Origin of the sequence: Hathewaya proteolytica DSM 3090 (assembly GCF_900142225.1) — a bacterium.
GTDB classification, from domain to species: Bacteria; Bacillota; Clostridia; order Clostridiales; family Clostridiaceae; genus Hathewaya; species Hathewaya proteolytica.
The window spans coordinates 1-57,671 of record NZ_FRAD01000005.1; the positions used below are offsets into that span (position 1 = coordinate 1).

At 30.2% G+C, this 57,671-nt stretch carries 61 protein-coding genes (1 of these 61 running past the window's edge); 6 read left to right on the forward strand and 55 right to left on the reverse strand.

From position 1 onward, the window contains the following. The coding region (locus BUA73_RS02705; RefSeq protein WP_143146965.1) for an IS3 family transposase at positions 1 to 363 on the forward strand (363 nt) is incomplete at its 5' end. 62 nt (positions 364 to 425) lie between these two features. On the opposite strand, the gene BUA73_RS02710 is transcribed toward BUA73_RS02705, so the two are convergent. The 9 genes from BUA73_RS02710 to BUA73_RS02750 form a co-directional block, all read right to left on the reverse strand. Then, positions 426 to 3,011, reverse strand: a complete 2,586-nt coding sequence (locus BUA73_RS02710; protein ID WP_072902079.1) for an ATP-dependent Clp protease ATP-binding subunit — start codon at positions 3,009 to 3,011, stop codon at positions 426 to 428. 41 nt (positions 3,012 to 3,052) lie between these two features. Beyond that, entirely contained in the window at positions 3,053 to 3,661 is a 609-nt protein-coding gene (locus tag BUA73_RS02715) for a TIGR04100 family radical SAM protein (RefSeq protein ID WP_341465300.1), read from the reverse strand. 21 nt (positions 3,662 to 3,682) lie between these two features. Further along, positions 3,683 to 4,504: a pyridoxamine kinase gene (locus BUA73_RS02720; RefSeq protein ID WP_072902082.1), complete on the reverse strand. Its 822-nt coding sequence runs from the start codon at positions 4,502 to 4,504 to the stop codon at positions 3,683 to 3,685. Between the two features lie 39 nt (positions 4,505 to 4,543). Further along, positions 4,544 to 6,100: an ABC-F family ATP-binding cassette domain-containing protein gene (locus BUA73_RS02725; RefSeq protein WP_072902085.1), complete on the reverse strand. Its 1,557-nt coding sequence runs from the start codon at positions 6,098 to 6,100 to the stop codon at positions 4,544 to 4,546. Between the two features lie 50 nt (positions 6,101 to 6,150). Next, positions 6,151 to 7,134 (reverse strand): tyrosine-type recombinase/integrase, encoded by a 984-nt coding sequence (locus BUA73_RS02730; protein WP_084672006.1) that lies wholly within the window; start codon positions 7,132 to 7,134, stop codon positions 6,151 to 6,153. A 54-nt stretch (positions 7,135 to 7,188) separates the two neighbouring features. Continuing rightward, positions 7,189 to 8,082, reverse strand: a complete 894-nt coding sequence (locus tag BUA73_RS02735; RefSeq protein ID WP_072902087.1) for a hypothetical protein — start codon at positions 8,080 to 8,082, stop codon at positions 7,189 to 7,191. A gap of 129 nt (positions 8,083 to 8,211) precedes the next feature. Further along, positions 8,212 to 9,606, reverse strand: coding sequence for an MATE family efflux transporter (locus BUA73_RS02740; protein ID WP_072902089.1), 1,395 nt, complete (start codon positions 9,604 to 9,606; stop codon positions 8,212 to 8,214). Positions 9,607 to 9,765: 159 nt separating this feature from the next. Next, positions 9,766 to 11,874 (reverse strand): helix-turn-helix domain-containing protein, encoded by a 2,109-nt coding sequence (locus BUA73_RS02745; protein WP_072902091.1) that lies wholly within the window; start codon positions 11,872 to 11,874, stop codon positions 9,766 to 9,768. Between the two features lie 22 nt (positions 11,875 to 11,896). Next, positions 11,897 to 12,139, reverse strand: a complete 243-nt coding sequence (locus BUA73_RS02750; protein ID WP_072902093.1) for a hypothetical protein — start codon at positions 12,137 to 12,139, stop codon at positions 11,897 to 11,899. Positions 12,140 to 12,383: 244 nt separating this feature from the next. Here BUA73_RS02750 and BUA73_RS02755 point away from each other — a divergent pair, with 244 nt between their 5' ends. Together BUA73_RS02755 and BUA73_RS02760 are read left to right on the forward strand one after the other, a co-directional pair. Next, positions 12,384 to 13,424, forward strand: coding sequence for a sulfide/dihydroorotate dehydrogenase-like FAD/NAD-binding protein (locus tag BUA73_RS02755; RefSeq protein ID WP_072902096.1), 1,041 nt, complete (start codon positions 12,384 to 12,386; stop codon positions 13,422 to 13,424). After that, the gene (locus BUA73_RS02760) at positions 13,421 to 14,701 is read left to right on the forward strand and encodes an FAD-dependent oxidoreductase (protein WP_072902098.1); all 1,281 of its coding nucleotides are present in this window, start codon (positions 13,421 to 13,423) and stop codon (positions 14,699 to 14,701) included. Before BUA73_RS02755 ends, BUA73_RS02760 begins: the two co-directional genes overlap by 4 nt. On the opposite strand, the gene BUA73_RS02765 is transcribed toward BUA73_RS02760, so the two are convergent. Beyond that, positions 14,696 to 15,865 (reverse strand): D-alanyl-D-alanine carboxypeptidase family protein, encoded by a 1,170-nt coding sequence (locus tag BUA73_RS02765; RefSeq protein WP_093426668.1) that lies wholly within the window; start codon positions 15,863 to 15,865, stop codon positions 14,696 to 14,698. The two genes, BUA73_RS02760 and BUA73_RS02765, sit on opposite strands and share 6 nt — an antisense overlap. A gap of 88 nt (positions 15,866 to 15,953) precedes the next feature. On the opposite strand from BUA73_RS02765, the gene BUA73_RS02770 reads away from it, so the two are divergent. Together BUA73_RS02770 and ytfJ are read left to right on the forward strand one after the other, a co-directional pair. Then, positions 15,954 to 16,484 (forward strand): hypothetical protein, encoded by a 531-nt coding sequence (locus BUA73_RS02770; protein ID WP_072902101.1) that lies wholly within the window; start codon positions 15,954 to 15,956, stop codon positions 16,482 to 16,484. Beyond that, positions 16,468 to 16,902, forward strand: a complete 435-nt coding sequence (gene ytfJ / locus BUA73_RS02775; RefSeq protein ID WP_072902103.1) for a GerW family sporulation protein — start codon at positions 16,468 to 16,470, stop codon at positions 16,900 to 16,902. Before BUA73_RS02770 ends, ytfJ begins: the two co-directional genes overlap by 17 nt. Positions 16,903 to 17,072: 170 nt before the next feature. Here the strand turns inward: ytfJ and scpB are convergent, their stop codons facing one another. The 37 genes from scpB to BUA73_RS02955 form a co-directional block, all read right to left on the reverse strand. Further along, on the reverse strand, positions 17,073 to 17,615 hold the full coding sequence (scpB, locus tag BUA73_RS02780; protein WP_242942316.1) for an SMC-Scp complex subunit ScpB: 543 nt from the start codon (positions 17,613 to 17,615) through the stop codon (positions 17,073 to 17,075). Position 17,616: 1 nt separating this feature from the next. Beyond that, positions 17,617 to 18,357 carry a segregation/condensation protein A gene (locus BUA73_RS02785; RefSeq protein WP_072902106.1) on the reverse strand — a complete coding sequence of 247 codons (741 nt, stop codon included), beginning with the start codon at positions 18,355 to 18,357 and terminating at the stop codon, positions 17,617 to 17,619. Positions 18,358 to 18,493: 136 nt separating this feature from the next. After that, positions 18,494 to 19,681, reverse strand: a complete 1,188-nt coding sequence (locus BUA73_RS02790) for a D-alanyl-D-alanine carboxypeptidase family protein (protein ID WP_072902109.1) — start codon at positions 19,679 to 19,681, stop codon at positions 18,494 to 18,496. 123 nt (positions 19,682 to 19,804) lie between these two features. Continuing rightward, positions 19,805 to 20,440 (reverse strand): stage II sporulation protein M, encoded by a 636-nt coding sequence (spoIIM, locus tag BUA73_RS02795; RefSeq protein WP_072902111.1) that lies wholly within the window; start codon positions 20,438 to 20,440, stop codon positions 19,805 to 19,807. A 508-nt stretch (positions 20,441 to 20,948) separates the two neighbouring features. Next, positions 20,949 to 21,563: an N-acetylmuramoyl-L-alanine amidase gene (locus tag BUA73_RS02800; protein ID WP_072902113.1), complete on the reverse strand. Its 615-nt coding sequence runs from the start codon at positions 21,561 to 21,563 to the stop codon at positions 20,949 to 20,951. Positions 21,564 to 21,627: 64 nt separating this feature from the next. Further along, a complete protein-coding gene (locus BUA73_RS02805; RefSeq protein ID WP_072902116.1) occupies positions 21,628 to 21,864 on the reverse strand; it encodes a hypothetical protein in 237 nt (78 codons plus the stop codon). Positions 21,865 to 21,973: 109 nt separating this feature from the next. Continuing rightward, positions 21,974 to 22,951 carry a Kelch repeat-containing protein gene (locus tag BUA73_RS02810; RefSeq protein WP_072902118.1) on the reverse strand — a complete coding sequence of 326 codons (978 nt, stop codon included), beginning with the start codon at positions 22,949 to 22,951 and terminating at the stop codon, positions 21,974 to 21,976. Next, positions 22,952 to 23,647, reverse strand: coding sequence for a hypothetical protein (locus tag BUA73_RS02815; protein WP_072902121.1), 696 nt, complete (start codon positions 23,645 to 23,647; stop codon positions 22,952 to 22,954). 21 nt (positions 23,648 to 23,668) lie between these two features. Then, positions 23,669 to 24,772 (reverse strand): siphovirus ReqiPepy6 Gp37-like family protein, encoded by a 1,104-nt coding sequence (locus BUA73_RS02820; RefSeq protein WP_072902123.1) that lies wholly within the window; start codon positions 24,770 to 24,772, stop codon positions 23,669 to 23,671. A gap of 3 nt (positions 24,773 to 24,775) precedes the next feature. Continuing rightward, the gene (locus BUA73_RS02825) at positions 24,776 to 25,660 is read right to left on the reverse strand and encodes a phage tail domain-containing protein (RefSeq protein ID WP_072902125.1); all 885 of its coding nucleotides are present in this window, start codon (positions 25,658 to 25,660) and stop codon (positions 24,776 to 24,778) included. A 14-nt stretch (positions 25,661 to 25,674) separates the two neighbouring features. Then, entirely contained in the window at positions 25,675 to 27,756 is a 2,082-nt protein-coding gene (locus tag BUA73_RS02830) for a phage tail tape measure protein (RefSeq protein ID WP_072902127.1), read from the reverse strand. 37 nt (positions 27,757 to 27,793) lie between these two features. Continuing rightward, positions 27,794 to 28,015, reverse strand: a complete 222-nt coding sequence (locus BUA73_RS02835; RefSeq protein ID WP_072902129.1) for a hypothetical protein — start codon at positions 28,013 to 28,015, stop codon at positions 27,794 to 27,796. A 62-nt stretch (positions 28,016 to 28,077) separates the two neighbouring features. Beyond that, complete coding sequence (locus tag BUA73_RS02840; protein WP_072902132.1) at positions 28,078 to 28,392, reverse strand: hypothetical protein; 315 nt, start codon at positions 28,390 to 28,392, stop codon at positions 28,078 to 28,080. A gap of 22 nt (positions 28,393 to 28,414) precedes the next feature. Then, on the reverse strand, positions 28,415 to 28,939 hold the full coding sequence (locus BUA73_RS02845) for a hypothetical protein (RefSeq protein ID WP_072902134.1): 525 nt from the start codon (positions 28,937 to 28,939) through the stop codon (positions 28,415 to 28,417). 25 nt (positions 28,940 to 28,964) lie between these two features. Further along, positions 28,965 to 29,351, reverse strand: coding sequence for a hypothetical protein (locus BUA73_RS02850; RefSeq protein ID WP_072902136.1), 387 nt, complete (start codon positions 29,349 to 29,351; stop codon positions 28,965 to 28,967). Further along, positions 29,352 to 29,768 carry an HK97-gp10 family putative phage morphogenesis protein gene (locus BUA73_RS02855; protein WP_072902138.1) on the reverse strand — a complete coding sequence of 139 codons (417 nt, stop codon included), beginning with the start codon at positions 29,766 to 29,768 and terminating at the stop codon, positions 29,352 to 29,354. Then, complete coding sequence (locus BUA73_RS02860) at positions 29,768 to 30,082, reverse strand: phage head-tail connector protein (protein WP_072902140.1); 315 nt, start codon at positions 30,080 to 30,082, stop codon at positions 29,768 to 29,770. The genes BUA73_RS02855 and BUA73_RS02860 overlap by 1 nt, the downstream gene beginning before the upstream one ends. 51 nt (positions 30,083 to 30,133) lie before the next feature. Continuing rightward, positions 30,134 to 30,937 carry a hypothetical protein gene (locus BUA73_RS02865; RefSeq protein ID WP_072902143.1) on the reverse strand — a complete coding sequence of 268 codons (804 nt, stop codon included), beginning with the start codon at positions 30,935 to 30,937 and terminating at the stop codon, positions 30,134 to 30,136. A 41-nt stretch (positions 30,938 to 30,978) separates the two neighbouring features. Further along, positions 30,979 to 31,590, reverse strand: coding sequence for a DUF4355 domain-containing protein (locus BUA73_RS02870; RefSeq protein ID WP_072902145.1), 612 nt, complete (start codon positions 31,588 to 31,590; stop codon positions 30,979 to 30,981). A gap of 125 nt (positions 31,591 to 31,715) precedes the next feature. Beyond that, positions 31,716 to 32,504, reverse strand: coding sequence for a minor capsid protein (locus tag BUA73_RS02875; RefSeq protein ID WP_072902147.1), 789 nt, complete (start codon positions 32,502 to 32,504; stop codon positions 31,716 to 31,718). Next, positions 32,497 to 33,870 (reverse strand): phage portal protein, encoded by a 1,374-nt coding sequence (locus tag BUA73_RS02880; protein ID WP_072902149.1) that lies wholly within the window; start codon positions 33,868 to 33,870, stop codon positions 32,497 to 32,499. Before BUA73_RS02880 ends, BUA73_RS02875 begins: the two co-directional genes overlap by 8 nt. A gap of 19 nt (positions 33,871 to 33,889) precedes the next feature. Next, the gene (locus BUA73_RS02885) at positions 33,890 to 35,089 is read right to left on the reverse strand and encodes a PBSX family phage terminase large subunit (protein WP_341465301.1); all 1,200 of its coding nucleotides are present in this window, start codon (positions 35,087 to 35,089) and stop codon (positions 33,890 to 33,892) included. 211 nt (positions 35,090 to 35,300) lie between these two features. Then, positions 35,301 to 35,870 (reverse strand): recombinase family protein, encoded by a 570-nt coding sequence (locus BUA73_RS02890; RefSeq protein WP_072902155.1) that lies wholly within the window; start codon positions 35,868 to 35,870, stop codon positions 35,301 to 35,303. A gap of 205 nt (positions 35,871 to 36,075) precedes the next feature. Beyond that, on the reverse strand, positions 36,076 to 36,579 hold the full coding sequence (locus BUA73_RS02895) for a terminase small subunit (protein WP_072902157.1): 504 nt from the start codon (positions 36,577 to 36,579) through the stop codon (positions 36,076 to 36,078). 177 nt (positions 36,580 to 36,756) lie between these two features. Beyond that, positions 36,757 to 38,160, reverse strand: a complete 1,404-nt coding sequence (locus tag BUA73_RS02900) for a hypothetical protein (protein ID WP_072902159.1) — start codon at positions 38,158 to 38,160, stop codon at positions 36,757 to 36,759. Between the two features lie 165 nt (positions 38,161 to 38,325). After that, positions 38,326 to 38,565 carry a hypothetical protein gene (locus BUA73_RS02905; protein WP_072902161.1) on the reverse strand — a complete coding sequence of 80 codons (240 nt, stop codon included), beginning with the start codon at positions 38,563 to 38,565 and terminating at the stop codon, positions 38,326 to 38,328. 44 nt (positions 38,566 to 38,609) lie between these two features. After that, positions 38,610 to 38,777 carry a hypothetical protein gene (locus BUA73_RS14005; RefSeq protein WP_178139213.1) on the reverse strand — a complete coding sequence of 56 codons (168 nt, stop codon included), beginning with the start codon at positions 38,775 to 38,777 and terminating at the stop codon, positions 38,610 to 38,612. Between the two features lie 197 nt (positions 38,778 to 38,974). Then, on the reverse strand, positions 38,975 to 39,106 hold the full coding sequence (locus tag BUA73_RS14470) for a hypothetical protein (protein WP_278319398.1): 132 nt from the start codon (positions 39,104 to 39,106) through the stop codon (positions 38,975 to 38,977). Beyond that, positions 39,107 to 39,619, reverse strand: a complete 513-nt coding sequence (locus BUA73_RS02910; protein ID WP_072902163.1) for a hypothetical protein — start codon at positions 39,617 to 39,619, stop codon at positions 39,107 to 39,109. Positions 39,620 to 39,824: 205 nt separating this feature from the next. Beyond that, positions 39,825 to 40,535 carry a hypothetical protein gene (locus tag BUA73_RS02920; protein WP_072902167.1) on the reverse strand — a complete coding sequence of 237 codons (711 nt, stop codon included), beginning with the start codon at positions 40,533 to 40,535 and terminating at the stop codon, positions 39,825 to 39,827. A gap of 531 nt (positions 40,536 to 41,066) precedes the next feature. Further along, on the reverse strand, positions 41,067 to 43,793 hold the full coding sequence (locus tag BUA73_RS02925) for a hypothetical protein (RefSeq protein WP_084672012.1): 2,727 nt from the start codon (positions 43,791 to 43,793) through the stop codon (positions 41,067 to 41,069). Between the two features lie 132 nt (positions 43,794 to 43,925). Beyond that, positions 43,926 to 45,173, reverse strand: a complete 1,248-nt coding sequence (locus BUA73_RS02930) for a hypothetical protein (protein WP_072902169.1) — start codon at positions 45,171 to 45,173, stop codon at positions 43,926 to 43,928. A 16-nt stretch (positions 45,174 to 45,189) separates the two neighbouring features. Further along, positions 45,190 to 45,375, reverse strand: a complete 186-nt coding sequence (locus BUA73_RS02935) for a hypothetical protein (RefSeq protein ID WP_072902172.1) — start codon at positions 45,373 to 45,375, stop codon at positions 45,190 to 45,192. Between the two features lie 520 nt (positions 45,376 to 45,895). Beyond that, positions 45,896 to 46,663, reverse strand: a complete 768-nt coding sequence (locus BUA73_RS14280; RefSeq protein WP_072902174.1) for a type II toxin-antitoxin system HicA family toxin — start codon at positions 46,661 to 46,663, stop codon at positions 45,896 to 45,898. A gap of 224 nt (positions 46,664 to 46,887) precedes the next feature. Beyond that, complete coding sequence (locus BUA73_RS02945; protein ID WP_072902176.1) at positions 46,888 to 47,751, reverse strand: hypothetical protein; 864 nt, start codon at positions 47,749 to 47,751, stop codon at positions 46,888 to 46,890. 60 nt (positions 47,752 to 47,811) lie between these two features. Then, the gene (locus BUA73_RS02950) at positions 47,812 to 48,348 is read right to left on the reverse strand and encodes a hypothetical protein (RefSeq protein ID WP_072902178.1); all 537 of its coding nucleotides are present in this window, start codon (positions 48,346 to 48,348) and stop codon (positions 47,812 to 47,814) included. A gap of 430 nt (positions 48,349 to 48,778) precedes the next feature. Next, positions 48,779 to 49,246, reverse strand: coding sequence for a hypothetical protein (locus tag BUA73_RS02955; RefSeq protein ID WP_072902181.1), 468 nt, complete (start codon positions 49,244 to 49,246; stop codon positions 48,779 to 48,781). A 268-nt stretch (positions 49,247 to 49,514) separates the two neighbouring features. On the opposite strand from BUA73_RS02955, the gene BUA73_RS02960 reads away from it, so the two are divergent. After that, positions 49,515 to 49,715: a helix-turn-helix domain-containing protein gene (locus BUA73_RS02960; protein WP_072902184.1), complete on the forward strand. Its 201-nt coding sequence runs from the start codon at positions 49,515 to 49,517 to the stop codon at positions 49,713 to 49,715. Between the two features lie 1,469 nt (positions 49,716 to 51,184). On the opposite strand, the gene BUA73_RS02965 is transcribed toward BUA73_RS02960, so the two are convergent. From BUA73_RS02965 to BUA73_RS03000, 8 genes are all read right to left on the reverse strand, one after another. Next, on the reverse strand, positions 51,185 to 51,685 hold the full coding sequence (locus tag BUA73_RS02965) for a helix-turn-helix domain-containing protein (protein WP_072902187.1): 501 nt from the start codon (positions 51,683 to 51,685) through the stop codon (positions 51,185 to 51,187). Next, a complete protein-coding gene (locus BUA73_RS02970; protein WP_072902190.1) occupies positions 51,675 to 51,926 on the reverse strand; it encodes a hypothetical protein in 252 nt (83 codons plus the stop codon). Before BUA73_RS02970 ends, BUA73_RS02965 begins: the two co-directional genes overlap by 11 nt. Before the next feature lie 2 nt (positions 51,927 to 51,928). Beyond that, on the reverse strand, positions 51,929 to 52,210 hold the full coding sequence (locus tag BUA73_RS02975) for a hypothetical protein (protein ID WP_072902192.1): 282 nt from the start codon (positions 52,208 to 52,210) through the stop codon (positions 51,929 to 51,931). A 2-nt stretch (positions 52,211 to 52,212) separates the two neighbouring features. Beyond that, positions 52,213 to 53,217 carry a tyrosine-type recombinase/integrase gene (locus tag BUA73_RS02980; RefSeq protein WP_072902195.1) on the reverse strand — a complete coding sequence of 335 codons (1,005 nt, stop codon included), beginning with the start codon at positions 53,215 to 53,217 and terminating at the stop codon, positions 52,213 to 52,215. A gap of 124 nt (positions 53,218 to 53,341) precedes the next feature. Next, complete coding sequence (gene spo0A / locus BUA73_RS02985) at positions 53,342 to 54,178, reverse strand: sporulation transcription factor Spo0A (protein WP_072902198.1); 837 nt, start codon at positions 54,176 to 54,178, stop codon at positions 53,342 to 53,344. Between the two features lie 270 nt (positions 54,179 to 54,448). Continuing rightward, a complete protein-coding gene (gene spoIVB, locus BUA73_RS02990; RefSeq protein WP_072902200.1) occupies positions 54,449 to 55,522 on the reverse strand; it encodes a SpoIVB peptidase in 1,074 nt (357 codons plus the stop codon). 158 nt (positions 55,523 to 55,680) lie between these two features. Then, positions 55,681 to 57,378 carry a DNA repair protein RecN gene (gene recN, locus BUA73_RS02995; protein ID WP_072902202.1) on the reverse strand — a complete coding sequence of 566 codons (1,698 nt, stop codon included), beginning with the start codon at positions 57,376 to 57,378 and terminating at the stop codon, positions 55,681 to 55,683. Positions 57,379 to 57,406: 28 nt separating this feature from the next. Continuing rightward, positions 57,407 to 57,671 carry the 3' portion of an arginine repressor gene (locus BUA73_RS03000; protein WP_072902204.1) on the reverse strand. The gene runs 185 nt beyond the window's last position, so 265 of the gene's 450 nt are visible here — the last part of the coding sequence; the start codon falls outside the window, past its right edge; the stop codon is at positions 57,407 to 57,409.

Sequence of the window (57,671 nt, forward strand, 5' to 3'; positions counted from 1 at the left end):
GATATAGTACTTGATACACTGCACAAGTTAAAGAATAACAGGAATGTAAAATTAACTAAAGATGCTTTTATCCATTCAGATCAAGGCATTCATTATACTAGTCCAGCTTTTCAAAAATTAGTAAAGAAATATAAATTAGGACAATCTATGTCTAGACGTGGTAACTGTTGGGATAATGCACCACAAGAATCATTCTTCGGACATTTTAAAGATGAGACATACATAAAGCCCTGTAAAACTTTAGAAGAGTTAAAGCGGGAAATTAAGCAATATATGATTTATTATAATAACTATAGATATCAATGGAACTTAGAAAAGATGACCCCTGTTCAATACAGAAATCATCTTCTCAATTGTGCCTAGGCTTTTTTAAATTGTCCTTGACAAAGGGTACATTTTATAATTCACAGTGGTTTTTTATGCACTTAATTTCTTTTTTCTATATTGAACAGTATGGAAGCATCCTTTGCGTGAACAATAACATCACTGCCCTGTTCTAAATCACCCCTTAGCATAAGCCTTCCTAGTTCTGTAACTATGTGCTTGTCGATATACCTTTTAACTGCCCTTGCCCCATAATTTACAGAATAAGATTTATCTATTATATATTGTATCGCTTCATTAGTTAATTTAATATTTATCATTTTATACGTAAGATCCAGATTCAGCTCCTCAATGTCAAGATTAATTATATCCCATATATCCTCTGTGCTAAGAGGCTTAAAAAGCACCACATCATCTAAGCGATTTATAAATTCAGGTTTAAAATTGCTCTTCACAATGTCTTCCACTTCAGTACGTCCTTTTTTGCTTATGTTGAAATCATCGTCCATATTGGAAATAATACTTTCAGAACCTAAATTAGAAGTCATAATTATAATAGTGTTTTTAAAATCTATTACCCTACCCTTACTATCTGTCAATCGCCCTTCGTCTAATACCTGCAGCAAAAGATTAAAGATCTCTTCATTGGCTTTTTCAATCTCATCTAAAAGGATAACTGAGTAAGGCTGTCTTCTTATGATTTCAGTGAGATGCCCTCCCTCCTCAAAGCCCACATACCCTGGTGGGGCTCCTATTAGCTTTGAAACTGAATGCTTTTCCATATACTCGCTCATATCTAGTCGAACTAAACTCTCTTCATCGTTGAATAGGATCTCTGTAAGCACCTTTACAAGTTCAGTTTTGCCTACTCCAGTAGGTCCTAAAAATAGGAATGAACCAATAGGTCTATTTAGCTTTCGAATGGCAGACTTTGATCTTATTATAACATCTGAAATAGCATTTACAGCTTCATTTTGTCCTATTATCTTTTGGTGAAGTACCTTATCCAAGTTCAATATCTTATCTTTTTCACTTTCATTGAGCTTTTTTACCGGAATGCCTGTCCACCTAGCTACAATTTCTGCTATATCCTCTTCATTTACTTCCTCTTTTATTTTATAAGTGTATTCCACATTGCTCAACTGCTCTTCTTCTTTTTGCAGAGGTTTTAGCTTTGTATAAGTTAACATAGATACCTTTTCAAAGTCATTGCTTGTGCTGGCAGTGTCTATTCTGAGCTTAACTTCTTCTATTTGCTGTTTTACCTCTTTTATTCTATCTACTATTTTTTTATCTTCTTTCCATTTTTCGTATCCTTTTTCATAGGATATAGTTAATTTCTTTATTTTATCATCTAATTCTCTTGAATGAAGCCTAGAAATATCATCTTTTTCTTGACTTAATGAAGCCTTTTCCATCTCCAATTTCAAAATAGTTCGCTCTAGCTCGTCTAATTCCGTGGGAAGTGAGTCCACCGCTGTACGAATCATAGCAGCAGCCTCATCCATTAAGTCAATAGCCTTATCCGGAAGATATCTATCCTTTATATAGCGATGAGACAAGGTAGCCGCAGCTATAATGGATTTGTCTGATATTCTTACACCATGATGAACTTCGTATTTCGATTTTATACCTCTAAGCACCGATATGGTATCCTCCACATTGGGCTCCATAACCATAACCTTTTGAAATCTTCGCTCTAAAGCCCCATCCTTTTCGATATACTTTCTGTACTCATCAAAAGTAGTGGCGCCAATGGTCAATATCTGTCCCCTAGCTAGCATTGGCTTTAACATATTGGCAGTATCAAGACCGCCAGAATTGTTGCCGGCACCCACCAAAGTGTGAAGCTCGTCTATAAACAATATAATTTGTCCATTGGAGCTTTCTATAATCCTTATGACTTCCTTCATTCTCTCTTCAAATTCACCCCGGAATTTAGCACCAGCTATTAAAGAAGCCAAATCTAAAGCGTATATTATTCTGTCCTTAAGAGATTCCGGCACATCCTGCTTTATTATCCTCTGGGCTAAGCCCTCTACTATGGCAGTTTTACCAACACCAGGTTCTCCGATGATAACAGGATTGTTCTTATTTCGCCTGCAAAGTATTCTTATGATTCGATTGATCTCTTCATCTCGACCGATTACAGGATCTAGTCCACCTTGTTTAGCTTCAGCAGTAACATCTCTTCCATACTTCAAAAGCACATTAGTCAATTCAGATATTTGTTTGTCCTTTATAGACACCGTAGCTCTGTGGGCCATGACCCTTTCATGGATTTCATTATAATTTATCTTATGTTTTTCAAATATACTTTGACTTGTTATCTTATTCTCTTTTAAAATAGCTAAGTACAACTGCTCAATGTGAATGTGGGCATCATACATACCCCTAGCAATGTCCTCCGCCACTAAAATTATTTTCTGACATGTTCTATTATAATATAGCTTTGTAAGGGCATCTTGGCTCTTAAGCTTGTCTATAGCTTCATCAACATCCTTTTTATAAGAAAAAATATCAATATCCATTTCCTTTAAAATTTCCATGACCATGGAAGCTTTTTGTTCTAATATAGCTCTATGAAGGTGTAGCTCCGTAAGCTCTGAGTTTCCCTTTCGTATGGCTATGTTTTGTGCCTCTTGCATTATCTGAATAGTGCGCTCTGAAAATTTTTCAACATTCATAACAATTCCCCTTATAAAATAATAATAAACTACGCCTTGATTTACTGATCCTCATCTTTATGTCTAACCCTAAGTGGAATACCCATGCTGCTAGCCAAATTTTTGCATCTTTCAATTTGCTCCTCTGATATAACATCTACCACAGAGAACTTAACTTCTTTTATGTATTTCTTGCAATCCTCTGCATATCTTAAAAGTGCTTCAAATGACTTCAATCCATAAGGAGGTTTGCTTATTTGCAAATACTCTTCCGCACTAGGTGCATTGAGACTTATAGATATTGAGTCCACAAGACCTTCTAGCAGATGTGCAGTAGGCTTATTGTACACGAGATCACACAAGCCATTTGTGTTTATTCTTATATCTTTATTTGTTATACTTCTTATGTATTTACATACTTCTATGACCTTTTCTAGTTTAAGCAAAGGCTCTCCGTATCCACAAAATACAATATGCTCATATTTATCTAAATCACATTTTTTAAAAGCTTCAATGACTTCCTGAACTTCTGGCTCATGGTCCAGCCATAGGCTTTCATTTCCCCTTACAGAATCGTATTCATTTCTTATGCAAAATACGCAATTGCACTGACATTTGTTTGTTATATTGATGTACAGTGTATCTCCCATATTGTACAAAATGTTCATCATATTACTTCCTCCTATCCTCAATTAAAGGCCACATAATTCTCCTAAAAAAGGTTGAAATTTAATTCCTTCATTTCCATGGTCAGAAAAAGATTCTGTGTATTCCACAACCTTATATATGAAGGAAGTGGCTGTTTTTACTGATTCCTCAAGACCTTTGCCCTTAACCATGGCAACGGATACAATAGACGTGAATATATCTCCAGTGCCACTATAGGATTTTTCATTATAAGGTACTGAAGATAGGTAAAATTCTTTTTCTTTTCTATTAAAAGCAAGATTAAGTATATTGCCCTCTTTTATTATGCCAGTAATTATAACATGTTCTGGGCCTATCTCACTGATTTTTTCCGCTTCCTCTTTGTAAAACTTTAAGATGTCGTCGCCACTATAGTGCATATGGCTTCCCGTTATAATAGAGCTCTCTGTTATGTTTGGCGTTACAACCTGGGCTAGTTTAATCAATTCCTTCATTTTATAGCACATAGCTTCAGTGTAAGTCTTGCATATTACTCCATTGCTTCCCATTACAGGGTCTACCACGATTAAAGATTCCCTGTGTTCTTCACAAAACCTTCTTACGATATCTATCTGATCCTCCGAGCCAAGGAAGCCCGTAGCAATGCCGTGAAACTTCACATTGATTTTTTGCCAATTATTTATGTACTCCTCCATCTCTGGAGTAAAATCGAAAAATGAAAAGTTCTTAAAACCCGTTTGTGCCGATAAAATAGCAGTAGGCAGAGGGCTGACCTGAACCCCCATGGCAGACATAATAGGTATGGACGCCATAAGGGAACAATTTCCTAAGCCCGATAAATCATTTACTGAAGCTATTCTATACATAAAACCAACTCCTCTCTACGTCTCTCTAACCTCTCACTGTTACACTATTTTTGTAGACCAGTTTTCCACATTCCATACTTCCGTCACAATGTCCTCATAAAAATCTGGCTCATGGCTTACAAGTAATACAGTTCCTTTAAACTGTTTTATAGCTTTTTTTAATTCATCCTTTGCATACACATCCAAGTGGTTTGTAGGTTCATCTAATACAAGAAAGTTAACTTCTTTTAACATAAGCTTGCAAAGTCTTACCTTGGCATTTTCACCACCACTTAAAACTCTCATTTTACTTTCAATATGCTCTGTGGTAAGTCCACATTTGGCAAGGGCTGCCCTAACTTCTCCGTTTCCAAGACCTTGAAATTCGTTCCACACCTCTTCAAGAGCCGTATTGTCATTATCTCTAGAAGATTCCTGTTCAAAGTAGCCTACATGAAGATATTCACCTTGGATACTATCACCAGAGTATGGTTTTATTATACCTAAAAGAGTTTTTAAAAGTGTAGACTTTCCTAGACCATTTACGCCCTTTATGGCTATCTTTTGACCTCTTTCTATAACCATGTTTATTGGCTTTGTGAGTTCAGTGTCATAGCCTAAAACTAGATCCTTTGTTCTTATTACAATCTTACCAGAGGCTCTAGATTCCTTAAACCTAAAAGTAGGCTTAATAATTTCTTTTGGCTTATCCAATATCTCCATTTTTTCCAATTGTTTTTCTCGAGACTTTGCACGACCCTTCGTAGAAAATCTAGCCTTATTTCTAGCTATGAAATCCTCCATCTCCGCTATTTCTTTCTTTTGTTTTTCGTAAGCATGTTCCTCTTGACGCCTCTTTAAATCCTTCATCTGAAGGAAGTATTCATATGTGCCCTTGTACCTAGTTATTTCGCAGTTTTCCACGTGATAAATCATGTTTACTACCTCATTCATAAAACTTTCCTCATGGGATACAAGAATAAAAGCATTTTCGTATTCCTTAAGGTACTGCTTTAACCACTCCACATGATTTGCATCAAGATAATTTGTAGGCTCATCTAAAATCAAAATCATTGGCTGTTCTAAAAGCAATTTTGTTAAAAGCACCTTTGTTCTTTGCCCACCACTTAACTCATTTACCTTTTTATCAAGTCCTATGTCTGTAAGCCCTAAACCACTGGCAACTTCTTTAATTTTTGCATCTATGGTATAAAACCCATTGTGTTCTAAAGTTTCTTGAATTTCTCCAACTTCCTCCATCATCCTATTAACTTCATCCTCAGAGGCAGTGGCCATTTTTTCATACATTTGAAGAACATCTTTCTCCATTTCAAACATATTGATAAATGCATCTTTTAAAACATCATTTATAGTCCTATTAGGTTCCAATTCGCTGTGCTGATCTAAGTAACCATAAGTTATCCTATTGCACCATTGAACCTTACCCTCGTCTGGGGAAAGCTTTCCTGTTATTATATTTATGAATGTACTCTTTCCCTCTCCATTAGCTCCAACAAGGCCAACGTGCTCTCCCTTTAGCAATCTGAAAGACACATTTTCTAATATTTGTCTTCCTCCAAATCCATGGCTTACACCTTCTACTGTTAATATACTCATTTCATTTCTCCTATAAAATCATAAATTTCGACAATTACACATCTATTATACTAAAAAATATCTATTAAATCACCTGGATTATTTTCAATTTTATCAACAGAATGAAGATATCTATTTGTAGTTGATATATTAGCGTGCCCAGCAAAATCTCTCACCTTTTCTAAAGTGACACCCTCATTAATTACCATAGTGATAGCCGTATGCCTTGTAGAATGCACCTTTAGCTTTTTGTCTATTCCTGCATTATCACAAACCCTCTTAATTATGAGATTCAGCGTATTGTGATTTAACTTCTTGCCATTTAAGCCATTGACTGAATGGCCTAGAAATAAGTATCTATCTTTCTCCCATTCCCCTTCAGCAGAGCTCTTCTTTACGTAAAGTTCTATGAGTTCCCGCACATTATCTTGCAACTTAATAAGGTCTTTTTTTCCGCCCTTCCGAATTACTTCTATTACATGATAATTGCCATATCTTATTATATCCTTTAACCTTATATTTATAATCTCAGATTTTCTAAGAGCCGTTGTAAAAGCTAAGGCCAAAATTGCTTTATCTCTTAGACCTATCAAAGTGGAAGTGTCAATACTAGCTAATAGCATCTTGCACTCTTCCTTTGTTAAAAACTCCGTTTCTTTTGACACCACCACTGGCTTTTCATTTTTTAAATACTGAAAGGGGTTGTATTTTACTACATAAACATCAGAATTGTTTTCTCTGTATTTCATAAGCCACCTATATAAGGCACTAAGAGATGATATCTTTCGATTTACTGTGGCAGAGGAATAGCCCTTTTTCTGAAGGTACATAATGTATTGCTCAGCATGTACATTATTTACCTTTCGTATATCTTCTAAAGTAATATCTTCAACTCTGTCCACATTAAAAAAAGTTTTAATATCCCTTTCATAGCTTTTAGAAGTATTTATACTTTTAACACTTTTTATAGATAGAAAATGCCTTATAAAATGCATGTTATCCGGCTTGTATGTCATCACTTCTCCGGCATTTACACTACATATTTCCTCATTCATATTTAATCTACTCCTTGAAAAAAGACCTTCTCGCTAGGAAAAGGTCTTTTAATTTTATTTATTGCCACCGTTATTTATAGGTCTCATATAAAATATCATTTTTTGTTGGTTTTCAGTTTCATAAGTTACATTTCTTTTGTGTACCCATTCTCCGTTATTAAATTCTCTAAGACTATCGCAAACATACGCATCGGTATATACACCTTCTTGAACCCAATTTAGGAATATATAAACGTGAGATGGATATCCAGGCATATTAGATAAATGGGTTGTAAATACCACATCACCTTTTTGCATCTGGTCTGGTTTATCATACATCTGCCATCCTAGTACCTGTAAACTTTCGGCCAAAGCTTTGGTGTTATTGACTGTAATTGGAACTGGAATACCATTTTGTCTCAATATCTCCGCTATAAATATAGCTGTAATTCCCTTATTGTCGTTGTTGTTTATGGCTACAGAATTGTTATAAACTTTATCCATGTTTTCCTTTGCCAAACAATATGTATATATGCTGTTTTCAGCAACTTCTTTTTTTGGCTCCTCCACAACTGGGTTTTCAGTTATTGGTTTTGAGTTAGTATCCAAAGGTTTATTTGTGCTTTTTCCTATAAGACTGGCAATAGGTGTACTAAAGGTTTTGATTAGAATCCACAATAATATTATGCCTATGACAACAAAGGTAACTATCATTATAATATTATTTCGCTTGTCATTTTTATCTTCCATTTCCTGCATCTTTTTTATAAGCTGCTTTTCTTCAACATCATTGTTGATTCTGTCTTTATATTTTGAAGCATAGTCCATGCCACTTTCTTTTTTTAACTTGCTGATGTTTTTAACTATGTCTTCTGTGCTGCTCTTCAAGATACCATCATTGTCATCTGTTTTTCTTCTTCTAGATTCACCCTTACTGCTTTTGTCATTGTCCTTTTTGTAATCAAACATAAATTCACATCCTAAACAAAAATAATATTCTACAATACTATTGTAGAATATTATTTACAAGGTTGCAAGGCTAAAATTAAAAACTGCGAAATAAAGTCTTCATTTTTCACCATTATTAACGATTATCTCCTATAAATTACTGTATTGTAATTCCCTTTTCGCTTTATCTGTGATCTTCTTAGTTGATAATATATTTAAAGATCTCTTAAGATATATTAATGAAACTAAACTTACTATAATGTCGGTTATAGGGAAAGCAATCCATATATTTTGAAATCCAATATTTGTTCCATAGCCTAAGATACTTACTAAAGGACAGAATATAAAGATCTGTTTCATAATAGAAAATGATATGGCCTTTTTGCTTTTTCCTATGGATTGATAGAAATAAGTTGAAGTGAAATATATACTGTTAAGAGGATATATCAACAATACCATCCTAAGAATTCCAGCGCTCTCTTTTATAAGAGACTGTGGTCCAGATAAAAATAGCGATACTATATTTTCAGCAAAAATCATTTGAAGTAACCATAAAGCAGAGGCCAAAATCAAAGTAAGCTTTAAAGCATATTTTAGCACATTGGCCAATCTATTAAATCGTAAAGCACCATAATTATATGATGTTATTGGCTGCATACCCGTGGTAATTCCGATTATGGCTATATCCATAAATAAATATACCTTAGTTATCACTCCCACTATAACGATACCCTCTGTACCATTTAAGTGTCCTATTACCTTGTTAAGTATCATTACCATAAGAGCATCTGACATATCTATTATAAAGGCTGATATACCAGTTACTACTATTTCCTTTATTATGGAGAACTGCATCCTGTAGTACTTTAGTTTGAACTTAAAAACAGATTTAGCACTAAAGAATTGTTTTATAGCGTAAGCAGATGATAAGGCCTGACTTATTACTGTAGCTACAGCAGCTCCCTTTATTCCATAAGGGAAAACTATTACAAAAACAAAATCTAAAACAATATTACATAACGCTCCAATAATTGTAGCTTTCATAGAAATACGTGAGTTTCCTGAAGAAGTAATGAGCTCTGGAAGTACGATGGTAAATACATTTAGTATTCCACCAAATAAAACAATACTCATATACTCTTTCGCAAAAGGAAGTAGCTCTTCATTATTTCCTAAAAACATCAATATTTTATCAAGGAAAACGTATATTACGCCTGTCATACATATACTAATAATTATGCATGTTATTATGCCATTACCAGCAATTTTTTGAGCTTTTTCTTCATTATTAGCTCCGAAGGCCCTAGCTGACGCTGCTGATGATCCTGCTGCAATCATAACTGCAACTGCCACCATTAACGTTTGTATTGGAAGGGCTATAGTTAGTGCTCCTATGGCGCTATTTCCTATAGTTTTACCTAAGAACACTGTATCGATTACGTTATATAGCTTGGCAACCATCAATGATATAATGGCCGGTATAGCTAGTCTGTGTAACAGTGTTTTTACGTTTTCCGTCCCTAGTTTACTATTGTCATACTCCATATAAACCACCTTTTTTTAAATAATTTTTTTCCACTGCTATAATAACATTATAAAGCTTTCCCTTGTAAAAAATAACCTATTACTTTGTTGACTTATATGGACTCTTTTGCTATGATTCAATTTTTACATTTTCTTGATAAAAGCAAAAAACACCTTTGTTTAGGTGTTTTTCGTATTTTTCGCGTTTATTTTTTCCAAAATTATTAGCTCTAGGCCAAAGGGTTCTAGACTGGACTTCAAAGAATACATACTACTTTCCTTCACATAATCAAAGGTTACCTTAGGAAAATTGATGTTCTTTAATAGCTCCACTTCCTCTATTCTTAAGGATAATGGCCTTCCAAGATTCACCCAATAGTAGTATGGACAACTTTGTTCTTTTGTGAGCTCATATCGGATTAATTTATAATCCTCTTGAAGGTTCAGTACATTTATGGTGGTCTCATTCCATATATCTTGATTGTATGACTCATTTACAAAGTCCATCAATGATAAATTATTGTTTTTGCAGATTTTGCTCAATTCTTTTGGACTCATATAATTGTATAGCAAGATTACATAATCGTCCTCATTCTTTGTTACAATGTACCCCTTACCCTTTTTAAGCACTTCATCACCTAATTTCGACAAGAAGTAGTATGCAAAATAAGATGGCTTTCTAAGCCCATTGGAATAAGATAAACCCCTTTCCCCCTGGAAAACAAAACTGTTGTTGTCGTGTACATTTAGTGGGTAAGACTCATCCACAGCCTTCATCAAAAAGTTAAACTGTTTTTTATCTAAAATTTTATCTACAATGTACGCACTCATAAAGTTAGTTTCTTTTTCCATACCATTGCTAAGACCCTTAAGTTCCTTAGGTAAAAGTATAATGCTGTCGTCAATTTCTTTTAACAATAATTGGATTTTAGAAACTGTGGCTTCATCCAAATTGGAGGGAATCCTAAATCCGTACTTGCAAAGATCGCTGAAGTTATCATAAAGATACTGTGCAAAGGCCTTTAGAATCTCACAAAAATCAGTTCTCTGAACATCCTTCATAGTCACATCGAATATTGGATTTAAATCTATATTGTAAAGCACCCTTATGCTCTCCTCAAGAAAATTAAAAAACCTAAAAACGTCTGCCTCCGATTTTATCATTGGAAAAACTTCGCTGATTATGCCATATTCAAATTGAAGTGTATGCTGTACATCGGTGAGCTCCTCTATAAAAAACTTATTAAACAGACTGTGTATATTGCCGATTTCTATATATTTCATAAAGGAAAAATCCATTTCCTCTATTTCTTCAATTTCTTGACGAACATCAATATTTAGAACTTCTATTGAGTCGTAGGGAGTGCTTTCCTCTTCATAATCATCGATGTAGGGAAGAAGGTATTCTAGAGCATCATTTAAGTCTAATACCTTGTACTTTGTATTTTTCACCAGCTGTTCATCAGTGAATTTGTATTTTTTCCTAAACTGACTAGGAGTACAATTATAGTAAGTCTTAAAGTTCTTGTTGTAGTATCTAACATGGGAAAAACCAGTTTCCAGTGCAATATCTGAAATGCTCTTGTCCGTATCTAAAAGCAACTTTATGGACTCTTCAATCCTGGTCAAGTTTAGAATTTCTTGAAAGCTATACCCAAACCTGTTTTTTAACTCATGGGATAAGTAATGTATACTTAAGAATTCTTTATCTGCAATGTCCTTAAGGCTTATTTTGTTCATATAGTTTGTATAAATGTACTTTGTGATTCTGTGATACCTTTCTAACTGTATTTCTTTGTCCTTAAGATCGCTATCCTCCACCGTTAAGTAATGGAACTCATTTACAAGGTGGAAAAGCAATGAAACTACGTTGCTCTGAATTTCTATTTCAAATTCTTCCCCACGGCGTATCATTTCGTAAAAAATATTGGACAAATACCTTTTCAATACATCATATTTCTCTTCTTCCTCTTGAGATGTATTGTCTGTGTAGAAAAATACATCGTCTATATCCTTATAATAATTCTTCAAAAATTCCGTATCAATATTGAACATTAGGACAAGATTGTCCTCTTTAGATGAAATAGTATGTGCCTCGTCCACATTTATAATTTCCACTTCACCTTGCTTTATAGAACAGCTTTCTGAATCTATGGTTACATCTACTTCCCCCTTTAAAACATACAAAAGTTCTATGGAATTGTGCCAATTAAATGGTATGTTTTTTATGTTTAGTAGTTCAATATTTACGGGTATTCCTCCGTAAAAACAAATATGTTCCCTTCTCATAATTATCTCCTGTTCTTTTTTCTTATCTTCCTATAAGGGGGCTGGCAGTTATGGCTGCACCACTTCCATTACCTCCTGTACTGCCACTGGCCTCTTGTACTCTCTTTATAGCTGCAATAGTCAATATGCCTGAACCGATCTCAGATAAAAGGGTCCCCACATAAACTAGTTCAGTTATACTCCTGTTGTCAGCTATCAATATTGATATAGCATTGGCCAGTATAAGTATTTCTTGTCCACTCAGCATATCAGGATTATTCGCCATATAACCTCCCCCATAAAATTTCCTTGTTTATTAATATATACGCTTTTGCATTATCATTAATGATACAATACAAAAAATGACTGTATATCTCTACTTATATATTAAAGTATTTTGAGATTAAATTCAAAGTTTATTTTTCAAATGAGGGGTATTGCAATAATAATCATAAATTTAACAAAAAAAATTGTCACCATTTACTGTGTACTAAAATATTTTATTAGTAAATAATATTGAAAGGTATACTATGAGTTACGAATTATATGAATGTATAGATGCAGGTAGTGAATTTTGTCCTTGCCACTTGGCGGAAACAAATCAATGTATCATGTGCAACAATCTCAACAAAAAATGCGGTGAATGTCACTGCACTCATTGGAAAGGTGTATGCATTTATCAAGAGTTCCAATGGAATAATTCAAAAGCAAAAGAGGGTAGAAAGTATTTTAGCTGCAAAATTACTGAAAGGCAGCTTATAAACAACACTCTTCTCATTATTAGCGTTTCTGCAAATGACTACCTTATACACCAACTAAATAAAGTAGGTAGCTTTGTATTTTTAAGGCGTGAATGTGATGAACAATTTTTCGACGCACCTATTTCAGTCATGGATATAGATACAAGCACCAATTCTATTTCATTTGCCATAGAAATAAAGGGGCCTAAGACGGAAAATTTGTCGAAGCTTCAAGTCAATGACACTGTTTTCGTAAAAGGACCATTTTGGAATGGTGTATTGGGAAAAAGGCACATAATAAATAGCAAAAATAAAAATGCAGTGCTTATATGTAGAGGTATAGGTCAAGCTCCCATGCTGCCCGTGCTTAAATATCTGTGTAAGGAAAACAATAATGTCAGCGTTATTGTGGATAATGGAAATTATGAAAATTGTTTTATTGAAGACACACTTAAAAACTACCAAAACTTGTGCAACACCTCTGTTTTCTTTTATAAAACCCTTGTAAATGCCAGGATGACAGAGGACTTCAAGGATTTTCTACAGAACTTATTAGTTAAGACAAAACCTTCTGTAGTATACTGCTCTGCAGCAGACATATTGAATTATGAAGTTATGACATTTATTGAAGAAGTAAATAATAACCTATCAACTGAAGAGTCAAATGAAGAGGCAAAAATTAATTTTGCCTGCTGTAATAATGCTAAAATGTGCTGTGGCGAGGGAATCTGCGGTGGATGTACCTTGAAGAATAATGACCGTAAATTGCGTCATTTATGTAAAATGCAAACAGATCCAAAATATGTTTTAAAAGGCAGGCGATTATTATGAAGAAGATAATTATTGTAGGTGGGGGTTGGTCTGGTTGCGCCGCAGCCATTTCTGCAGCCAAAGCTGGTGCGGAAGTCCACCTATTTGAAAAAACTGATATGCTTTTAGGCCTTGGAAATGTAGGCGGCATAATGCGAAACAATGGGAGATTTACAGCCTCTGAAGAATTGAATTTTATGGGGGCTGGGGATCTAATCCATATTACAGACGAGAACTCACTTCACAAGAATATATCATTTCCAGGTCATGAGCACGCATATTTATATGATGTAAACAATATTGAAGCCGTAGTAAAGAGATATCTTCAAAATATGGGGATTAATCTGCACATGATGAGCCGTGTTGTGGATGTAGAACTATGTGAAAAAAAGATAATTGGCATTTACTTATCTGATGGAGAACTAATTTATGGTGATGCCTTTATTGAGACTTCTGGGGGCAGTGGACCTATGGGCAATTGTGTTAAATACGGCAATGGTTGCTCTATGTGTGTACTAAGGTGCCCTTCCTTTGGGCCAAGGGTGAGCCTTACTAAAATGGCAGGTCTTGAAGATATAATGGGGCAAAGAGCTCCAGAAGTATACGGTGCCTTCAGTGGCTCTTGTAAACTAGCAAAAGAAAGCCTTTCCAAGGAAATTGTCCAAGAACTCAATGAAAAAGGAGTATGCATACTTAAGGTTCCAAAAGAGGATATAAATTTAGATAAACTTAAAACCAAAGTATGTCAGCAGTACGCCCTTAAAGAATTTGCAGAAAATGTTATCCTTTTAGATACTGGCCACGCAAAGCTGATGACCACATATTATCCTTTAGAGAAATTGAGGAAAATCAAAGGCTTAGAAAATGCCAAGTATGTGGATCCATACTCCGGTGGTAAGGGCAACTCCATAAGATATCTTTCTTGTGCAATACGAAATAATGCTATGAAAGTAGTGGGCATAGACAACTTATTCTGTGCTGGAGAGAAAGCAGGTTTATTTGTAGGACATACAGAAGCTATTTGTACCGGCTCTCTTGCTGGGCACAATGCCGCTCGCTATCTAGCAAAAAGACAATTGCTAGTGCTACCTAAGGATAGCTGTATAGGAGACATAATATCCTATGCTAACTACAGAGTGCTTCAAAAGGAAGATAGGACAAGCAGATTTACCTTTGCCGGTTCAGTTTATTTTAATAGGATGAAAAAGCTAGGTTTGTACACTGTCGAAATAGACAAAATAAGAGATAGGATAGAAAAGCTAGAGTTATCCAATGTTTTTGATGAGAAAATACTATAATAATGAAAAAGTTTCCCCATCCAGAGAGGATGGGGATTTATTTTCTTTTAGTTTATTGTTGACTTTAAACCAAAAGCTTTCTTTATTTTTGATGTCTTCCCTATTGTAAATGTAGCATGAGCATATTTCATTTTTATCTTTTAGTATTTTGTAAACACCTATTATGGTGCCTGCCTTTACATCAACATCTTTTAAGTTTTTTTCGTTTATAACAACTACTTTTTCATAATTGCTCTTGGAGTTCAGTGGCATGGTGATGGTTTCATTGGAACACAAATCTATGGTATTGTTATTTATGTCCTTTAAGCTGCTAACTTTTTCTCCCTTTGTCACTATTTTATCGTATTTGTAATTGCTTTTAACATAGTCGTATATTTTGCTGCTTTCATTCCAACGCTCTGTGCAATTTAATGTAACTACTACTATCTCTCTATTGTTGATTTTAAAAGAAGAAACGAGGCATTTGCCTGCCTGAGCCGTATAACCAGTTTTTACTCCGGTACAAACCGGATTACTGTACAAAAGCTTGTTTATATTGTTGTAGTCTCTCGTAAAATTGTTTTGACCTCTTGTCACTAGTTTTGTCTTTACTAATTTATTGAAAAAATCGTTTTGCTTTGCAATACACGTCATCCTTGCTAAATCGTAGGCAGTGGTGTAATGCATAGGCTTATCTAAGCCATGGGGAGTTTCAAAGTGAGAGTTTAAAAGGCCCATATTCACAGCCTCTTCATTCATCATGTTGACAAATTCCTCCACTGTTCCACCAACACCCTCAGCTATGGCTATAGCTGCGTCATTTCCTGATTTAAACATAAGTCCATGAAGCAATTCCCTCAAAGTTATCTCCTCATTATATCTGTATTTTACTGTGGATCCCCCAATAGAAGCTGCTCTCTTAGATATTGTTATTTTTTTATCCAGTTCTCCATGGCGCAAAGCCACCAGTGCTGTCATTATTTTTGTGGTGCTAGCCATGGGAATTACATCATAAGATGATTTTTCATACAATACCATGCCTGATTCAACGTCCATGGCTATAGCAGCTCTAGCATCAACCCTTAAATCTTTCGTTTGTGCATAAGCTGTAAAATTACCTAAAATCATGGTAGTTGTTAGAGTACAAAGAATAAACATTGCACTAAACATATTTGTCTTTCTCATATTTTTTCTCCTATCAGTGATTTATTGATTATAAAATATTTTTTTGGGCATAATCCCAAGATGTAGATAATATTTGGAGGCAATACCAATGAAAATTATAACTTTATTTCTAATGGTAGCTTTAATAGTATGTTTCCCATTTCCTATAAAAATATCATTACAATTTAAGAATAATAAATTCCTGACATACATTTATGGCATTAAACTGCCATTTTCAAAGAAAAAAACAAAGAAAAATTTAAATAATAAAAGCACCTCATTGGATGGTGCTTTATTGAAAAAGATTATGTATATATACAATTTAATAAACCACATTTTTTCAAACAGAAAAGTTGCTGGCACCATAAACACCGAAATAAAGTATGGTGTGGAGGACGCCTTTTACACTGCCGTTATGTATCCCACGCTTACCTTATTTGTAGACATAATTGCAAAATTTTTTTTAAAGTTTTTAGATAGAGAAAAAAGTAAAGTCAGTATAAAGCCTATTTACGGCAAAAATTTATTTGAATTCTCTATAACCGGTATAATTTATATAAGCATTGGGAAAATTATACGTATAACGCATTACATACTAAAAAACAAGATAAGAGGTGAAAAAAATGTCTCATCCAATTGAAGAACTTTTGAAAAAAACCATGGAAAACCTTAAAAACATCATAGACGTGGATACCATCATAGGAAAACCTATAAACGGAACAGGAAACTGCACAATAATTCCGGTTTCCAAGGTATCTTTAGGATTTGCTTCCGCCGGTAGCGAATTTGCACCAAATGATTTTGACAAAGAACTTAACAGCGAATACCCCTTCGGAGGCGGTTCAGGTGGAGGATTGTCAGTTAAACCCGTGGCTTTTCTTCTCATAAAGGATGGAAATTACAGAATACTTCCTGTTGGCGAAGAAAATACCGTAAACAAGATAATTGATTCCATTCCACAGTTATTAGATATGATGAAAAACAATTGCTGTTGCTCCACAAAGGATAAAAAAGAAGAAAAGAAAGATCCTCAAAATACAAATAAACAAAAATCTTAGCTATAGGTGAAGTATCAAAGCCATCTTAAAGTTACAAAGCCTAGCTAAAGTACAAATCAATTTGCATGAAAAAAGTCAGTTATTATACATCGTAATTTAATAACTGACTTAATCCAGAAGTAAATGATTTTAAATTTTCAAAAGAGTACTTCACCCCATATTTACAATATTTACTGAAGATCAAAAGTCATTTGCTCTATATTCGGAAGCTGCTTTAGATCTTGCAGTTGGAAGTACCTTAAAAACTCTTCCGTGGTACTGTACAATATAGGCCTGCCTATTATATCTTTTCTCCCAATCTCTTTTATAAGCCCTTTTTCCGTTAGATTTGTTATGACTCTATCACACTTTACTCCACGGATCTCTTCTATTTCTACCCTTGTAATAGGTTGCTTGTAAGCTATTATAGCAAGGACCTCCAGTGACGCCTGAGATAGAGATTGCCTTGTATTAATTTTAAGAAGCCGTTGTATATATGTACTGTTCTCTTTTTTAGTCACCAATTGATATGTGTCATTGAGACGATAAAGTTGAATACCCCTATCTTCCCTTTTGTATAACTCATCCATTTCAACCATTACACTGTGTACAAAATCTGTGCTACATTCTAAAGTTGAAGCTATATCGCTAAGCTTTAAAGGATTTCCACTGACAAAAAGCAGTGATTCTATAATTGAATAATATCTTGAATTGTTTTCATTAAAATTTTCCACACTATACCCTACTTTCCATATATATATCGGAGTAATTGCTCTCCTGAACAACTTTTAATTGATTTAATCTTATAAGCTCCAACACTGCCAAAAATGTAACAATTACTTCTATTCTGCTGTTACACTGAATTATCACATCGGAAAACAAAGAACTCTTTTTTTGAGAAAACACATTTTTAAGTTCTTCCATCTTATCTTCTATCCTATAAACATCCAAAGAAACTTGCTTAGGTATTTCATTGTCATTTTTTTTAGAATAGTATAACTTCATAAGTTTTGAATAAAGATTGTATAGCCATACTAAGGTAGTATTTTTTAATAACTCAGATAAGTTCACTTCTTCCTTATCTTCTATTATCTCCGGCAACTTTGCATACACCATACCAGAACCAAAATCTTCTCTATCATGGAGAAAGCCAGCCACGTATTTGAACTTATTGTATTCCAAAAGTTTTGTAATCAAGTCTTCCTGTGATATATTGTTTTCCTCTTCAGAGGTTTCCTCTTTTGTTGGCTTTGGCAACAATGCTTTAGATTTAACTTCAAGCAGTGTTGCTGCTATAACAATGAATTCAGAAGCAATATCCAAATCCAGTTCTTGCATCTTATTTAAATATTCCATATATTGATTTGTAATTTCACTTAGATTTACATTGTATATGCTCATCTCATTTTTTTTTATAAGATGAAGTAATAGATCAAAAGGTCCTTCAAAATTTTCTACTTTTATATTTATCGACATTTTACACTCCTACACAACATTAACTTAAATACTCACTTATCATTATATCATTTTGACATGTAAATTTAAAACAGAAACCATTAAAAAACACCATGAATTCTTATGTTCCAATTCACAGTGTTTTAATTTTATAATATTATATTGAATGGTTAAATATCTTTGTTATGTTTTCCTTTAAATTTGTAAAGAAGCTTCCAATTTTTATTTCTCTATCAGAGTAAACCTTTACTTCCCCACACAACTTATCATTTACGTATATTTTACATACACCTATTTCTTCTCCCTTTTTAAAGTGTTTTTTATCAATCAATTCAACTTTCTTTTCTATCTTTGATTCTGTGCCTCTTTCAACTGTTAAATTAAAATCTTTTTTTGCCATGGCCATCATGAACTTTTCGCCCTTTTTATCTAACACTATTTTTTCAACTTCACAATCTTTTTTTATTATATTTTTATTTTCAAATCTAGAAAATCCATAGTTCATAAGTGAAGAGGCATCCCTATTCCTAATCTTGTATGTAGGCGCTCCCATGATTACGGATAGCATTCTCACGTTATTTTTTACTGCTGTGGCAGATATACAGTACATAGCTTCATTAGTAAATCCCGTTTTAAGACCATCACAACCTGGGAAAAATCTCACCAGTTTATTATGGTTTACAAGTTCAATGGGAGCCAATCTGTTTTCTGATATTGTTTCCATATAAGTTCCTGTGTACTTTAGTATATCAGGATGTTTTAATAACTCTAGGGACATAAGGGATATGTCGTTAGCAGTGGACAAATGTCCACTAACTGGGAGACCAGTGCAATTCTTAAATGTGGTCTTTGTCATTTTTAACTCTTCAGCTCTTTTATTCATCAACTCAACAAAGGCATCTTCACTTCCAGCTAAATACTCTCCTAAAGCTACAGCAGCATCATTGCCCGATGCTATGGCAACACCCTTTATCAGCTCTTCTACAGTTCTAACTTCTCCTGTATCCAACAGCATGGTACTGCCACCCATTTTTTTTGCATTTTCGCTAACTGTGACCTTGTCTTTTAAAGAAATCCTACCACTGTCTACAGCCTCCATAGTTAAAAGCATTGTCATGATCTTTGTAACAGATGCTGGGGCGTATTGTTCATCTTTATTTTTCTCAAATAGAATCTTTCCTGTAGTTGGCTCTATTAATAAGCTTGATCTCGCTTCCACGTCCAGGCTTTTATTTTGTTTTTCTATGCTTTTTGCTGGTTTTGCATAAGCACACACACATGGGAAAATAATATTTAATAACATTGCCATGGTGACGATTGCAATAGATAATCTTTTGTTTTTCATCTTTACTCCTCCTATTTTGAATTTCACTTATATTTTTACCAAAATCGGCAGGATTATCACTAATTGGCGAAGATTTAATTATGAATTTGATGGAAAATAATATTACATTTTTTTGAAACACCCCTATAAGTATGGCAGTAGTAGCTTTAGAATCTGAGGAGTTAGAAATGTCTCAATTAAAGATCCAAATAACATGAAAAAGCACATAAATAATACACGAAAAGAATACCTTAATATTTTTTCAAAACTCACTTTTTCATTCTTCTCCCGTATAATTTTTAAAGAAAAGTCCATAGAATTCACAGAAATCTCCATAATACCAGGTATATAAAATAAATTTTGCATTACAACGGCGCCAAAACCCACCAATACCCCAAGTCTTCCGAAATTGCTCACCATGAAAAAGAAACTATAGCCCAAACTGTAACCTTTAATTATATTGCAAATTAATACAAAAGGAGATCCCACCACCGTAAGCCCAAGAAACCATATGCACAGTATCATAGGTATGTAGTTTTTTATGCTTACTATAAGAATGTCTATTTTTTTTACAGTTTCGACCTGAGGAGAATTAATGGATTCACTTATCCAGTTTAAGGCATACTGCCTATCTTCCATGGTCATGTGTTTCACACTGATGGCACCGATTATTATACCCATGGTTACAAAAAGGAAACTGATGATATACAAATTTATATTTTTAAGAATATGACTTTTTATTCTTTGAAAACCACTTTTAACTTCACAACATGATTCCAAAGACAAAACCCCCTTATATAGATATATATATAATCTATGATAAGAGGGCTTTGTTTATGAGACCTTATTTTCCATTCTAAGTTTATCTGCTACGATTGCAATAAACTCTGAATTATAAGATTAAACTTATTTAGAGAATCTAGCAATTCCAATGGTTTTAGTTAATTAATCAATAGAATAAAATCAAAAAAAATAGTAATATTTATTGGTTTTTGTACCTAAATATTAGTTGGTGTTTTATTATAACTATTATAAAACTTTGACATTAATACTTCAACCCCTTTTTTAAAAATTAACGAAAATTAACAAAAAAATGAGGATATTCAATTAAGAATACCCTCTTATTTTATACTATCACAAGCAATTTCTTACTTTTAATATAATCCATAACTCCTTGTAAAGCTTTTATATTATTTAATACATTTGCATTATCTGTATGTGTACTTGCATATTGATTTAAACTGCAAGTAATATTATACAATTGTTGTATTATAGCTTGAGTGTCTAGTTATTTATTATTACTTACATTGCTTTTATTAGTTGTATTATTTGTATTAACATTATTATGTATTTCTTTATCTGCATTAACAGTAAGTTTCCTACCCAATATTCCTTCGGCAATAGCTTTAGCCATAGCATCTACATTAAATATACTCATATCATCCTTATTATCAATAAAGCAACATTCTATTAGCATTGATGTCATATTTGTATTTCTAACTACTGCTAAATTGTGTCCATCTTTAATACCACGATTAGTAAATCCTAAACTAACAATACTATTTAATATTCTTTCAGCTATAGGTAATTTAGCACCATTATTTGTGAATACTTCTGTACCATAAGCTTGTCCATTATAACAGTTAAAATGTATTGATATAAATAAATCTACATTATATTGATTAGCAACATTACATCTATGATTTAAACTGTCTTTTACACTGTTAAAGGTATTATTATAAACTGTTTCTATAACTTGTATTCCTTGACTAGTTAGTATGCTTCTAACTTTTCTACCCACTAACCTTGTTAACTCTTCTTCTTTACCATATTGACTTCTAGCACCTGTGTCTGCACCATTCAAACAATGTCCATAATCTAAACATACTGTTTTAATTCCCATTATTTATCACCTCAATTTTATTTTGTGAACAAAAAGACTAGAAAATTAATTCTAGCCTTATATGTTATTTATCTTTGCTTTCAAGCTGTGATAATCTCGTATCTATTGATGTAAGAGTTTTGTTGAAGTTTTCCATAGTTTTAGAAAAGTTATCTAATTGACTATATAGCCTGTCCTCACGTTTGTTATTATCCTCACGCTGCTGTTGATCTTTCTTGTACATGAAGTACATACAACCCAAAACTAGTACGATTGGGAACCCTAAGTTTGATATTAAAGTTGTAATTGCATTTGTGTCCATAATTGTCACTCCTTTTTTAAGTTTTTAAGTTTTTTGTTTTAGTTTTAAGGCAATAAAAAAGACTACTAATTAAGTAATCAGATTTATTGCCTATTTTGTTATTAGTAATTTATAATGTTAAAATACTTATCTTATTAACTCTTGTACCATCTGCTAATTGCCCACCTAAAAAGTATATTTTATTTTCACAATTAATCATAAAAGTATCTTTATTGTGTTTAATCGGCATTGTTGTAATTATGTCACTAAACGTATTGTTTACATGGTTATAAATATATACATCGCCATTTATTAATACATATATTTTATTATTTACAACCACACAACCATCGCAATTTACGGCATTGTTAGGTAAAGTTGATATTTCGTTGTATGTTTGTGTTAAAATATCATATGTTAAAATTGTATTAAATCCACCGCCAAACATATAGACCTTACTGTCTATTATTACAGATTTCATGTTACGTCTTGCTTGTGGCATTGTAGCACCAGCACTAACCGTATTGCTGATTGGGTTAAATATATCCAATGTGTTAAAGGTTAATTTTTGTGATATATTGTAGCCACCAAAAATATAAACTAAACCATTGTAAGCTTGTGCCGTACCCTCTTGTTTAGCAATAGTTAGTGTATCTGCTGAAGTCCATTTTTTTGTATCCAAATTATACTTTTGATAAAATCTTTGTGTAGCACCATAATTCTGTCCGCCATACATAACAAATTCATTTCCTAACAATGTATGTGCTGAATATGACAAAGCTACAGAACAACTACCAATAGATGTCCTACTATTATTTATTGTGTTATACATATAAAAAGCACCTATCTCACTTGTACTTTTCCCTTCTACATAAAATATATCACTACCAATGCTATATCCCATACAACTTACACACTGATGTTCCATTACATACCCTTCACTCCAAATTGGATTTATTGGACTTTGTTGTGGTAAAAACTCCCTCACAACCCCATCTACTAATCCCTTGCAACTTGTCATAGTTTTAATTGTATTAGTAGCCGTATCTAAATACATTATTTTAGCAATTTTACACATTTTATCGCCATCTTTATACATTATAGCCATTTATATCACCTCTGGTATGAAGTAAAACACATTGGGTTCAGCTGTTGTGGGTGTAGGTTCTGCAGAACTCAACAAACATCTTGTTCTAGCTTCTAAATTGTAAACCCTCTGTACCAATGCCAGTAAATCTCCGTTCTGATTTTTAAGTTGTTCCAAAGCATCATGGTATTGGTTATAAATATCTTGCATATCTACTGCTTGATTAAGTGTTTTTACTGCTTCCCTTAAATCTTTAATATTTCTACTTGTACTTACCCATGCAATACCCCTTGCTATATAAATATCTGCTAGTCCTATTTCCCACACGTCTGCATTTTGTGTAAGAGTAGGAGCAACTGCTACACTACTATAAGCGCCTTGCTTTACTACAATTTTTATCTCTCTGTTGGTCTCACTTAACTGCAAAACTACTCTATCTATTCTGTCTAAAGTTGGGTCTGCATTTGCTAATGTAATACTCATGCTTGTAGTATTAGTGTACATGTGTCCATTTATGTGTCCATTCCCCAATGCTACATTTACTGCCATGTTTGTGCCACTTGATGTAACTTGTAAAGCATTGTTATCGTCACACAAAAATACACCATTAGACAGTGTATTCTTAAAAAACATACCAAAATCTTCTGCCATATAGGTACGGTCATAGCTACCATCTGTAAGCTTTTTAGCATTAAAGAAACCACTTTTTTCTGCCATATTTATCATCTTCCTTTCATATTAATTTTTTAATTTAAACTTAAGTTTATCTATTAATGTTGGTAATTCATTTCCAAAAACAACATTAATTTGTATTGTACCATTTTCATACACTTCTTCTATTTCTGTAATCCTTGTATCTACTTGCAATCCCCAATCTGTATTAACACACGTTACAATATCCCCTAAATCATAATCTTTTTTATACGTTAAATTTGTTTGGTTTGTATTTATAACACTGTTAAAACTATAATTATCTGTACATTGCTTTAAAGCTTCAACACCTTTCGTTATTAATATATTGTTATATTGTTCTTGTGTCAACGTAACATCTGTATTATCGCTCTGTATGTCTCTTGCATCTATAAACATTTCCTTCCTTGCTATGCCACTATTGTCCTCACCGACAACTACTTTTTTTCTTTGTGTGCCTTGTCCTTCACCTGCTATTAATACAGTATTTTTAAAATTTTCATTACTATCTGTATATTCTTGCTCTAGAATATTGTCAAATTCTGTGCTAAATATTGCTCTAATATTAGTATTTTGTCCTACTGTTCTGTCTAACCCTTTAAATGTATTAAAATATAACTTTTTATCATTAATATTAAAATCTAATTTAAAAGATATATTACTTATTGTTGTTATATCGAACAGACTATCTAATAAATCTTTATAACTTATTTGCTTACTTAAAGTATCAGTAAAGTTGTTAACTACCCCTAACTGAATATTTTGAATTTTTCTGTTTACATTTGTTGGATTAATAACATTTTTATTAACTAGTTCTATCATAATTAACTCTGTTAAATTATTATTGTAATTTACTGTATCCCATATAATTCTACGATTAAAAATATACTTCATAAATCTTCCATGAATAGTTAGTTCTTGCATACCATTTGTATTTAATTTTAATTGCCTGCTTGTAATTATTGCTACTTCTGTATCATCGTTTTTTAATATTAAGTTATCTTCTACTAATAACTCTAAATTTCTAGTGTTAATTGGAATGTGTAATTCAAACTCACCACAATTATAAAACCTTCTAATCCATCTAAAACTAGAATATCCCTCTATGATGCCTACAAATTCATATTGTGGATTAAATACATATAACTCCATGCCCTACACCCCCAAATAACGATTATAATAATAAATGTAGCACTCTAAATCTTTACTTCCTGTATCAGCTTCAAACTTAAATAGATTATCTCCATTTTCTAATTCCATAAATGTACTGGATAAATCTATAAGATTAAATGCATTAGTAGTAGTATTATTTACTGTACTTGTTACCTTTTTATTTCCATAGTCTGTTGTTATTTCTATTGTTTCATCTTGTGTCAAAGTTTTATTTAATTTTATAAATTCATTTGTTGTAGTATTTGTAATTTTTGGATTAACAACTGTACCATAGCTTTTAAATATAACTTTTACTGGTGTAGTAATATCACCTGCATTATAACAATTAGATACATCTGTGGTACTTGTTTCTTTATATCCAAAATGTACACCTTTTGTTGCTTCATCAATGTTTAATGGAAAATGAAAAGCATCATCAAATTTCATCGTTGATAAATCTATTCTATGCTCAAGTAAATCGGTAAAAAATGGATTAAATGCTATAAGATTTATAGTACATTTTGCAAAACTATTGTTGCCATAAAATTCAGGAATAGGCATTGTAGCAACCATACATTTAATTTTACGTTGCTTAAAATTATCTATGTAGATTAACTCTCCTAAACCTAGTTTGGGATTAAATACTTTATATAATCGGCTCTTTAATTCTTCTAATTCTACTAAAGTATTAGCTGTTATTGTTATGTCTATGTTTATATCTTTATTATCTAAACTGTTATTTAAATATGTGTTTCCATTCTGCTTTATACCTTTTACAGTATTTATATTAATTCCATTTGATATTTCTAATTTTTGTAATACAAAAGGCATGGAATTAGTAATTGTTATTGCCATACCTTTACAATTTCTATATATTAAAGTTTTCACAATTCCACACCTCCTTAAAATTGTGTTGCAAATTGTTGTAAAGCATATTTATTTTGTCTTGCTATCTCGCTTGGAGATAAAGCTTTAGGACTATTTATTGTTACATTTTGTGTAAAACCACCTTTGCCACCTTGACCGTTTCTGTATACCACTGCTTCATCTTCTTTTAATACCATCTCGCCTTTGTGTAGTCTAGCTTTATAGCCATCATACGGAACATAGTTTAAGCCATTGTAGTGACTTCCATCATCTTTGCCATCATCCTTATCCATTTTTTTATTTCCGTCTTCCCAAAATTTTAATTTACTTACAAGCCAATCTACTTTATCCTGTACCCATTTTTTAATGTTTTTCCAAATGTCTTTTATACCATCCCATAAACTAGTAAATATTGCCTTACCTGCATCATACAATGAGCTTCCAATTCCTGTAATAATATCTACTGGTACACTAATTATTTCTTTAAGCCAATCTAATAATTGCTCAAATACCCATTTAATTGCATCCCATATTTTATTAAATGCTGTTTTAGCAACATCCCATAACATGGAGCCTACTCCTGCTATAATATCTCCTATTAGTTTTAAAGCACCTTTAATTAAGTCTTTTATAGTATCCCATACCTTAGATACTATTTTTTTAACTCCATCCCATGCCTTATCCCAATCTCCACTTAAGATAGCCATAACAGTATCAATAATAGCTTTTATAACTTCCATTACATCACCTATATATTTCTTTATAAAGTCAAAAGCCGTGCTTACTATTTTCATTATTTTTGTGCCATGTTTATCCATAAAGTCAGATATCATTTTCCATATTTTAGAGATTATACCCCATACTTTATCCATAATTTCTTTTATGTTTTTATAAAGTAATTTAAATATATCTCCAACCTTGTCAAACGTAGCCTTGTTTTTAATGTAAAATTCTTGTATACTCTTAATTACTTTACCTATAACATCTATAGCTTTACCTAGTATATCTCCAACAAATGTAAATACTGTGCTAAAAACTGCTTGTATTTGTGGCATATGCTGTTGTGTCCATGTTACCACACTTTTAATTACTGGCATTAATTTCTCGCCCAAATCTGTAAATAATCCTTGCAGTTGTTTTTTCATAAGTGATAATTGTGTCTTTAAACTACCATCGTAAGCATCACTTGCTTTATCTACTGCACCTGTAGTTTCATTCATGCTTTTAGTAAATTTCTGTATATCTACATCAGATTCTCTTAAAGCCTGTGCCATTTGTACACCTGCTTTGCTTCCAAACAGTTCAGATGCTTTTGCAGATGCTTCCATTGGGTCTTTAGTATCCTGTATATCTTTTATTAATTTTTGCAATTCATCAGGACTTTTAACTTTTTGCAATGCTTTGGTAAATGCTGTACTTGCTGTACTTGCATCAATACCAGTTTGTGCAAACATTGCCATGTATGCAGTACCTTCATCAAAACTCATATTAGCAGATTGTAATGCAGGAGCCATTTTAGTTAATGCGTTTTGACTATCTTGTACACTCATTCCATAATCTTGATTTAATACTAGCAATTTATCCATAGCACTTACGGATTCTTCTGTTGTCATTCCCCAAGCATCGCCTAAATCATCAATTGCACCAACCGCTTCGTCGTTTGCTTGTCCTGTAACTTTTGCATAATTCATAAAGTTTTGCATATATTTATCAATGTCTGCACTTGTCATCCCCATGTTGTTGTGTAGTGCTTCTGCAGTTTTTGCAATATCTTCATAACTATCTTCATTAACTTTATATAATTCCATTACAGTTTTACGTACTTTTTCCGTTTCTTCTGCAGTCATTCCTGTAGCAGACTGAAATTTAGCCATATTATCTTCAAGTCCAACTAAATTTTTTGCACCTTCTAATGCCATTGCACCAACTGCTGTTCCTATTCCTGCAACTGCACCAATACAAGCACCTTTTATTTTGCCACTCATATTGCTAGCAAAACTCTTCCATTTCGAGTCATGTTTTTCTATGTCTTCGTCAGCTTCTTTAAAACCCTTACCCCAATTGGTTTTATCAATTAAGAATTTTAAACCTAATGCACCTAAGTCCATTATCGCCATATATATGTACCTCCTTTCTAAAAAAAAGGATATAAAACTATTCAGCCTTATATCCTTTAATTTTTCTAATTTTTTTGTAATCAAGCTCTGTAACTTTTAATCTTTCTGCTTTCTTTAAATACTCTCTTCCTTCTTCTGTACTCATTTTATCTTCTATAAAAGCATATTTAAAGTTTGCTTGGAATAAATCACATGGCATTTTTAATACCTGTTCTTGTGTAGAATTAGTATATTTAACTACCATTCTTATTCTATACATTACATACTCTAAATAATTAAAACCCCCACTATCTTCACCAATAGAAGGAACAATGGGGATGGCTAGTTTGGGTTATTCTGTATATTGTAAATAAATTCTGTATATTGTCTTAGTATTTCAATTTTAACATTAAATTGCATTTTATCTATGTCAGCCTTAGTAAATTTTTTGTTATCTGTGTTGTGATTTAGTATCTCTTTTATAAGAATATTTACATTATTAATAACATCTTTAATATCTGTATCTGCACTATCCATGCTATATGCTACTAATTTAATAGCTAGTTCTTCATCAGCCTTTTTTATATGTAATGTTTCTGTTTCAGAAAACTTTATGTCAAAAGTTTCTTGATTAAATACTGTTAAATCTAATACCATTCCTCGTCACTCCTTCTTTTGTTTATAGTTCTTCTTTAATTTCTACTAGTGTTCCTGTTGCTTGACTTACTGCTTTAAATTCTGCATCTATTGTAGTTTCTTTAGCACCTTCAAATTTTAATACAAATCCATTTCCAGCCGTTGCAACCATAGTTATTCTTAATTTCTTGCCATTATCTTTAGTATGCACAAATCTTAAAGCATAATTTACTAAAGATTTACTACCACCAATTTTTAATATTTTTTCTTTTTCTGTTGTAGATATTTTTGCAGGTGTTAATTTTTCAATATTTTCCAATGCCCATGTTAGAATACCACTTTTAAATGTTACTTCTTCCTTGGTTATAAATCTTTTAACTACTTGTCCATCATCATCTTCTACTGCATATTCTGTCGGTTTATACTCAAGACTTGCCCCACCTTTTATTCTTCCTACAGAATTTGTAGGCACTTCTAATAGAAGGTCTGTAGGCATCTCACCTGTCGTATAAGCCATTAAATATAATTTACCACTACCCAATATTACTTCATCATTGCTTACTGCCATTTATATCACCTTTTTCCTTTCAAATTTAAATTAATTGTTTGTATTTAACGTTAAATATAAATATTTGTTCTATCTTTTTTACATTGCTATAACTCATGTTACCCCCACCAATTAATTGGCTTGTTAATATATTAATTTTATTTTCTTCATCGATAAATCCTGTATCATACTCTTCTTTGTCAAATAAAGCTAATATAGCTTTTTCTAATTTTTGCCTTACAGTTTCATCTCTTGTGATAATCCTTAACTCAAGTCTGCTTTGCTTAATAAAACCACCATTAATAATCGTTTCCTGATATGTTATATAATCTTCTATATTAGTAGATTGCACGTCAAACAAAGGATAAATACTAATGTTAGCATTTATAAAAGTATCAGTGTTTAGCATTTTAACCACTGTGTTTTCTAACATTTATATAACACCATCCTTTATTATTTCTAGTAATTTATCTTTATTTTTATCTGCTGCATCCTGCATAAAATGTTTACCATTTTGTCCTACTGTTTTTACAGTATTACCATTTTTGTCCTGATAATACCATGGTGTCTGTCTTCCATTTTCTGCATAGATACCAGTTCCCATTTCTACGAAAGGAGCATACTCTACATTAGTAAATATTGCACCTTCTATCACTTCATCAGTATTTTCAACTTCATGGGTTATAGAAGCACGTAATCTTCCTTCATCAACTGGACAATTTATTTTTACATCTCTTTCTACCTGTATCATTGCCTTAGTAAAGTTTTTCATAATTTTTTCCATTAATTCATCGCTAGCATTTTCTAGGTTTTTACTAACTTCATCAAATCCACTTAATTCAATATCCATTATAAAAACCTCACCTTGCCTTTAGAAGCTGAAGATGTAAATTTATCTAATTGTTCTTTATACTCTTGTGGAATATCTTCTGTATAAATAGTTATATTTGTACCACCCATACTTTGTCCTGTAGTATGTTCTAAACCTAGCTTTCTATATCTTATAATTGTTAACTCCATTACTATATACTCTAATTCAGTTGGAATAGTAATTAAGCCGGTATAATTTAATATTTTTTGTTTAATATTATCTATTAGCAAATTCAGTAAAACATCTTGCTTGGTATCTTTTAGATTTAATAATATTTTAATATTTTCTAACATTTATTTACCCCTTCTTTCTTAATAAAAAGGGAAGGGATAAACCCTTCCTTATTATGCTCCTACTGTATAATTCAATACTGCTATGCCTTCAGGTTTCAATGCTGTACAACCATAAGATATTAAACCTCTTACACCATCTGCAAAAGCACTCTCTAGTCTTAGTGCTTCTACATTATCTAATTGCTTACCATAACCAATTGCACTTCTGTGTGCCATTACTATTTTACCAGTTGGAACTGATTCTGTAATAACTACAGTAGCACCATTTATTTTAGCATTACTTACAATGCCATTAGCCAATACTTCTACATTTTTAGTAAATCTATCATCTTTACATAGCAAACCAACAATCTCACTGTTTACAAATATAAATCTATCTGACATTGGTACTTTAGATTTACCTAGCAATACTCCTAAATTAACTATTTCATCATAGGTATTTGTTTTAGTCAATGCTACTGCTGTTGCCTTTGAAGGATAATTAGAAGCCTTAACTCCTGTAACCAATGCATTAAGTAAATCTGTGTCTACTTGCTCTGCCATAACTGCAGATTCTTCCTGTACTTGTGCGTCAAGTGCCTGTGGATTTCCTTGTACTGCATCTACATCATCCATAGTGGTTGCAAAATATTTCTGCTTATCCATAGTTAAACTTAATTGTGTGCCTACTACTTTATCCCATGCTATTGTTCCTGTATAATCCTTACTTACTCCTGCAGTTGGTCTGTTAAAATAAATTACTTTACCATCTACCTTTGTAGGTTTAGTGCTTACTGCGTCTGCAAATGACACCTCATGAAAATTTGCTATAATTCTTGCTTCCCATAAATTTTTAATAAATGTACTTGTTGCCATAATAAATTACCATCCTTTTTTTGTTTTTTAGTTTTTAATAATTACTTAATTTTGTTCCAATTCTTGTTAATATCTTCAATACTCATTCCTTTTAAATCCTCTATAGAATATGCCATTGTAGCACTGCCACCTGATTTTGGTGTACTACCTGTAAGCCTTTTATTGACTTCCATTTCTAAAGCACTAGTCCATAAAGTTTTAAATTCTTTAATGTTAGCCATAGCTGTTTCAGCTTCATTAGCCATTAAATATTTTGCAAAATTAGAAGGTAACCCCTCTGTATTTAATTGTTTAGTAATCTCTAATTCCATTTTCTGTTGTAGGAATTGCTGTCTTTCTTTCTCAAAATCAGATTTCTGTTTATCTAATTCAAATTTTGCTTTTTCTTCTGCACTCATTTTTGCTAATTTTTCTGCTTCTTGCTTTTCTGTTTCTAATTTAACCCTTTCACGTTCAAGCCTTTTAGTAATAATTTTATCTAATTCTTCTTGTGTCATTGTAATAGTTTTTTCTTGTGTATCCTTTGTTCCATTTGTTACATTTGTTCCATTTGTTCCAACGTTGGTATTAGTAGCTTCCTGTGTTGCTTTAGAATCTACTGCACTAGATTCTTGTGTATTAGTTGTATCTATATTTGTATCTATGTTATCCATAATTTCTTTCCTTTCCGTTTAAAGTCCGTATGACTGTATTTTAACATCCATATTATTCTTTACAGTCTACAACAAGTAAAAAGACATAAAAATAAGACCTATAAATTAAGTCTTTGATTATTATTTTATTCAATTACTGCTATTAAACAACAACGACAATTTGCATGAATTGGCAACGTAGGAGCTTCATCAATATTAAATATTACTCCATCATATTCCATACATTCATCACAAGTGCGTTCATCATTTTCTATTAGTATTTGTACCTTTTCTATTCCAACTTTACTATAACTGTCATGTGTAGCACTGTTTACTATGTGCATTGTTTCTGTTCTAACTAGACGTCTACACTCATATGCTCCTTTATCCATTACACCTTTTAAATCTTTAGCCATATTAGTATTACTTTTACCTTGTATTATGCCCTGTGTAATAGTTTGTTGTAAATTTTTTACTAACTTATTTTTATTATCCCAAATCCTAGAACTGTAATCTGCCCCACTCCAAGGATAACTTAGTGATTTTTCTACTTGCTTGACTGGTATTGCAAAGCTTTTAACATTAATATTAATACCTTGCTTATTTAACTCACTAATATTAAAATCTATTGTATTATTGTAAGTCTCTAGTAAATGTTTATCAGTAAAGTTATTTTCAGTTTTGCCTAAATCATACATAATATTTTTAATTTCATCTTGTAGTTTTTTATACCTATTATATTTGTATAGTTCACTCAAAGATAACTCGCCATTTGTGCTATACTTCCTGAATAGTTCATCTGTAACAGAATACATATCATTTAAACTGCGTTTATATTCTACTAGCAACTGTTGTCTTATCTGTTTATCTGTAAATTTATCAATAGAATTAATCATTTTAATTTGTCTCTGTTGCCAATATTCAAAGTTATTCATCCGAATCACCACTATGTTTATGTTCTGCATAACCATTACTATTAATTTTTAATTCAGTATCTTGTATAGTATCTAAATCAAATGTGCTTTCCTGTTCCTTTTTAATCTGTTCTATTTCCTCGTCTATATCCTCGATTCCAATATTTTGTAACATAGTTCTTTGAGATAATATTGTACCCATCTTACTAATACTATCAGCGTCACCAAATAACTCACTCGGTAAATTGTAATGGAAGTTTATTTTAATATCGTTTGGATCAAAGTCATTACCTTTTAAATTAAGAATATTAGTTATTAATCTAATACGTTTCTGAATAGCTTTCTTGAATTTACGTTCTTTAGAAACTAGAATATCTGTTGTAGTGAACATTTTAGTCTTTAAAGCAGTACCACTAACATTAGCATTAATTTCTTTACTTAAATCAGGCACATAACTAACTTTATGTATATCATCAGAAAGGTTATTTCTATGGTTATTTACTACTGCATCATTCAATTGTTTAGTTAAGAATTTAGCATCCCCACCATTAGGTAGTATGATAACGCGATTTTGATTAATTGCTTTAATATCATCTCCATTCGTTCCTTCTGCTTGACTTAATGCTAAATAAGCATTACTAAAGTATTCTATATCGTTTGCAATATCTGCTATATTTTTATTGTACATATCATTTAAAGTTATAATCTGTTCAAAATCACTCATTCTGTAACGATTATTACTGTATTCTACGATTGGTACTTCCTTAAAATAATGTTCTTCTGTATTAATAAATGTAATATTTTTATCTTCTTTCACATAATGATATATATTAGTTTTAGTGTATACATCAATATTAATTGTATCTGTATTATTTAAATAGTTGTGTATTGTATAATATCTTATAGCCATATTAACATTATTTTTAACTGTACTGTCATAAACCATTATTACAGAATCTGTATCTAATGTATCAAAATTTATTAAACCATCTTCATCTAAATATACAAGTTCAAAACTCTGCCCTTTTATACTAGCCTTATGTGCTAAATCGTGATTTTTGGCCTGTTCATCGTTTAATTCAAATATTTCTGTTAATATATTAAGATATTCTTTATTATTACTATAATAACTTACTGGCTTACCTACAAAGAAACCTGTCAATGTATCTGTAATATAACTACAGAAATTTGTAATTGGTTTGTTATTAGGCTTATCTTTATCTGCAATCTGTCTATTTAATATATCATGCTTACCTTTGTAATAGTTATCTAATATTTTAAAACGATTAGAAACTATAGGTGTATGTATATCTAATAGTTTTTCTATTAAATCTACTGTAATATCTGTGTCTTGTATATCCATTACTATTTTTTTATTATCTATCAAATTTATCACTCCTTCCTTTTTATATTCCTGCTATTTTCATTGTACTAATTTTATGTTTAGCTTTTTGTAAATCCTCTGTAGCATATCTTAACGCATCTAGTAAATGATTAAAGTTATCTATTGGCTTATTAATATATTCCTTAGTTAATTTGTCCTTTTGCCAAGTATAATTCTTTAATTCTTCTTGTATATTAATGCAATTAGGATGTATTATTAGCTTGTATTGGTGTATTAATTGTATTCCGTTTATAATACTATCCCTACCCTTCCTAGCACCTTTTGCCCTTCTTAATCCATGTTGCCTTAACTCTTCTATACTCTTTTGTTCTGCACTGTCACATGTTATTACTTCTTTGCTATAGCCTTTACTAATAAGTTCTTTAGCAATTTCATTATTTAACAATCCCTTTTTATACATTTCATCAAATACATATATTAACTTTTTAGATTTATTAACTACTATTGCAATAAAAGCACTTGGGTCATTTACATACCCAAAATCTAATCCAAATAAAGCTATGTTATCATCTTGCTTAATTAATTCTTCCCAATTAAAATGTTGTACCTCCCAATTTGTATACACTAATTTATCTAGACTAGCAAATTCACCTAGTGCGTAAATTCTGTAATATGCTGGGTCAGTATCCTTCATTTCTTCTAAAGACTTAATATAATCTTGTGGAAGAAATTTATTATCTTTATATGTAGTTTTAAGTATCATTGTATTTTCTTCATTGTATTCATTTTCAAACCATTTTTTATATACCCAATTACTTTTAGAAATTGGATTGAACATACAATGAATTTGGTTATACTTATTTTTAGATCTTAATCTTAGATTTAATTGATTAAAGTCTGTTAAATCAATTTCTGTACATTCTTCTATTATAATATCATCAATGCCAGAAATTGATTTTATCTTTTCAGGGTCATCAAGTCCTTTAAATATAAATTGACTTCCATTAGGTAGAATTATAGTTAATAGAGTTTCCTTTACTTCACAACGACTATAAATTTTCCAATCTCCCAAAATAGTTTTAAATTCTTGAAATATAGAATCACGTAGAGTATTGCTAACTTTACGAACTACCAAACATTTACGATTAGCAAATCTAAGATACTTTAATATAAGCTTTTGTACAACGAATTTACTTTTACCCGAGCCAGCTCCACCATAATAAATATTAAAACGTGTATTATAGTTTTGTAGCTGTGGCAAGTATATTTTATTAAAAATTTTAGGCGATATAGTTATATTTAAATCTTTATTATTAGCATTAGAAATTATAATTACCTCCCTTCACCTAAGTTTAAAATTTGAAAAAATATATTTTTGATATATATAATATATGAATACACCCCATTTTGAAGGCTACCCCCATATACACCTATTACATTGCATTAAAAAAGAAGGTACATATTAACCTTCTTTAATCTTCATATTGCTTTATTAACTTGTAGAATGTGGTTTTCTTTAATCCTAATAACTTCATACAGTCCACTGCTGTTATAGTCTTATCCTTATACATACTATAATACTTATCCCAATTGTTTGGATAATCAATCGCTTTTCTGCCTTTATATTTTCCTTCTTGTACTGCTATATCTATACCTTCCCTTTGTCTATCTTTTATATAATCTCTCTCTAGCTGTGCCACTGCTCCAAAGATTGTTAACATAAACATACCTGTATTTGTGGTTGTGTCTATTGCTTCTTTTAAGCTAACAAATATAACACCCTTAAAATTTAATTGTTCTGTAAGTTCTAGTAAGTCTTTTGTATTTCTAGCAAACCTACTTATGCTATCTACTATTACCTTATCACCTTGTTTTAGTTTACTCATTAACTTTTGTAAAACTGGTCTATCTGTTACATTCTTACCACTTACTTTTTCAATGTAAATATTATCCATACTGATATTCAATTCTTTTGCCTTTACTTCTTGTCTTATTGTATTTTGTTCCTTACTACTAACCCTTATATAAAAATATGTTTCCATATAATCACCTCATACTTTATTATAAGATAATTATACATAAGTGTTCGTTTAAAGTCAATTATATTTTACGAACTATTTTATAATATTTTACTAACGTATTAATCGTATTTGTAAGCATTACAAAATAGTTCATCTAAACTATACTCTAAACGAACTGTTTATAAGTAAAAAAATAACAATAAAATTTTGATTTTAAATAGAGTGATTACTCTAGTTCTTCTAATTCTTTATTAATATCTTCTAAGTCGATGTTTATATTATTGTCTTGCACATTAACGACTTCTTGTCTATCCTTCCATCCCCATAGATTTTTCAAAGCAAATATGCCACCAGTTGCACTAGAACGGTCATATAGTCTTTCCTCATAATACATAACCATAAATCGCTTCGCCCTTTTAATCAACTCGACATACTGTCTTCTTTCTTCCTCTGTCTTACTACTTAACCATCCATTCTTATCACATTCTGCATAATTTAATAAAGTTTGATAATCAATATCTAAATAAGCAGCAAGACCTGTCATCGTGTAATGTAACTCTTTTTCTTTTGCCCAATCCCAATATTCATTTATCTTTTCTTCCATTTCTTTTGGACTAGAAAATTTCATTGGTTGTCCACCAAGCTTACCTTGAGATGATGGACTTCCATCTTTCTTTAATTTGACTTTATCAGATTTTTTATATCTTATTTTAACCTCTTTTTCAGCCATCCTTATCACCTACCTTCCAATTACCTTATATAACCTTAATTATTTATATCTTAATGATATATCATTGCATTATTCTATAACTACCTTAAACCTATATCTTACTAACTTTTTACTATTTAATTTCACGCATTAAAAAAGAATCCAATTAATTAGGATTCTTTCCATTACCAATAATATTTAATAAGAATCAGTACTCCATACTTTATCAATAGCTCCGATGTCATATTTATCTTTATCTTTTGTATTTGACCAAACTTTAACACTATTAATATAATCCATTAGTATTTGTTTACTTTCATTCATTTCTAAATATAATACTTTATTAAAAGTATATATTATATCCATGTCTATAGTCGTAAATTTTTTAGTATTTGATGTCCTAAGTTCTATCTCCTCTCTTTCATACATATCATAATCTATATAAAAATAATATTTTGTATTTTTAAGTATATGATTTAGTATTTCTATGAACCTATTTATATTGGAGCGATTTATTGTAATAAAAAGCGTATCAAAAATATCGCCTTTGTTTAAAACATTCATATCATAAAAAATATTAGAAAATTTCATTGTGAACTCTTTTAAAGAACACTGCAATAATAAAGTATCAAATGTTTTATATTTATATTCAAACTGAATAATCTCATCTGTTATTTGTTTTAAAACAAGATTATATTTACTAAATATATCCATTATTCTATCTTCGAACCTTTTAATAAACTCCTTCTTACATACATATTTAGCCATATCTTTTCTGATTTTTGCTGTTTCCTTTATCATGTTCAGTATTCCTTTACGTTCAGGTGTATTAATAAGAAAATTTTCTATACTTTTAGTGCAAATATATTTATCAGTTGAATTTTCATGAACGAATTTTTCACATTTTTTAACGAACCATTCATATTCCTTCAAACAACCAGTAAATTTATTTAGATCCAGTTCGGAAATTTTTCTTGAAACATAAGACGTATAAATACTCTTACTTTTCCTCAAAATGTTTATAAAATCTTTATCATAATCTGTTGGTAGACTAATTTCATAAGAATCATATTTATTTTTCCATTCTTTAAACGTAATATTACCACAATTAAACCTTTTATCAAAGTTAATTATTCGTTCAATCTTATCTATTTGATGACTCTTTATTAATTTTGCATATTCATCAGTTGTTATATTATATAAATTATTATCTAAATGAGGAAATTTTTTTATACAACTTGATCCAACTAACATTTCGTTATGATTAAATAAATTTAATATGATAAACTTTTCTTTAGAATGGGGATTACCACATAATTCACACGGTTGATTAGTTGTCTCCTTATATTCCTTAGATCTCCACTCTTTAGATGACACTTCAATCATTTCATTTACAGCATCCGCACTAGAAAGCAAATCGTATTGATCTTTATATTTTGTTTTTATAGATTCTAAATCACAAACACTAATAGAACCTTTAAAAAGATTTAGTACACTTTTTAATTCCTTATCTCTGTCACAAATACTACTTTGCAATATTAAATTCTTTTGTGGCTTAGTTAAAACTGTTTTTTTACTTTGGATTTTCTTTATATTTATCATCTCCTATTTTTTTCTTATAGAAGTATTATATCACAATATACAGTATATTCAACTATCCATTTCACAATATATTGTTATTTTCTTATATGTTTTATGATACAACATAAAGATTTTACATAAAACTAAAAGACAGTCTAAAAGGCTGTCTCAGTTATTGTTATTTAATTAAACCATCTTTTTTGAAGCCGTATTTACATCGTTGACTTTTCTGTATCTTTCATCTGTAAAGGCTTCAGGATTTTTTGAATACTCTTGAATATAACCACATTCAGTACATACATATTTATCAGTGTAAGTTCCAGTTACAAAATTTGAATCATATGTAGGTATAACAGAAACTACATTATCATTCACTGTTTTCAATAATTTACCTTGACATACTATACATTTTCTTTCCTTTTCCATATCTTATATCCTCTTTACATTTAAATTTATTATTTAAAATTTTTCTATAAGTTTCTTCCTACTTGTTCAAGTAATAATTTTATTGCATCATTAAATTCATCTTCAGTAATTATTCCTTTATCTATCAGTAATGATGTCAACACATTTATTTTTATTTCATGCTCTGATATCATTATATCAGGTTTTTTTAACTCACACGTTACATCTTTCATCTTTTCCACCTCCCCTCGTAGAAATTTACAGTTAATACATTACAGCCAATCTATATTTACTTTCCTACATTTTAACTGTATAACTATAATTTCTACAAAGTTCAGCAAATTCCTTCTAATATTCTTATTTTTATTCTAACATCTACTTGCCATTGCAAGTTATGTATTCTACCCTTATAATAACCGTATATAATTTCCTACTTCTTATCTCTTTCTTCTAATTCCTTAATCCAATCTTTATATAATCTATTAAATTCCAAATGATTTAGCTTGTACAATATTAATAATAAAATTGAAAATATGCATATAAAACAAATATATCCCATCATTTATACCACATCCTTCCATTTTCTATAATGTATGATATTGCCCAAATGACTATAGCTGATTCCATACTCTTTTATTATATCTTCTTTAGAAACCTTACTATTCTTATATAAAGCTCTTATCTCTCTTACATCGTCTTCTGTTAGCTTATAGCTATAAGGCTTTTTATTAACAAAAGTTCTTCTTTTATTTAATACTACACAACCATCTATTCGCCTATAATAATCTATCCAATCTTGCTCTATGTCTCTGGCAAATAATGTTTCATTTTCGCTTCTTCCTAAAACTTCTAATACTTCAACCTTAACATTTTGAAACTGATTATATTTTTCTTGCAATACTTTACAATCGTGCACGTTTCGTTTTAGTTTACTTATATTGCCACTTAATCTATCGCCTAAATAACCACTGCCAATATAAACATAATTTGTATCGCTTTCTGCATCTACAACATGTATAGCATATACCCCTTCATTTCGTCTTAATTTACTATTATAATTTAATATCTCTTCCATTTGTCTTACTTCCTTTCTTATTTTTTATTATTAAATATTTATAAAATTTATTTTTATTTTCTTGTTGACATTGTAAATTCAATATAGTATAATATACTTGAGTAATAATGTAATAAATCATACAAAAATAAAAATAATATAAGGGTATAAGATTTATTTTACTTATACCCTTCATGAAACCTCGCTTTTATAACCTTTTCCAATATTAAGCTACTTCACTTTTCTTATTTCTTAATTCCTGTTCTTTTATTATTATCATGTTCATTACGTCATTCTTTTTGCTGTAATTATTTACGTTTACATTTAATGTATCAAGCATTTCTTCTTCATCATTTTTAATACTGATACTAAGTACAGTTTTATTTTTATTTAATTGACATTTATAACCATGTTTTGTAACATACTCTGCTATATCTTCTTGTTTCCAATCTTTATAAAGTACATTTAATGTCTCAAAAAATAATTTTACCAAGCTGTTGCAAAAGCACAACATTTCTTCATACCCTGCGTTTGTATTGTATCTAATAACCATATCTGCAGTTAAATTAGTGTATTCTGTAAACACTTTATTAAACATATCAGCTTCAATTTTTCCGTCATTTGCAGTCATTAATTTTGACAACTTACCAATTTTGTTTTTATAAATTGTTTTGCTTGTGCTTATGTACCTTTTACATTGCTTAATATTATTGTTGTATAAATAATTTATGCAATATAGTAATACATTTTTTGCGTCTGTATTGCTTAGTACATTTTCATCTTGGTCTATTGGAATAGTAACTGTACTATCTTCACTTTCAATAATAATAATATTGCCATCTGACAGTTTGATGAATATTTCCTCGATATTCATCATTTCTGTTAATTCTGTTGTAATGCCCATTATCTCATTGATTGTTTTCTGTAATTTTTTCATAAAATCTCCTTAAGGCTTAAGCCTGTTTGTTTAAAGTCCCATCGACTATTATTTTTTTAATATATTTATCCCAAAAATGAATTTGGATCTAAATATTAAATTCGTATTACTATGCCTGCTTTCAATATTTTTTTAAAAGGAGCTTGTAGACTGAGTACAAACTCCAATTAATAAAAAATGAAAGAAAGTAATTATTATGTTATAAGCAAAATGGAAGTTAATTATAAATGTAATAATACCAATTTAATATTCAGTGTAAAAAAAAATTCTTGACATTTGTTAGTTAAGTATGTTATATTTAAGATTTATAGTACATTCTATATAAAAATAAGGGGTGATATTATAAAATATCCTCTCCTACCCCTTATTTCTCATCTAGATGTTATAGTTAACTCTTAAAATAATAGAAATACCTATCATCTTAAACTCTCCTAAAGAAAAATAAATAAAAAATTTACTTTCCTTCACAGAGTAACTTTCATTAAAACCCTGTAACCATTGGTATCACTAGATTACAGGGTTTTTTAACTGTTATTTTACTCCCTTTTTATCTTCCATAACAAAAATACTTAAAAATATATCTTTATTGTTCTGATAAAGTAAATTAATTAAATCAGCATTTATTTCATGTTTTGCAAACTTATCAATTAAAATTTTCATATTTCCTTGCTTTATTTTTAAGTTTAATATATTACATTTAAAGTCTGATGTAAGTTCATTAATTTTATCCATCAAATCCTTTTTTATTTCTTTACTATCTGTCTTACTTATTTGTTGCATTAAGTAATTTTTCTTATTTGTGTATTCTGCATACTTGCTTAAAATAGATTGTATTTGCTCGTATTTATATTTATTAGTAATATTATTATCTAATAGCTTTACAATGTCTACATTATCAACTCGATTGCTGTCTTTAATTTTATTAATTTTATCTTCCAATAGACACATAAAACAATTTACTTTTAGTAATTTATCTATATCTTTGTTTATATCAAATGTATCTGATGTATACTTCCAAAAACTTGGTAAGGCATTTTTTTTATTAATTTTAACTTGCATACAATCTAATTTTTTAATATTATTAATTTGCTCTTGTAAATTCACATTATATTTTCTTTTGGCATTATCTATTGCTACCTGTGCTAAAACCGAACAAATACATACTATATCTGCCAAATCTTTGTTTTTGCTATTCATATACCATGATAAAGCTATTTGAGCCATATTACTTGTTTTTCCTATATCAGCTTTGCTTTTTGCTAAAGCATTATCTATATCTGCCATATTCTTCATATTATTTTTATATTGTCTTTCATCTTGCTCAATACAATTAACAATAGTTGGATAATTATTCTGTGTGTATTTAGCAAAATTAACTATATCAACTTGATTAGTTGTTAAAATGAAGTCTGAGTCTTGGTCACTCCCATTGGCTCTGTCTTGAAAATCTGTTTTAATAAGATTAACTGCTATGATATTATCTGTAAAATTAAAATATTTGTCCATTATTTCGTTTTTAGTATTAATTACAATTACAATATTATTAGGTGCATTATGTGGATTTCTAAAACAAGCCAATTTCTCATCCTCTGCAAATCTAGTAGTATAACAAGTATTTCCTTGTCCTAAACTATTATCTGTAAAGCTACTATCTAATACATTGTTTGTGTGTTTAACTTGTCCTACTGCATGTAATAACATTATATAAGGATTGCCTACGATAGTTAAGTTATCGCCATTTATAAGTAACTTTCCTGATTTTAGTTTATCCTTCCAGTCTCTTATCTGATATTTTTTATAATCTCTGAATAATTTTGTACCAACTATATTTTTATTTCTATTATATAAATCTATAAGCATTTGATTAATATTCATTTCATTTTTTGTAGTATCTAAATACTTAATAAATTCATCAATATTATTTCGCATGTTATTCGTATAAATTAATGTGTTTTTAAGAATATTATTTATATTAACTTTTTTTATATCTAAAGTATTTAACATTTGATATGACATTCTTTGTAAATTATTATATTTGCTTTCATGTTCTGTTTTAACTATTCCAAATAAATTATTATCATTTTCTACTGCCTTAATCCAATCTTCCATAGTTGCATTAAATTTTTCCCATTTCATGCTATTTTCCGTTGTTATTAGTTTGATATTTTTAGCTAATAAATTTCTGCCATATCTATCTTTAATAGTAAACGTATTATAATCTAGTCCATTTTCTGCACAGTAGTCCATGAAGAATGATTGTATATTTGTATTAAACCCACAAGTCTTAAACATATGTTGTCTTAATAGTGCCATTCCTTTACCCTTCAAATCTCCAACAAATAAACTAGAATCTGCTAATGCTTGTCCATCAAATAGTGTATTCTTTAACTCATAATTATTATTATCTTCTGTATAACACTTATCATTTTTAACTTTTATCAGCTTACAACTATGTACAGAATAACTTTCTAAATCATTAATTACTAATATTTCCGTTCTAGGGTTAATCTGAATTAAACTCTCTAAGCTACTAGCTGTAAGTGCTTTATATGCTTCCATCTCTACCAATTTACAATCTTCATCTACATCAAACTCAATACCCATTTGTTGCCATTTATTAATTTTATCTACTAATTTTTCATTGATAAAGAATACCTCTCCAATTCTAGCTTTAGCACTTGTTCTGAACCAATACACATAATTTATTCTTTCGTCTAATACATACTGTTTATTTCCTTCATCATCTTTAACAATTCTTTTATTTTCATCTTTTTTAACTTTGTAGAAATCTAAGAAAAATCCATTTTGATATAATTGTTTTCTTACTTTTTCTTTCGTTATTTTTAAATCTGCTATTTTTTGTTCTAATTCTTTAATTTGTTCTGATAATATTTTTCTTTCTTTTCTACGTTGATTAATGATTTTAGTTTTACCTTTTACATCTGTAAATAATTTATCACCATGAATACTTTCCTTCTTTTCTTTTTTCAAATCTGCTATTTTTTGTTCTAATTCTTTAATTTGTTCTGCATCTATATCATAACCATAAGAAAATTTAACATTAATAATATCCCTTGTAGTATCCATTGTGCTTATATCTAACCCAATTTTATATAATTTGTTTAGCAATAAAGATTGATTAAATACTATATTATATATTTTATTTATAGTCTTCCCACATAAATTATTTTTTAATATACTACTACCTTCCAAATTTAATATTTTTACACTTTCAACCATTTTAATATCATTACACATAATTTACCTTACTTCCTTTCAATTTTTATTAGTTTTATTATTATTCCTTTTCTATTCACTGCAGCGAGATAATATCCACTTCACAAATCATGATCTAATTAATGATTATAACCTGTTCCTTTAAAGGAAATGCTATGATTTAACCTGTTCTTTTGCGTTACGTTTTGCTTGTATTTTTGCTTTTACTGCCGTAACACTACCAAATATATCCTTGATTTCTTTACTTGTATTATTTTGGTTTAATATTAATAAATTTAATATATTTGTGTATTGTTCTAAATAAAATTTTTCATAAATAATCGAACTACTGCCATAATTGGCATACAATACACTCTGAATATGAGTTTCGTTCATAATGCCCCAAACATCGCACGTCTTAATTTTTTCTTCTATAAACATATCCATAATTTTAATTTTCTTCTGAACTGATTTAATACGATTATTTATAAATTTTTCTTTCATCTGCACTTGCATATCATCAATATTTTTATCATTTAATATTTCCTCACATTTTACAAAATCTAATGTATGATGATGAATAGTATACGCATTATAACAAAGTTCAACTTCGACCTTAAAATTATCATATAATGCACAACAAATATCAAAATTAAGGTCTTCCCAAAATTCTTTTTGGTATTTTTCTGATAAACTAAATGCATCATTGACAGATTTTAATATTTTAATACTTTTACGTTTGCTCAACATTTTTTCATGTTTAATATTGAATTTCTGTATAAATTTTTCTATTGCAACTTTAATTACTTCTGCTTCTGATTCTGCTTCTGTGACTGCTCTAGTTAATGTAACAACTTGCCCTTTGTCATTATAATCTAAATAATTTATAACATAGCCATACTCATAAATTAATCCATATTTTTCATTAAGATTTTTAAGTGCTGTAGCCATTATACCTTTAACATTAGAATTAACATTGCTAAATAAATCTTTTACAACAATACTATTTTCCAATGCTTTTATACCTTTAAGATACAATATAAAATATTCTTCATTTTTTCTGCAAAAGTTGTAATTATCTGATGTTAGTAATTTTGTTGCTAGTAGATTATTTGTTAAATATAATATACTTTTATTTTGTTGCTTGTATAAATAATCTAGTAATATGTACTGTAAATCTGCATAATCAGTTGTTGAATGTTTATGTGAATTTTCGTTCTGTCCATTATTAATACGATTATCTACTTTTTCCTTCTTAACATCATATAATTCTGTAAATTGATATTTCCTACCAACCTTTTCAAATTTGCCATAACACTCTAATTCTGATACTAGAGCTTTCCTACTATTTGTACTATCTTTGTATTCTTTACCTATTATTTCTGCCCATTCCTTTAGGTTGTGTAACTCATAAATATTCATACTTTTTTAATCTCCTTTACTGATTAAACTTTTTTCTTAAATTTCTTAAAGTTGCTATCGCTGCAATTATTTCATCATTTTTCTTGAAACTATAATACGTTTTACCTTCATCTGTAAATTTATAATACTTAAAATTCAAATATGCCAATGCTTCTGCCAAATATTTATGTTCAATTACTGTAAATTTTTCATTATTAATCATACTTAATCTCCTTTATATTTTAACCGACCAACATTCTAATCCTATATAATCTTTAAAGGGTTTAATTCATGAGGATTGGAATTATGGTCGGTTAATTTTTATATATTGATATTCACTTATTGCCATTGTAAATAAAGGTGGCTTTCCCCTTGTTTGTTTCGCCTATCGGCTTCAAAAAAACAATTCCCCTTGCCCCCTCGTTTTCGTTCCTCAAACTTCACCCCCTAGGTAAACATTATTTACTTTTACTTTTTATAAAAAAGGGTACACTTTCCAATCACATATAATCTTTTAAAAGGGTTTAATTAATGGTGATTAGAATTAGTACCCTTTTTTATCCTTGAGTTAGATAATTAATCATTGGACAGCTTCAGCTGGACAATACTCTTTTGTCTTTGTCTTTTGGGTGTGGGTTTCCCACTATAGACCTACTTTGTACTAGATTGGTATAACTCTAATGGGAATTTCCCATACCCTAACTTTCGCCTATGGCTCAAGAATTGATTTGATACTATCATATTTACATCTGTTTTTGTATTTTGCAACTTAACCCTTTTCCCAAGGTATGTTGTGGCACTGGTATACTCTTGCTACCATTGTTATATATTTTATGATCTCCTTTTTGTCTGATAGCAGCATAACCATTTTCGGCTAATAGCTTATTCATTTTTTTATAATCAAATATTTTCTCAGTATTATTTTTTGTATACTGATTTTGTATTTGTAATGTCTTGTCCACAAATTTATTTTTATCAATTTCCTTTATTCTTTTGTCCATTTGTAATTGTAAAACCTCAAGGTAATTGGCATAGTTTTGTTTTAGATCGTTCATCATTTCAACAAAATATATATTGTAAATTTCTTGCATCATTATATTGTTTATAAAATTCATGCGATTAACAATATTACCTTTAATAAATTTAAAATTATTGCTCACTTTTTGGTGATTTATTGTTTTTGCTATGTCTATACAAGCATCTATAGTTGCTAATTGTTCAATTACATTTCTATTAAAAACATTGTTAATAATATCTGCTATTTTCTTTTTTACATACTCATAAAACTCATCCATACCCTTTTCTAAAATACCGTCTGTTATTGGTTTTATATTGTGTATAGAAGTGTTTTTTATAATGTAATTAAGTGTTTCACATAGCTCATCATATTTTTTATCAAATTCCTTTTTAACCCCTGCGTAAGCCTTATCAATATTGCTAATAAAAAGACTTTCTAATTGTTTTTGTGCTTCCCTAAATTCTGTTTCTAAGCTTTTTCTTACAAAATTCATCGAAACCCTCCTGTTTCCTATTTTTTAGTTTTTCGTTTGCAAACGAATAAGTGTTTAAAATACAAATTTTAACTACTAGTATCTATTTGCTTTATAGTGCGTTTTAAATGATGTAAATGATATAAGTATAGGTATTAGGTACTATACTTTAATATAAACGTGTTTTGCCTACCATTTAATCACGTTTATAGCCATCTTCCCAGGGTGGGAATGTGCTAATATAGTTATTTATTTTTCTTCTTTAACAGCTTGATATAATCTTTCAGTAATGATTGTTCTACTTCGTTCCATACATCATTTATGTTAGTAGTTTTAAAATAATATAATATAGTGCTAATTGAAATACCTCTATCAAAATAGTTATCTATACATATTTCTAATTCTTTTAGACTTACTCTTTTACTATTATCAACATAAATTTGTTTTAAATTTTGCATAATATAATTTTTACTATATATTCTTTTATCAAGTGCTAGTTCGTCTACTTTACTTAAACGTTTAACTTCATTAAAACTTCCAAATCTAAATTGGAATATTCCTATACATGGCATATTTTTACTTTGTTCAATATCAAATCTAGTGGCAACTCTACCTAGTTGTAAGCAGAATGCCTTATAAATATTTAATAGTTCCTCATCTGATACATTATTATATTGTCCATAATGTGTTTTCATCTCGTGTTCTAGTCCAATTTCTGTAATAAAATCATAATAAGTAATGCCTAAAACACTATTAATACTGCATGGTCTAATTCCGTATTTAATTATTTCATTTGTGTTTGGTATATATCCTAGTTCATTATATATTTTATATATTTTATTTTTATATTTAGTGTAATATTTTTGCATATGTTCTTTATCTTTTTTGTATCTTTTTCTTTCAGTATTTCTAACCCCTATTCTTACCAAGGTTTGTGCATATGTCATATTTAATTTGCTTTTTAATATATGTTGTGTAGGTGAATTTGCATCTTTAAAAAATTCTATTGCATTTTTAGGTTTTAGCTTATAGTATTGTTCTTTAAATACTTGTAATATTTCATCATTAGTCATTTCATTATAATTTAATCTTGCCTTTCCTTGTGCCATACCAACCCCTCCTGTGTAGTGTATCAAAGGGAGCTTGTACACTCCCTATGATGTATTATGTTAGTTATTCTTGTATATAATTGCATTAACTGTTTTTATATTACTGCATGATGTTTGTGTTGTAAGTGTATCTTTAATGTAGTCTATATAATATTCTGGGAACTGTGTTTCTGCCAATTTTTCAAGCTTTATAACAGATTCACCCCAAAAATCATCGGTTTCATCTATATCTATTTCTACACTTATTTCACGTACTACATCATACCAATATTCTAATAAAGCTATTTTTAAATCATATTCAAGCTCTCCAAAACTAACTACATTTAAAGCATCTCCCAAAGCATTATCAATCGATTCATCTATAGTTTCAAAATTATTTGTACAACTAATATAGACATACACTTTCTGTCCTTCTACGTAGTGTTCTGTTAATAATTCTTCTAGTTGTTGTTTATATTCCTCAGGTTCCTCATCTTCATCATACTTTAATAAATCTACCCGTTGTAATGCATAAATAAAGTCTTCTTTACTGTTAATATCTTCTATAACATAATAATCTCTATCATTTATAGCATATAGTATTTCTGTTTTTGTCATCTTTATCTCTCCTCATGTTTTAAGTCCTTTAGACTATTTATTTTTATTATATTTTTAAACACATACGTAAAACTAAGCTATCTAAAGCAAACACTATATATTCAAATTTAATTTCTTGTATCCATTGATTTTAACTGATTTTGGCGAATTGACAGCTTGTCCACTAGGAGTTAAAATATTTGTAGTTAGTAGTAGTTTATCACCTCGTTTCAATTAAATATTAAATAATAAAAGTTATATATTAGTAATTTTTGAATTAGGACAAAAGGATAACAACATTAACAGGTATTATTATCCTGTATTTGTCCCAGTTCTTAAGCATATCATATTTTTAGAGTATAAGTAAAATGTCGAATTTACTTATATTTTTTTATTTTATGGCAAAATACAAGCTTTTTCTTTAATTATCACCCTATTTTTAACTTTCTTATTAGTGTAGCATAACCATTTCTGTTTGTACTGTTCCGTTTTCCTTTTGGTATAAGTTGTAAACGTATTTCAAATCTGCTTTCTTTACTTTTGTTACAATTTCTGCATATGTTAAACTGTCGTTAAAATTTACACTTGCTAACTCTTCTGCTTCTGTAATTTGCTTTTGTAATTCTTGCCAAATCGGTGTATGTGCTATGTGTTTTATACACACCCAATTACCTGTACAACTATTAATTAGTTCGTCTGTCTCTGCTCCCCATATATCCCTAGCATCTTCTAAAATTGCTTGTACCATTTCTTTAGTGTTGTATGCGTAAATACCATTTGTTAATCTGTACTCTTCGTCTTCGTCACCTACATAGTTTAAATCTTCTAGCATGTCCACTGTAGCTACTTCAAACTCTTCTGCTTCTAACCCTTCTACGTTTGTTACAATACCCTCGTCTGTTAAAAATAATCTTATCATTTTAACCTCTCCTTTAAAATTATTATTTTTTATCTTACCAATTTTTAAGATTAACTTAATAATACTCCGCTAGAATTATTCTGTCAAGCATTTTTTTTAAATATTTTTTATCTATATTTTTTATTATTTAATTATGTATATTATTATAATTAATAACTTATAATTATTTTTTATTATTTAATATTAATTATATGCTTTTCTAATATATTATGCTATAATATACTACATAGATTATTGAGTATTATAGGATTATAGGAGATAAAAAGATATGATAAAAGTAAAAATAACTGATATTCTTGAAGAACAAGAACGTAGCATAAGATGGTTAGCACAAAAATGTGATATACATTACAGTACAGTATATAAGTTTTGTACAAATCAGACCGAGTCTGTTAATTTTGAAATGTTAGATAAAATCTGTGATGTCTTGCATTGCAAGGTTTCTGATGTATTAGAAAGAGTTAAATAATTTATTTCTTAATATTAAATGAGCACCAACCCCCTAAACTCGGTAACGAAAATGTTATCGGGTTTTTTATTAATTAAGATTAAGATAAATTATTTATTTAGATCTAAACTAAAAAAATCGTTTAACAAGGGTACACATTGTTTACATATCAGCTCCTGCCACTCTAACTATTAGTTATACCCTTCACAAACCCATTGGATTGGTAGCAAAAAGTGAGTTATATGAGAGTATACAAGTATTTTGTATAAGTAATCACTTGCATTATTTTTATTAATTATATATACGTTATTATTTTACGTTTTAAAGCATTGCGAATGTATCTAATGAATAAGTAATGGTATAAGGGTAAATAAAGCTATTTTGAGGGATATTTGAACGGTATAATGGGGATTGAGAGGTTATGTGAATATGATGAGTATGTGAGGGAATGGTGTTCCCCAAGCTAATTTTTATTTTGGTAAACGATTTTTCGTTTGAACAACGCAAAAGTTTGCTGTTCAAATTGCTATCATTTTGAGTGATAGCGGCAAAAAAGACTATCCAAAATTGAATAGTCCTGTAGTCGTAATTCACGATATATGATATTTATGAGGTCGTTACTAGTGACCCCTATTTAACAACCCGTAAACGTGATTAAATGGTTACTAAAAGTGGTTTATATTAAAGTATAGGGATGAGATGATTAATTATAGGAATGGTACATTTAAAATGAAGTATAGAGTGATATAGTTAACGTGTACTTGAGATGGAAACGTTAAAGTGGGTTGATATAGTCAACTTAAATTTGGAAAAAGCTAAATAGCTTTATGTGAGGTAATGATTATTTACTCCACATGCCCAAAATGGGAACATGAAAGTGAAGTAAGATTATCTGACTTCTGAAAGTGCAAAGTTGAGCTATGAGGGTTTAAGATTATCTGTAAGCTCTAAAACATAACCTTACTAAGGTTCACTATAACATAACTTCTGCTAGAAGTTAACCCAAGGAAGTAGTTTTAACCTACTCCCTTTATAATGTTGTATCGCTTTGATACTTTTATTTATTAATTGTTATTTTAATTTTATTAATTAATTTTATTCCCTGCCTATAATATACTTAATTTTTAATTCTTATACTCTTAATTCTTTGGGGGACTTTCATGTCCTTTTTGATTGGTACTCCATGTCCCATACAATCGGACATTTTTGTCCAAAACCTAAAATTTAATGATATTTGATACCTATTTTATGTCGGAATTGATTTCACAAATCGGCAAAATGGGTTTCGCATTTCAGAGAAAGCAAAAAATGTATTTTATAAATTAATTATGAATTAATTTTTTATATGACAAATAGGCTTATCTACTGTATATTTTAAAAAATATGTGGTATAATAAACCTAATGTGAAATATTAAATTACGTTTCGGATTTTTCCGAATCGCTTGGGATTTATCCCACTCAAGAGCCTAGGTCGATACTAGGTTCTTTTTTATTCCCAACCCAATAACTTATATTCTAGTGATAAATAATAATTAGGATCTCGTTGTTCATAATTGCAGAAATTATCTACTTTCTTCGGCTTATTTTTAGCCACGGACTTTATTTCCTTCACGATTGGATTATTTTGTCCATTCGTTACATTTTTTTGTGTAGTCGTAGGCTTTAAATCCTTAGTTTTTTCCTTGACAGTGTGATTGATATTGCTGAAGAATTGTTTTACTTTAGCAAAAACAGTATAAATATTACTTATACTACCCCTTCTACGCTTATTGATTAGTTTAGCATTAACTAATTCTGAAATATATCTGCTTACCTGTTTTACACTTCTTCCTAGTTTTTCTGCTAAATATTTTAGGGAAGGGTAACAATAGTCTTTATCCTGACACATACTTAGTAACATTTGATAACATCTGTAAGCTCCCATGCTTAAGTTTACATCATCCATTATATAATTTTCTGATATGGTATAGCCTTTACGTTTATCTAACATTGTTATCCCCTCCTCTCTTAATTACTCCTGTAGGTATTAAACTAACTTCTTCCAATTCTTTAACATATCTTTTTGTTGTTTTAACACATCTACCTATTCCAACTGATAACTCTTCTAAAGTTGCCCATCTGTTTTCAGCTTGACGAATCATTTCAATGTAACAATAGTATCTATAAGCACCATGGGAGAGTTTTTGTATAGCTTCTGTTTCTTCTATAATTGTATAACCCTCAAGACACATAATTATCTACCTCCCATGATTACTTCTAGTTCTAACTTGCTAATCATAAAATCTTCTTTGTAAAATCTATATCCAAACTCTAAAAATTTACAAAATTGATATCTATAAATTTGTGTATATGTGTTATAGTTACAAACTAGAGATAGTGTAATAATTTTATCATTTTTATTATCTAGCACCTTAACTGTACTATCTGCATTGTATAACTCTGTATTGTCCTGTTCTGCAGTGTCATGAAGGTATTTAATTAAGTCTGAAATTGGCATATTAAATGTATTTGTCATAATTATCTACCTCCCATGCTTGCTAATGGAGATATATAATTTTTCTTGATATCTCCTTGCAATAAGTCTGCATACGCATTTTCAGTCACGGTTACGCTTGAATGTCCTAGCAATTTTGAAAGAATATAAATACTACCACCAGCTGCAAGATAACGTTTAGCAAAATTATTTCTAAAAGTATGACAAGTTATTTTCTTATTTATTCGTGCCAATTGTAAATAGTATCGTAAGTTAGATTCTATGCCAGAAGCTGTCATCATATTGGCTCTGTTGCTACAAAAGATAAGGTTACTATTTAACACACTGTCTTTATAATTTAGCCATCTTTTAAGCTGTCTTTGCATTTTAGATCCAAAATAAACTATCCTATCTTTCCTACCTTTAGTTATAGTCTCACTTAAGAATATTGTATTGTTATTTAGATTAATATCTTCTATTTTTAAAGCAAGTGTCTCGCTTATCCTCATACCTGTATCTAACAACAGCTGAAATAGTATATAATCCCTATATCCACTAAATGTGTGTCTAGGCATACAGTTTAGTAATAATCTAAATTGTTCGTCTGAAATATCTTCTTTTGGTGTTCTTTTAACTTTGTATTGTTTAATAGTAGTAGCTACGTTTTCTTTAACTATTCTAGTATCTACACAATATTGTAAAAAAACCTTAATAATGCGTAAATACCCATTTACTGTTGTAGAACTAATTTCTTTATTAAAATCTCTTCTAGCACTTGGATTATTATTAACATTAACTGTTGTAGTAGTTAATGTATATTTACCTCTTTCCCTAGTGTCTTGTAAATATTCCTTTATTTGTGTTTTTGTAATTTTAGTTACATCTGTAATATTATATATTTCTTCTAGCCATGTTGAAAATAGTAGAATGGAAGAACGATATGAATTACGTGTCTTAACTGTTAAATCCTTTTCCACGCAGTAGCTTAAAAAAATGTCCATAACTTCATTAATGTCATTTTGTTGTTGTTTTTTATTTAATCTTGGCATAAAAAATGTACCTCCTATATTTTTCCTATAGTTAGGTACATTCCATATATTTATTGCTACGTTTTTATATTTATTGCTATTTGATTATAACTCTTAAAACCTGAAACCCATTGATACAACTTGTTTATGAAACCTTATTTTCCATTCTAAGTTTATCTGCTACGATTGCAATAAACTCTGAATTTGTTGGCTTGCCTTTTCCGTTGTTTACTGTATATCCGAACAAATTATTTATAGTATCCACTCTTCCTCTAGCCCAAGCAACTTCTATGGCATGGCGTATAGCTCTCTCAACTCTGCTAGGTGTTGTGTTGTACTTTCTTGCTATGGATGGATAAAGTTCCTTTGTAACAGCTGATAATAACCCCATATTCTCAGTTACAAGGGTGATTGCATCTCGAAGGTACATATAACCTTTTATATGGGCGGGAACGCCAATTTCATGGATTATATTTGTTATCTTTGTTCCCATATCCATTTCAGTATCCTTGGATTTTTTCTCTGTCATACTGAAGCTAGTTTTTCTTTCTTGAGGAACTGAATCTTGTTTCTTATAGATTGGGATAGAATCCATACTAGAAGAAAACATTTGTCTAATTCTCTCCGTAAGAAGGCTCATGTCGAATGGTTTTACCACATAATAACAGGCGCCCAATTCAATAGCTCTCTGCGTTATCTTATCTTGCCCCACTGCGGATAAAACCATAATTTGTGGTTTTGATTCAAGATCCATCATATTTAGATTTTCAAGTACCCCTAAACCGTCAAGCCTTGGCATGATTATATCTAATATGAGTAAGTCAGGACTTTGTTCCTCAACTAATCTTAATGCCTCAAAACCATCTTTCGCTATACCTGACACCACTATATCATCTTCACTAGAAAGATAATCATTCAAAATACTACTAAATTCTCTGTTGTCGTCAGCTATTACTACACTTATTTTTTTCTCATCACACATTTTTTTACTCCCCTTTGTAATATGTTACGTTTCTAACTATATTAATTCGACAAAGAATTGGAAATTCCTTCTACTAATTTAATATAATTGTATTTAATTTGTTTTATCTGATGGTTAGCCGTGTAACACATCCTTCCCTGATACTCCCATATCTTATTATAAAATAAATAGGGAGTATAGAGAATTATGTCATTAAAATTCATTAAATAATGTACAATATATTAATTATACTACAATATTTCAAAATTTTGAAACCCCTTATTCAATTTTTCACTTTAAATCATAACTTTCATTTAACATCCATTTGATATATATACCATATCCGCATTGTGGTTTGTTTACAAGTACATGTGTCACCGCCCCAATTAACTTATTATCTTGTATAATTGGACTTCCACTCATACCCTGAACTATGCCTCCAGTTTTGTTTAACAATCTATCATCTGTGATTCTAATCTGCATGCTTTTTGTATTGGGAGTTTGCTGGTTCATTATCTTATCTATATTTATGTCGTATAACTTAGGTTCATCTCCTTGAATTGTGGTGTATATATATGCTTTACCGATTTTTATTTCATCAATATCCGCAATTTCTACTTTTTCTTTTACTTTCTCTATGGTATCCTTTTTAAAGTGATAATTTCCGAAAATACCGCACAAAGTATTTTTCTTTATATTTCCCTTTAATTGTCCTTGATAATTTATTGTTCCCCTCAATTCTCCTGGTTCACCTTCCGTACTTTTCTTTATGTTAGTTATTTCTGAAGAAGATATATAACCATCTTTTAATTTAATAAGATATCCTGTATCAAAGTCACTTATTCCATGTCCTAAAGCTCCATAAGTATGGTTTTCATCGTCATAATACGTAACAGTTCCGATACCAGAACTGCCTTCCCTGACCAATATACCTAGCTTATAAGTGTTCTCTTTATTGCATCTTATGGGTTGAATATACTTTATAATTTTTTTGTCCCTTCTCTCAATGTCTAACTTCACACTAGTGCCATCATTTTTTTTCATTAATTCTAAAATATCTTCTGTACAGTTTATAGTATTATTGTCCGCTTTTAATATATTATCTCCAATTTGAATGCCGGTTTTAATAGCTGGAGACATCTTAAGCCCATCCTCAGTCTCCACATTGGTCATACCTACCACAAGTATTCCTTTTGTGTTTATTTTTATTCCAATGGCATCGCCGCCCACATATACTTTTTTTGCAGATACTTCCTTGGCATCAGCTACAATACAAGAACTTATACTATTATCCATATTAAAGGATAGAAGAAATATAGTTATTAAGTTTACGCAACATAATTTAGTGAAAAATTTTTTCCGCATTGTTTTCCTCCTTTAAATTGATCTAGTATTATTAAATTGCCCTCATAACAATTTGCTTATGCTATTATTTATCTGCTTAAATAGTAAAAAAAAAACAACCTTCGATTATTTTTCAAAGAAAAATTTTTCGAAGGCCATATAATTGGTTCATTAATCAACTATACTTTAGATTTTATCTTTTTAGCATTTTCTATTAATTCTTTAGCGTGTTCCACAGACAACTTTGATATGTTATCTCCAGCTTGCATTTTCGCAATGGCATTTATTATTTCATCTTCAGTAGCTAATTTTATTTTGCTATATGTCTTTTCATTTTCAACTACCTTCCATACCAAATAACAATTATCAAAAAAACATGCGATTTGTGGAAGATGAGTTATACAAAAAACTTGTCTGTTTTTTGATATACTAAACATCTTTTCTCCAACTCTTTGTGCTGTAACTCCACTTATACCTGTATCAATTTCGTCAAAAATCATGGAAGGTATATTTTCAACATTGGAGAACGTGCTTTTAAAACAAAGCATAATTCTAGAAAGTTCTCCACCAGAAACAATTTCTTTTAAGGGTTTAAATGGCTCACCAACATTAGTTCGAATGAAGAATTCTACTTTGTCAATTCCATTTTCCATAAAAGAATTGTCTGTTGAAATTTGAATGTTGATAGAAACCTTCTCCAATCCCACAAACTTGAATTGCTCTTCCATATTGTATTTTAGTTTTTCAGATTCTTTCAATCTGATCTCATGAATTCTTTCTCCAAGCTCTAAAAGCAATTTCTTAACTTTGCTCTCCTCTTTTAAAAGTTCTTCCATATTTATATTTATGTTTTCTAGTTCATCATATTCTATTTGAAGTTTTTCTTTATATTCTAGAAGTTCATTTAAAGAAGAAACATTGTATTTTTTCTTCAACCCTTCTAAATTGTACAATCTCTCATTAATTGCATTTAGTTGGATTTCATCGCAAACAGTGTCATCTTCCATAGTCTTTATTCTTCTAATATTGTCTTCCATAACATAATACATCTCTTCAAAGGAATCTGCTAAGACCTTGGCTTCCTTATAGTTATCTTCTATAAACCTCAAATTTTTCACAACTTCATTTATAAGATCAAAGGCACATTGTTCATTGTCATTGCTAGCATATAATAATTCATGGCATAAAGATAATTTGTTCTTTATAGTTTCCGCATTATTTAAAACCTTGTATTCTTCTAGAAGTTGTTCTTCTTCACCTTTTATTATGTTATATTTTGAAATATCATCTAATTGAAATTTTAAAAATTCTTTTTTTCGTATATCTTGATTTTTCTTTATTTCCAGATCATCTATTTTGGATCTAATACTAGCATATTCACTATACTTTACTTTGTAATTCTTTATATTATCTCCTAAAGCATTTCTCGAAAAGGAATCCAAATAATTTATATGATTGCAACTATTAAGCGCATTTTGCGTTTCATGTTGTTCGTGGATGTCCATAATATTTTTACAGAAATCTCTTAAAACAGAAAGAACAACTGTTCTATTGTTGATTTTTGCAAAAGACTTTCCGAGGCTGTTTCCTTCTCTGCTTATAACTATAATGTCGTCCTGAAATGGAATATTTAGATTTTGAAGCATTAACTTGCTTTGTTCATTTTCTAGCGTAAAAATACCTTCCACGTAGGTTTTGCTTTCACCAGTTCTGAGAAAATTTTTACTGAACTTTCCCCCAATAAGAAAGTTTATTGCATCAATCAAAATACTTTTACCAGAGCCCGTTTCTCCTAGTATAATATTAAATCCCTTATTAAAGTCCATGGAAGCATGATCAATTAATGCAAAATTATCTATATTTAATTTCAAGAGCATATTTATATCCTACCTTATAGTTTCTTAATTAATTTTTTATATACATGCGTATTTTTTCCACAGTTTCCTCTGCAGATTCTTCATTTCTAAACAAAATGAGAATGGTATTGTCACCTGCTACACTGCCCACTATGCCTTTAAAGCCAAGTCTGTCTATGGCCTCACCTGCTGCAGCACCAGAACCTGAAATTGTAGTTACCATTACAAATTTGTCCACTCTTTCCGCTTTATTCACTGTATTTTCAAGGATATTGACATAGCGGTTTTCCTCGTTTTGATTTACATTAATGCAA

What these genes read in the sequence shown, in the direction of transcription:
- BUA73_RS02710 (WP_072902079.1), bottom strand. Translation starts at nt 3,011, where the DNA reads ATGAATGTTGAAAAATTTTCAGAGCGCACTATTCAGATAATGCAAGAG.
- BUA73_RS02715 (WP_341465300.1), bottom strand. Translation starts at nt 3,661, where the DNA reads ATGATGAACATTTTGTACAATATGGGAGATACACTGTACATCAATATA.
- BUA73_RS02720 (WP_072902082.1), bottom strand. Translation starts at nt 4,504, where the DNA reads ATGTATAGAATAGCTTCAGTAAATGATTTATCGGGCTTAGGAAATTGT.
- BUA73_RS02725 (WP_072902085.1), bottom strand. Translation starts at nt 6,100, where the DNA reads ATGAGTATATTAACAGTAGAAGGTGTAAGCCATGGATTTGGAGGAAGA.
- BUA73_RS02730 (WP_084672006.1), bottom strand. Translation starts at nt 7,134, where the DNA reads ATGAATGAGGAAATATGTAGTGTAAATGCCGGAGAAGTGATGACATAC.
- BUA73_RS02735 (WP_072902087.1), bottom strand. Translation starts at nt 8,082, where the DNA reads ATGTTTGATTACAAAAAGGACAATGACAAAAGCAGTAAGGGTGAATCT.
- BUA73_RS02740 (WP_072902089.1), bottom strand. Translation starts at nt 9,606, where the DNA reads ATGGAGTATGACAATAGTAAACTAGGGACGGAAAACGTAAAAACACTG.
- BUA73_RS02745 (WP_072902091.1), bottom strand. Translation starts at nt 11,874, where the DNA reads ATGAGAAGGGAACATATTTGTTTTTACGGAGGAATACCCGTAAATATT.
- BUA73_RS02750 (WP_072902093.1), bottom strand. Translation starts at nt 12,139, where the DNA reads ATGGCGAATAATCCTGATATGCTGAGTGGACAAGAAATACTTATACTG.
- BUA73_RS02755 (WP_072902096.1), top strand. Translation starts at nt 12,384, where the DNA reads ATGAGTTACGAATTATATGAATGTATAGATGCAGGTAGTGAATTTTGT.
- BUA73_RS02760 (WP_072902098.1), top strand. Translation starts at nt 13,421, where the DNA reads ATGAAGAAGATAATTATTGTAGGTGGGGGTTGGTCTGGTTGCGCCGCA.
- BUA73_RS02765 (WP_093426668.1), bottom strand. Translation starts at nt 15,865, where the DNA reads ATGAGAAAGACAAATATGTTTAGTGCAATGTTTATTCTTTGTACTCTA.
- BUA73_RS02770 (WP_072902101.1), top strand. Translation starts at nt 15,954, where the DNA reads ATGAAAATTATAACTTTATTTCTAATGGTAGCTTTAATAGTATGTTTC.
- ytfJ (WP_072902103.1), top strand. Translation starts at nt 16,468, where the DNA reads ATGTCTCATCCAATTGAAGAACTTTTGAAAAAAACCATGGAAAACCTT.
- BUA73_RS02785 (WP_072902106.1), bottom strand. Translation starts at nt 18,357, where the DNA reads ATGTCGATAAATATAAAAGTAGAAAATTTTGAAGGACCTTTTGATCTA.
- BUA73_RS02790 (WP_072902109.1), bottom strand. Translation starts at nt 19,681, where the DNA reads ATGAAAAACAAAAGATTATCTATTGCAATCGTCACCATGGCAATGTTA.
- BUA73_RS02800 (WP_072902113.1), bottom strand. Translation starts at nt 21,563, where the DNA reads ATGGGAATTAAAACAGTATGTTTAGATTATGGACATTGTTTGAATGGT.
- BUA73_RS02805 (WP_072902116.1), bottom strand. Translation starts at nt 21,864, where the DNA reads ATGGACACAAATGCAATTACAACTTTAATATCAAACTTAGGGTTCCCA.
- BUA73_RS02810 (WP_072902118.1), bottom strand. Translation starts at nt 22,951, where the DNA reads ATGGCTATAATGTATAAAGATGGCGATAAAATGTGTAAAATTGCTAAA.
- BUA73_RS02815 (WP_072902121.1), bottom strand. Translation starts at nt 23,647, where the DNA reads ATGGCAGAAAAAAGTGGTTTCTTTAATGCTAAAAAGCTTACAGATGGT.
- BUA73_RS02820 (WP_072902123.1), bottom strand. Translation starts at nt 24,772, where the DNA reads ATGGAGTTATATGTATTTAATCCACAATATGAATTTGTAGGCATCATA.
- BUA73_RS02830 (WP_072902127.1), bottom strand. Translation starts at nt 27,756, where the DNA reads ATGGCGATAATGGACTTAGGTGCATTAGGTTTAAAATTCTTAATTGAT.
- BUA73_RS02835 (WP_072902129.1), bottom strand. Translation starts at nt 28,015, where the DNA reads ATGTATAGAATAAGAATGGTAGTTAAATATACTAATTCTACACAAGAA.
- BUA73_RS02840 (WP_072902132.1), bottom strand. Translation starts at nt 28,392, where the DNA reads ATGGTATTAGATTTAACAGTATTTAATCAAGAAACTTTTGACATAAAG.
- BUA73_RS02845 (WP_072902134.1), bottom strand. Translation starts at nt 28,939, where the DNA reads ATGGCAGTAAGCAATGATGAAGTAATATTGGGTAGTGGTAAATTATAT.
- BUA73_RS02850 (WP_072902136.1), bottom strand. Translation starts at nt 29,351, where the DNA reads ATGTTAGAAAACACAGTGGTTAAAATGCTAAACACTGATACTTTTATA.
- BUA73_RS02855 (WP_072902138.1), bottom strand. Translation starts at nt 29,768, where the DNA reads ATGGATATTGAATTAAGTGGATTTGATGAAGTTAGTAAAAACCTAGAA.
- BUA73_RS02860 (WP_072902140.1), bottom strand. Translation starts at nt 30,082, where the DNA reads ATGTTAGAAAATATTAAAATATTATTAAATCTAAAAGATACCAAGCAA.
- BUA73_RS02865 (WP_072902143.1), bottom strand. Translation starts at nt 30,937, where the DNA reads ATGGCAACAAGTACATTTATTAAAAATTTATGGGAAGCAAGAATTATA.
- BUA73_RS02870 (WP_072902145.1), bottom strand. Translation starts at nt 31,590, where the DNA reads ATGGATAACATAGATACAAATATAGATACAACTAATACACAAGAATCT.
- BUA73_RS02875 (WP_072902147.1), bottom strand. Translation starts at nt 32,504, where the DNA reads ATGAATAACTTTGAATATTGGCAACAGAGACAAATTAAAATGATTAAT.
- BUA73_RS02890 (WP_072902155.1), bottom strand. Translation starts at nt 35,870, where the DNA reads ATGGAAACATATTTTTATATAAGGGTTAGTAGTAAGGAACAAAATACA.
- BUA73_RS02895 (WP_072902157.1), bottom strand. Translation starts at nt 36,579, where the DNA reads ATGGCTGAAAAAGAGGTTAAAATAAGATATAAAAAATCTGATAAAGTC.
- BUA73_RS02900 (WP_072902159.1), bottom strand. Translation starts at nt 38,160, where the DNA reads ATGATAAATATAAAGAAAATCCAAAGTAAAAAAACAGTTTTAACTAAG.
- BUA73_RS02905 (WP_072902161.1), bottom strand. Translation starts at nt 38,565, where the DNA reads ATGGAAAAGGAAAGAAAATGTATAGTATGTCAAGGTAAATTATTGAAA.
- BUA73_RS14005 (WP_178139213.1), bottom strand. Translation starts at nt 38,777, where the DNA reads ATGAAAGATGTAACGTGTGAGTTAAAAAAACCTGATATAATGATATCA.
- BUA73_RS14470 (WP_278319398.1), bottom strand. Translation starts at nt 39,106, where the DNA reads ATGATGGGATATATTTGTTTTATATGCATATTTTCAATTTTATTATTA.
- BUA73_RS02910 (WP_072902163.1), bottom strand. Translation starts at nt 39,619, where the DNA reads ATGGAAGAGATATTAAATTATAATAGTAAATTAAGACGAAATGAAGGG.
- BUA73_RS02920 (WP_072902167.1), bottom strand. Translation starts at nt 40,535, where the DNA reads ATGAAAAAATTACAGAAAACAATCAATGAGATAATGGGCATTACAACA.
- BUA73_RS02925 (WP_084672012.1), bottom strand. Translation starts at nt 43,793, where the DNA reads ATGTGTAATGATATTAAAATGGTTGAAAGTGTAAAAATATTAAATTTG.
- BUA73_RS02930 (WP_072902169.1), bottom strand. Translation starts at nt 45,173, where the DNA reads ATGAATATTTATGAGTTACACAACCTAAAGGAATGGGCAGAAATAATA.
- BUA73_RS02935 (WP_072902172.1), bottom strand. Translation starts at nt 45,375, where the DNA reads ATGATTAATAATGAAAAATTTACAGTAATTGAACATAAATATTTGGCA.
- BUA73_RS14280 (WP_072902174.1), bottom strand. Translation starts at nt 46,663, where the DNA reads ATGAATTTTGTAAGAAAAAGCTTAGAAACAGAATTTAGGGAAGCACAA.
- BUA73_RS02945 (WP_072902176.1), bottom strand. Translation starts at nt 47,751, where the DNA reads ATGGCACAAGGAAAGGCAAGATTAAATTATAATGAAATGACTAATGAT.
- BUA73_RS02950 (WP_072902178.1), bottom strand. Translation starts at nt 48,348, where the DNA reads ATGACAAAAACAGAAATACTATATGCTATAAATGATAGAGATTATTAT.
- BUA73_RS02955 (WP_072902181.1), bottom strand. Translation starts at nt 49,246, where the DNA reads ATGATAAGATTATTTTTAACAGACGAGGGTATTGTAACAAACGTAGAA.
- BUA73_RS02960 (WP_072902184.1), top strand. Translation starts at nt 49,515, where the DNA reads ATGATAAAAGTAAAAATAACTGATATTCTTGAAGAACAAGAACGTAGC.
- BUA73_RS02965 (WP_072902187.1), bottom strand. Translation starts at nt 51,685, where the DNA reads ATGTTAGATAAACGTAAAGGCTATACCATATCAGAAAATTATATAATG.
- BUA73_RS02970 (WP_072902190.1), bottom strand. Translation starts at nt 51,926, where the DNA reads ATGTGTCTTGAGGGTTATACAATTATAGAAGAAACAGAAGCTATACAA.
- BUA73_RS02975 (WP_072902192.1), bottom strand. Translation starts at nt 52,210, where the DNA reads ATGACAAATACATTTAATATGCCAATTTCAGACTTAATTAAATACCTT.
- BUA73_RS02980 (WP_072902195.1), bottom strand. Translation starts at nt 53,217, where the DNA reads ATGCCAAGATTAAATAAAAAACAACAACAAAATGACATTAATGAAGTT.
- spo0A (WP_072902198.1), bottom strand. Translation starts at nt 54,178, where the DNA reads ATGTGTGATGAGAAAAAAATAAGTGTAGTAATAGCTGACGACAACAGA.
- spoIVB (WP_072902200.1), bottom strand. Translation starts at nt 55,522, where the DNA reads ATGCGGAAAAAATTTTTCACTAAATTATGTTGCGTAAACTTAATAACT.
- recN (WP_072902202.1), bottom strand. Translation starts at nt 57,378, where the DNA reads ATGCTCTTGAAATTAAATATAGATAATTTTGCATTAATTGATCATGCT.